This is a genomic window from Caballeronia sp. LZ033, assembly GCF_031451265.1.
Classification (GTDB): Bacteria; Pseudomonadota; Gammaproteobacteria; order Burkholderiales; family Burkholderiaceae; genus Caballeronia.
Map to the genome: position 1 here is coordinate 2,651,832 of NZ_JARUXQ010000001.1, position 54,381 is coordinate 2,706,212.

Annotated in this window: 58 protein-coding genes, 1 tRNA gene and 1 riboswitch (2 of these 60 running past the window's edge); of the genes, 32 read left to right on the forward strand and 27 right to left on the reverse strand. The window is 65.4% G+C overall.

All coding sequences use genetic code 11. The annotated features are described in order from the left end of the window. A protein-coding gene (locus QCE62_RS12380; RefSeq protein ID WP_309918244.1) for a DUF2252 family protein crosses the window boundary here: on the reverse strand, positions 1-923 show its 5' portion. The gene continues 289 nt to the left of window position 1, outside the view; the window shows 923 of its 1,212 coding nt (coding positions 1-923); its start codon is at positions 921-923; its stop codon lies off the left edge, out of view. A gap of 169 nt (positions 924-1,092) precedes the next feature. On the opposite strand from QCE62_RS12380, the gene QCE62_RS12385 reads away from it, so the two are divergent. Next, on the forward strand, positions 1,093-1,314 hold the full coding sequence (locus tag QCE62_RS12385) for a hypothetical protein (protein ID WP_309918247.1): 222 nt from the start codon (positions 1,093-1,095) through the stop codon (positions 1,312-1,314). Between the two features lie 18 nt (positions 1,315-1,332). Here the strand turns inward: QCE62_RS12385 and plsY are convergent, their stop codons facing one another. Both plsY and ybaK read right to left on the reverse strand, forming a co-directional pair. Further along, on the reverse strand, positions 1,333-1,968 hold the full coding sequence (gene plsY / locus QCE62_RS12390; RefSeq protein ID WP_309918250.1) for a glycerol-3-phosphate 1-O-acyltransferase PlsY: 636 nt from the start codon (positions 1,966-1,968) through the stop codon (positions 1,333-1,335). Between the two features lie 36 nt (positions 1,969-2,004). Then, positions 2,005-2,496, reverse strand: coding sequence for a Cys-tRNA(Pro) deacylase (gene ybaK, locus QCE62_RS12395; RefSeq protein WP_309918252.1), 492 nt, complete (start codon positions 2,494-2,496; stop codon positions 2,005-2,007). A gap of 105 nt (positions 2,497-2,601) precedes the next feature. Between ybaK and QCE62_RS12400 the strand changes: the two genes are divergently transcribed. Then, positions 2,602-3,762: an acyl-CoA dehydrogenase family protein gene (locus tag QCE62_RS12400; RefSeq protein ID WP_309918256.1), complete on the forward strand. Its 1,161-nt coding sequence runs from the start codon at positions 2,602-2,604 to the stop codon at positions 3,760-3,762. Between the two features lie 20 nt (positions 3,763-3,782). Here the strand turns inward: QCE62_RS12400 and xerD are convergent, their stop codons facing one another. The 3 genes from xerD to queG are packed head-to-tail and all read right to left on the reverse strand — an operon-like array spanning position 3,783 to position 6,396. Then, the gene (gene xerD, locus QCE62_RS12405; protein WP_309918257.1) at positions 3,783-4,766 is read right to left on the reverse strand and encodes a site-specific tyrosine recombinase XerD; all 984 of its coding nucleotides are present in this window, start codon (positions 4,764-4,766) and stop codon (positions 3,783-3,785) included. Next, entirely contained in the window at positions 4,763-5,239 is a 477-nt protein-coding gene (locus tag QCE62_RS12410) for a methylated-DNA--[protein]-cysteine S-methyltransferase (protein WP_309918260.1), read from the reverse strand. Before QCE62_RS12410 ends, xerD begins: the two co-directional genes overlap by 4 nt. Next, positions 5,236-6,396, reverse strand: a complete 1,161-nt coding sequence (queG, locus tag QCE62_RS12415) for a tRNA epoxyqueuosine(34) reductase QueG (RefSeq protein WP_409017835.1) — start codon at positions 6,394-6,396, stop codon at positions 5,236-5,238. The genes QCE62_RS12410 and queG overlap by 4 nt, the downstream gene beginning before the upstream one ends. A 111-nt stretch (positions 6,397-6,507) precedes the next feature. Here queG and tsaE point away from each other — a divergent pair, with 111 nt between their 5' ends. Beyond that, positions 6,508-7,086: a tRNA (adenosine(37)-N6)-threonylcarbamoyltransferase complex ATPase subunit type 1 TsaE gene (gene tsaE / locus QCE62_RS12420; protein WP_309918266.1), complete on the forward strand. Its 579-nt coding sequence runs from the start codon at positions 6,508-6,510 to the stop codon at positions 7,084-7,086. Further along, entirely contained in the window at positions 7,068-8,588 is a 1,521-nt protein-coding gene (locus QCE62_RS12425; RefSeq protein ID WP_309918270.1) for an N-acetylmuramoyl-L-alanine amidase, read from the forward strand. Before tsaE ends, QCE62_RS12425 begins: the two co-directional genes overlap by 19 nt. Positions 8,589-8,607: 19 nt before the next feature. Here the strand turns inward: QCE62_RS12425 and QCE62_RS12430 are convergent, their stop codons facing one another. Together QCE62_RS12430 and QCE62_RS12435 are read right to left on the reverse strand one after the other, a co-directional pair. Continuing rightward, a complete protein-coding gene (locus tag QCE62_RS12430) occupies positions 8,608-9,489 on the reverse strand; it encodes an EamA family transporter (RefSeq protein ID WP_309918273.1) in 882 nt (293 codons plus the stop codon). Positions 9,490-9,639: 150 nt separating this feature from the next. After that, entirely contained in the window at positions 9,640-9,903 is a 264-nt protein-coding gene (locus tag QCE62_RS12435; RefSeq protein WP_309918276.1) for a hypothetical protein, read from the reverse strand. Between the two features lie 186 nt (positions 9,904-10,089). Here QCE62_RS12435 and QCE62_RS12440 point away from each other — a divergent pair, with 186 nt between their 5' ends. Then, positions 10,090-10,989, forward strand: a complete 900-nt coding sequence (locus QCE62_RS12440) for a pirin family protein (protein ID WP_309918278.1) — start codon at positions 10,090-10,092, stop codon at positions 10,987-10,989. 73 nt (positions 10,990-11,062) lie between these two features. After that, on the forward strand, positions 11,063-11,911 hold the full coding sequence (gene trxA / locus QCE62_RS12445; RefSeq protein WP_309918280.1) for a thioredoxin: 849 nt from the start codon (positions 11,063-11,065) through the stop codon (positions 11,909-11,911). 76 nt (positions 11,912-11,987) lie between these two features. On the opposite strand, the gene QCE62_RS12450 is transcribed toward trxA, so the two are convergent. After that, positions 11,988-12,818, reverse strand: coding sequence for a tRNA threonylcarbamoyladenosine dehydratase (locus QCE62_RS12450; RefSeq protein WP_309918283.1), 831 nt, complete (start codon positions 12,816-12,818; stop codon positions 11,988-11,990). A 293-nt stretch (positions 12,819-13,111) separates the two neighbouring features. Here QCE62_RS12450 and pdxH point away from each other — a divergent pair, with 293 nt between their 5' ends. The 3 genes from pdxH (at position 13,112) to QCE62_RS12465 (ending at position 16,142) form a co-directional block, all read left to right on the forward strand. Further along, a complete protein-coding gene (pdxH, locus tag QCE62_RS12455) occupies positions 13,112-13,753 on the forward strand; it encodes a pyridoxamine 5'-phosphate oxidase (RefSeq protein WP_309918285.1) in 642 nt (213 codons plus the stop codon). 89 nt (positions 13,754-13,842) lie between these two features. Continuing rightward, positions 13,843-15,057, forward strand: a complete 1,215-nt coding sequence (locus tag QCE62_RS12460) for a cyclopropane-fatty-acyl-phospholipid synthase family protein (RefSeq protein ID WP_309918288.1) — start codon at positions 13,843-13,845, stop codon at positions 15,055-15,057. Beyond that, positions 15,054-16,142 carry a DUF72 domain-containing protein gene (locus tag QCE62_RS12465; protein ID WP_409017855.1) on the forward strand — a complete coding sequence of 363 codons (1,089 nt, stop codon included), beginning with the start codon at positions 15,054-15,056 and terminating at the stop codon, positions 16,140-16,142. Before QCE62_RS12460 ends, QCE62_RS12465 begins: the two co-directional genes overlap by 4 nt. 22 nt (positions 16,143-16,164) lie before the next feature. On the opposite strand, the gene msrA is transcribed toward QCE62_RS12465, so the two are convergent. Further along, positions 16,165-16,734, reverse strand: a complete 570-nt coding sequence (gene msrA, locus QCE62_RS12470; protein WP_309918290.1) for a peptide-methionine (S)-S-oxide reductase MsrA — start codon at positions 16,732-16,734, stop codon at positions 16,165-16,167. A 317-nt stretch (positions 16,735-17,051) separates the two neighbouring features. On the opposite strand from msrA, the gene QCE62_RS12475 reads away from it, so the two are divergent. Next, a complete protein-coding gene (locus tag QCE62_RS12475; RefSeq protein ID WP_309809660.1) occupies positions 17,052-17,564 on the forward strand; it encodes a flavin reductase family protein in 513 nt (170 codons plus the stop codon). 18 nt (positions 17,565-17,582) lie between these two features. On the opposite strand, the gene QCE62_RS12480 is transcribed toward QCE62_RS12475, so the two are convergent. Continuing rightward, on the reverse strand, positions 17,583-18,128 hold the full coding sequence (locus QCE62_RS12480; protein ID WP_309918292.1) for an Lrp/AsnC family transcriptional regulator: 546 nt from the start codon (positions 18,126-18,128) through the stop codon (positions 17,583-17,585). 134 nt (positions 18,129-18,262) lie between these two features. Between QCE62_RS12480 and kynB the strand changes: the two genes are divergently transcribed. The 3 genes from kynB to kynA are packed head-to-tail and all read left to right on the forward strand — an operon-like array spanning position 18,263 to position 21,117. Continuing rightward, positions 18,263-18,889: an arylformamidase gene (gene kynB / locus QCE62_RS12485; RefSeq protein ID WP_309918295.1), complete on the forward strand. Its 627-nt coding sequence runs from the start codon at positions 18,263-18,265 to the stop codon at positions 18,887-18,889. Between the two features lie 43 nt (positions 18,890-18,932). Continuing rightward, a complete protein-coding gene (gene kynU / locus QCE62_RS12490; protein WP_309918298.1) occupies positions 18,933-20,183 on the forward strand; it encodes a kynureninase in 1,251 nt (416 codons plus the stop codon). 13 nt (positions 20,184-20,196) lie between these two features. After that, positions 20,197-21,117: a tryptophan 2,3-dioxygenase gene (gene kynA, locus QCE62_RS12495; protein WP_309918301.1), complete on the forward strand. Its 921-nt coding sequence runs from the start codon at positions 20,197-20,199 to the stop codon at positions 21,115-21,117. A 12-nt stretch (positions 21,118-21,129) separates the two neighbouring features. Here the strand turns inward: kynA and QCE62_RS12500 are convergent, their stop codons facing one another. Then, positions 21,130-21,930, reverse strand: a complete 801-nt coding sequence (locus tag QCE62_RS12500; RefSeq protein WP_309918303.1) for an IclR family transcriptional regulator — start codon at positions 21,928-21,930, stop codon at positions 21,130-21,132. A gap of 133 nt (positions 21,931-22,063) precedes the next feature. On the opposite strand from QCE62_RS12500, the gene QCE62_RS12505 reads away from it, so the two are divergent. The 4 genes from QCE62_RS12505 to QCE62_RS12520 all read left to right on the forward strand — a co-directional run bounded on the left by QCE62_RS12505 (position 22,064) and on the right by QCE62_RS12520 (position 24,958). After that, positions 22,064-23,254 (forward strand): acyl-CoA dehydrogenase, encoded by a 1,191-nt coding sequence (locus tag QCE62_RS12505; RefSeq protein ID WP_309918306.1) that lies wholly within the window; start codon positions 22,064-22,066, stop codon positions 23,252-23,254. A 294-nt stretch (positions 23,255-23,548) separates the two neighbouring features. After that, a complete protein-coding gene (locus tag QCE62_RS12510; RefSeq protein WP_309809675.1) occupies positions 23,549-23,851 on the forward strand; it encodes a DUF883 family protein in 303 nt (100 codons plus the stop codon). A gap of 195 nt (positions 23,852-24,046) precedes the next feature. Then, positions 24,047-24,427, forward strand: a complete 381-nt coding sequence (locus QCE62_RS12515) for a phage holin family protein (protein WP_309919834.1) — start codon at positions 24,047-24,049, stop codon at positions 24,425-24,427. 27 nt (positions 24,428-24,454) lie between these two features. Continuing rightward, complete coding sequence (locus QCE62_RS12520; protein WP_309918309.1) at positions 24,455-24,958, forward strand: DUF3318 domain-containing protein; 504 nt, start codon at positions 24,455-24,457, stop codon at positions 24,956-24,958. Between the two features lie 15 nt (positions 24,959-24,973). On the opposite strand, the gene QCE62_RS12525 is transcribed toward QCE62_RS12520, so the two are convergent. The 7 genes from QCE62_RS12525 to glyA all read right to left on the reverse strand — a co-directional run bounded on the left by QCE62_RS12525 (position 24,974) and on the right by glyA (position 29,601). Next, positions 24,974-25,444 carry a type IV pilin protein gene (locus tag QCE62_RS12525; protein WP_309918312.1) on the reverse strand — a complete coding sequence of 157 codons (471 nt, stop codon included), beginning with the start codon at positions 25,442-25,444 and terminating at the stop codon, positions 24,974-24,976. Positions 25,445-25,453: 9 nt separating this feature from the next. After that, complete coding sequence (locus QCE62_RS12530; protein WP_309918314.1) at positions 25,454-25,897, reverse strand: pilus assembly PilX N-terminal domain-containing protein; 444 nt, start codon at positions 25,895-25,897, stop codon at positions 25,454-25,456. 63 nt (positions 25,898-25,960) lie between these two features. Beyond that, positions 25,961-26,761, reverse strand: coding sequence for a PilW family protein (locus QCE62_RS12535; protein WP_309918317.1), 801 nt, complete (start codon positions 26,759-26,761; stop codon positions 25,961-25,963). After that, a complete protein-coding gene (locus QCE62_RS12540; protein ID WP_309918319.1) occupies positions 26,758-27,141 on the reverse strand; it encodes a prepilin-type cleavage/methylation domain-containing protein in 384 nt (127 codons plus the stop codon). Before QCE62_RS12540 ends, QCE62_RS12535 begins: the two co-directional genes overlap by 4 nt. Next, entirely contained in the window at positions 27,138-27,695 is a 558-nt protein-coding gene (locus QCE62_RS12545) for a GspH/FimT family pseudopilin (protein ID WP_309918321.1), read from the reverse strand. Before QCE62_RS12545 ends, QCE62_RS12540 begins: the two co-directional genes overlap by 4 nt. Before the next feature lie 157 nt (positions 27,696-27,852). Further along, entirely contained in the window at positions 27,853-28,335 is a 483-nt protein-coding gene (nrdR, locus tag QCE62_RS12550) for a transcriptional regulator NrdR (protein WP_309809690.1), read from the reverse strand. An 18-nt stretch (positions 28,336-28,353) separates the two neighbouring features. After that, positions 28,354-29,601, reverse strand: coding sequence for a serine hydroxymethyltransferase (glyA, locus tag QCE62_RS12555; RefSeq protein WP_309918323.1), 1,248 nt, complete (start codon positions 29,599-29,601; stop codon positions 28,354-28,356). A gap of 190 nt (positions 29,602-29,791) precedes the next feature. Further along, positions 29,792-29,890: riboswitch (ZMP/ZTP riboswitch) on the reverse strand. A gap of 206 nt (positions 29,891-30,096) precedes the next feature. On the opposite strand from glyA, the gene ydfG reads away from it, so the two are divergent. The 11 genes from ydfG (at position 30,097) to QCE62_RS12610 (ending at position 39,048) form a co-directional block, all read left to right on the forward strand. Next, complete coding sequence (gene ydfG, locus QCE62_RS12560; RefSeq protein WP_309809694.1) at positions 30,097-30,843, forward strand: bifunctional NADP-dependent 3-hydroxy acid dehydrogenase/3-hydroxypropionate dehydrogenase YdfG; 747 nt, start codon at positions 30,097-30,099, stop codon at positions 30,841-30,843. Between the two features lie 127 nt (positions 30,844-30,970). Next, positions 30,971-31,420 (forward strand): tol-pal system-associated acyl-CoA thioesterase, encoded by a 450-nt coding sequence (ybgC, locus tag QCE62_RS12565; protein WP_309918326.1) that lies wholly within the window; start codon positions 30,971-30,973, stop codon positions 31,418-31,420. 175 nt (positions 31,421-31,595) lie between these two features. Continuing rightward, positions 31,596-32,273, forward strand: coding sequence for a protein TolQ (tolQ, locus tag QCE62_RS12570; RefSeq protein ID WP_016346195.1), 678 nt, complete (start codon positions 31,596-31,598; stop codon positions 32,271-32,273). A gap of 14 nt (positions 32,274-32,287) precedes the next feature. Further along, positions 32,288-32,731 carry a protein TolR gene (gene tolR, locus QCE62_RS12575; protein ID WP_309809701.1) on the forward strand — a complete coding sequence of 148 codons (444 nt, stop codon included), beginning with the start codon at positions 32,288-32,290 and terminating at the stop codon, positions 32,729-32,731. Continuing rightward, the gene (tolA, locus tag QCE62_RS12580; RefSeq protein ID WP_309918328.1) at positions 32,728-33,846 is read left to right on the forward strand and encodes a cell envelope integrity protein TolA; all 1,119 of its coding nucleotides are present in this window, start codon (positions 32,728-32,730) and stop codon (positions 33,844-33,846) included. Before tolR ends, tolA begins: the two co-directional genes overlap by 4 nt. Before the next feature lie 145 nt (positions 33,847-33,991). Continuing rightward, complete coding sequence (gene tolB / locus QCE62_RS12585) at positions 33,992-35,284, forward strand: Tol-Pal system beta propeller repeat protein TolB (protein WP_309809704.1); 1,293 nt, start codon at positions 33,992-33,994, stop codon at positions 35,282-35,284. 54 nt (positions 35,285-35,338) lie between these two features. Continuing rightward, positions 35,339-35,845: a peptidoglycan-associated lipoprotein Pal gene (gene pal, locus QCE62_RS12590; RefSeq protein WP_309809705.1), complete on the forward strand. Its 507-nt coding sequence runs from the start codon at positions 35,339-35,341 to the stop codon at positions 35,843-35,845. Positions 35,846-35,880: 35 nt separating this feature from the next. Then, entirely contained in the window at positions 35,881-36,630 is a 750-nt protein-coding gene (ybgF, locus tag QCE62_RS12595) for a tol-pal system protein YbgF (protein ID WP_309918331.1), read from the forward strand. Positions 36,631-36,769: 139 nt separating this feature from the next. Next, positions 36,770-36,845 (forward strand) — tRNA-Lys (locus QCE62_RS12600). A 275-nt stretch (positions 36,846-37,120) separates the two neighbouring features. Further along, complete coding sequence (locus tag QCE62_RS12605; protein ID WP_309918334.1) at positions 37,121-38,227, forward strand: WYL domain-containing protein; 1,107 nt, start codon at positions 37,121-37,123, stop codon at positions 38,225-38,227. Further along, positions 38,224-39,048, forward strand: coding sequence for a Sir2 family NAD-dependent protein deacetylase (locus tag QCE62_RS12610; protein WP_309918336.1), 825 nt, complete (start codon positions 38,224-38,226; stop codon positions 39,046-39,048). Before QCE62_RS12605 ends, QCE62_RS12610 begins: the two co-directional genes overlap by 4 nt. Before the next feature lie 22 nt (positions 39,049-39,070). Here QCE62_RS12610 and QCE62_RS12615 read toward each other — a convergent pair whose 3' ends face one another. Further along, the gene (locus tag QCE62_RS12615; protein ID WP_309918339.1) at positions 39,071-42,532 is read right to left on the reverse strand and encodes an AAA family ATPase; all 3,462 of its coding nucleotides are present in this window, start codon (positions 42,530-42,532) and stop codon (positions 39,071-39,073) included. Positions 42,533-42,536: 4 nt separating this feature from the next. Then, on the reverse strand, positions 42,537-43,793 hold the full coding sequence (locus QCE62_RS12620) for a DNA repair exonuclease (RefSeq protein WP_309918341.1): 1,257 nt from the start codon (positions 43,791-43,793) through the stop codon (positions 42,537-42,539). Between the two features lie 174 nt (positions 43,794-43,967). On the opposite strand from QCE62_RS12620, the gene QCE62_RS12625 reads away from it, so the two are divergent. Beyond that, the gene (locus QCE62_RS12625; RefSeq protein WP_309918344.1) at positions 43,968-44,216 is read left to right on the forward strand and encodes a hypothetical protein; all 249 of its coding nucleotides are present in this window, start codon (positions 43,968-43,970) and stop codon (positions 44,214-44,216) included. A gap of 20 nt (positions 44,217-44,236) precedes the next feature. Here the strand turns inward: QCE62_RS12625 and rsmA are convergent, their stop codons facing one another. The 4 genes from rsmA to QCE62_RS12645 all read right to left on the reverse strand — a co-directional run bounded on the left by rsmA (position 44,237) and on the right by QCE62_RS12645 (position 49,962). After that, positions 44,237-45,067: a 16S rRNA (adenine(1518)-N(6)/adenine(1519)-N(6))-dimethyltransferase RsmA gene (rsmA, locus tag QCE62_RS12630; RefSeq protein ID WP_309918347.1), complete on the reverse strand. Its 831-nt coding sequence runs from the start codon at positions 45,065-45,067 to the stop codon at positions 44,237-44,239. A gap of 31 nt (positions 45,068-45,098) precedes the next feature. Then, complete coding sequence (gene pdxA, locus QCE62_RS12635; protein WP_309918350.1) at positions 45,099-46,082, reverse strand: 4-hydroxythreonine-4-phosphate dehydrogenase PdxA; 984 nt, start codon at positions 46,080-46,082, stop codon at positions 45,099-45,101. A 4-nt stretch (positions 46,083-46,086) separates the two neighbouring features. Beyond that, positions 46,087-47,448: a peptidylprolyl isomerase gene (locus tag QCE62_RS12640; RefSeq protein WP_309809721.1), complete on the reverse strand. Its 1,362-nt coding sequence runs from the start codon at positions 47,446-47,448 to the stop codon at positions 46,087-46,089. Positions 47,449-47,571: 123 nt separating this feature from the next. Beyond that, positions 47,572-49,962 carry an LPS-assembly protein LptD gene (locus tag QCE62_RS12645; RefSeq protein ID WP_309918353.1) on the reverse strand — a complete coding sequence of 797 codons (2,391 nt, stop codon included), beginning with the start codon at positions 49,960-49,962 and terminating at the stop codon, positions 47,572-47,574. A 225-nt stretch (positions 49,963-50,187) separates the two neighbouring features. Between QCE62_RS12645 and QCE62_RS12650 the strand changes: the two genes are divergently transcribed. The 3 genes from QCE62_RS12650 (at position 50,188) to purB (ending at position 53,398) form a co-directional block, all read left to right on the forward strand. Beyond that, positions 50,188-51,213: a phosphotransferase gene (locus tag QCE62_RS12650; RefSeq protein WP_309918356.1), complete on the forward strand. Its 1,026-nt coding sequence runs from the start codon at positions 50,188-50,190 to the stop codon at positions 51,211-51,213. Between the two features lie 19 nt (positions 51,214-51,232). Further along, the gene (gene murU / locus QCE62_RS12655) at positions 51,233-51,934 is read left to right on the forward strand and encodes an N-acetylmuramate alpha-1-phosphate uridylyltransferase MurU (protein WP_309918359.1); all 702 of its coding nucleotides are present in this window, start codon (positions 51,233-51,235) and stop codon (positions 51,932-51,934) included. Positions 51,935-52,009: 75 nt separating this feature from the next. Next, positions 52,010-53,398 (forward strand): adenylosuccinate lyase, encoded by a 1,389-nt coding sequence (gene purB, locus QCE62_RS12660; protein ID WP_309918362.1) that lies wholly within the window; start codon positions 52,010-52,012, stop codon positions 53,396-53,398. An 80-nt stretch (positions 53,399-53,478) separates the two neighbouring features. Here purB and QCE62_RS12665 read toward each other — a convergent pair whose 3' ends face one another. Both QCE62_RS12665 and QCE62_RS12670 read right to left on the reverse strand, forming a co-directional pair. After that, on the reverse strand, positions 53,479-53,973 hold the full coding sequence (locus QCE62_RS12665; RefSeq protein ID WP_309918364.1) for a gluconokinase: 495 nt from the start codon (positions 53,971-53,973) through the stop codon (positions 53,479-53,481). 10 nt (positions 53,974-53,983) lie between these two features. Next, positions 53,984-54,381, reverse strand: partial view of a GntP family permease gene (locus QCE62_RS12670; protein WP_309902797.1) — the 3' portion only. It continues 967 nt past the right edge of the window; only the last 398 of its 1,365 coding nucleotides appear in the window; its start codon lies beyond the right edge, outside the window — the gene reads right to left on this strand; it ends in the stop codon at positions 53,984-53,986.

Below are 54,381 nucleotides of genomic sequence, written 5' to 3' on the forward strand. Positions count from 1 at the left end.
CGATCGAGCAGACGCGCCGCCCGCATGCGTTCGCCGAGAAACGGCGAAAGATGCCGCGCGCCTTCGATGACGCGCAACGCGTTGTCGCGCGGCATCGTGACGTCCTTGTAACGCGGAGCGGCCGCCTTCACGCCCTCCTTGATGTCGATGAGACACAGATCGTCTCCCTCGACCACGCCGCCATCCACGTCGAGCAAGACCGCATAGCGCGCGCGGCCGAGCGAACTGCAGCCCTTTACCCAATAGGCGGCGTCGAGCATCACGACGTCACCGGAGTCGTCGCGGCCCCGCAGGCCCGTCGCGAGGCTGGCGATGTCCTTCTCCTGGAAGAGCGCTTCGATCTCGCGACGCTCGCCCTTCGCGAGCGGCCAGAACCGCTTGCCCAGTGGTATCGACGGATGGAGATTCTCGATGCGTTCGCGCGCGAGATGTTGCCACGAGCGCCGGACGGCCTCTTTCATCGTCACGTGAACGGGTTCGGGACGCCGGGACTCGATGTCCAGATTCGAGAACGCTGATTCGTAGCCGGCGGCCAGCGCCTCGATCGTGCGCACGACATTCAGTCCGGACAGCGACGAGCCCCGCGCGGCCGTTGCAAGCGACAGCCCGAGCCGCACCAGGTCATGCACCGGATTGCCGATGACGGTCTGATCGAGATCGCGAATCTGGATCTCGACTTTGCCCTTCGCGTTGGCGATCGGGCCCAGGTTGCCCGTGTGGCAGTCGCCGCAAATCCAGACAGCGGGTCCGTGCGGCAGGGTATCGCCGTTTGCTTCGAGCACCCACTCGTAGAAGCGCTCCGTATTGCCCCTCACGTAGGCGTGCGGGGAACGCGCCATCTTCCATCGGCGTCGTTCCGTCAGTACGGCCTGCCGGCCCTCGGCTTCAGGCAGCCCCTTCCTTGCTCTTGTGATTTTGTTCATGTGCCTTTGCGCCCAGGTTCGAACGCTCCAGGCGCAGAATGCGTGCCGCGGTCTTGCAGTCGTCTTACAGCGGGCATGGCGGATGCGAGTGTGCCCTGCCCAACATAATCATCAGACGATACAGGCTAGGCTTGGCCCATCACTGCAAGCCACGCACCGCCACGCACGCATGGACAACTATTTCACGACACAGGAAGGCGCGATCCGACGGCTCGTTGGCATCAGGCGCGGCTCGCCGGGCACGCCCGGGCCGTCGATCATCGTCGGCAAGAGGAAGGACGGCGCCGAGGTCAACGGCATCGCCGATATCCTGTCCGCCGTCCGTGCAGGACGCATCGCGAGCTTCTTCTATTCGAGTCCGGCGGATACGTACGTGGTCTTCGTCAGCTGAGCCGGTCCGGCCGGCATCTTATTCGGCTGCTCCCGCAGCCTTCTTCTTGTCGCCGATGCGGCTTTCCTGCCCCGCCAGCAGCTTCGAAATATTCGCGCGATGCCGCCAGATGAGCAGCAGGCTCATGGCCAGCACCGCGAGCGAAATACGGCTGGGGCCGAACAGGAACACTTGGTAGAACGGCGCGAACACCGCTGCGACGAGCGCCGCCAGCGACGAATAGCGGAAGAAGAACGCAATGATGAGCCAGGTCAGCAGCGTGGCGAGTCCGAGCACCGGATGAACGGCGAGCAGCACGCCCGCCGCCGTGGCCACGCCCTTGCCGCCCTGGAAGCGGAAGAAAACCGGGTACAGATGCCCGAGGAACACGGCGATGGCCGCGAGCGCCGTGGCCGTGTTGATGAGCGCCGGATCCCAGCCGAAGCTCGCGCCGAAATGCACGACGACCCACACTGGCAGCCAGCCCTTGAACGCATCGCCGATCAGCGTGAGGATCGCGGCCTTCTTGTTGCCGGTGCGCAGGACGTTGGTGGCGCCGGGGTTGCCGGAGCCGTAGGAGCGCGGATCGGCGAGACCCATTGCGTGGCTGACGACGACGGCAAATGAAATCGAGCCGATCAGATAGGACACGACGGCGACGATCAAAGGAATCATGGTGTCTTTTCGGTGGTGACGAGAGCGGAGTGCATTCTAATCGACGCTTGCGCACTGCACGGGCGTGGCATGCAGCAGGCGCGTCAGGACCTCCGGCGCGAGACTGACGAGATAACCACGCCTTCCGCCGTTCAGATAGATGCGGTCCAGTTCGAGGATGCTGGCTTCGACATACACCGGCATGGCCTTCTTCGTGCCGAACGGCGACGTGCCGCCCACCAGGAAGCCCGAATGGCGGTTCGCGACTTCCGGCTTGCACGGCTCGATGCGCTTCGCCCCTGTCTGCCGCGCGAGGTTCTTGGTGGACACGGTGCGATCCCCGTGCATGAGCACGATGAGCGGCTTGGCGTACTCGTCTTCCATCACCAGCGTCTTGACGACTTGATGCTCGTCCACGCCGAGCTGGCGCGCGGATTCCTCGGTGCCGCCGTGCTCGACGTACTCATACGGATGCTCGCCGAACGCAACCTGATGACGGCGCAGGAACTGCGTCGCGGGCGTTTCGGATACGTGTTTGCTTTTCGACATGGACGCATTGTAGCGGCGCGTCCGGCGCGTCACCATTGGCCGAATGGCCGAGTGTGCGTGCCCCGGCACCTGTGGCACGATCGTTCTCCAGCACAAGGAGATTCCATGATCCGCGACACCGAAATCCAGACCCTTCTCGAAGACACCATTCGCCGCTTCGTGCGCGAGCAGCTCGTGCCGCGCGAGCGCGAAGTCGACGAAACCGACGAGATCCCCGCGGACCTCATCGGCGCCATGCGCGAGATCGGCATGTTCGGCCTGACCATTCCCGAAGCCTATGGCGGTCTCGGCCTCACCATGGAAGAGGAAGTGCGCATCGCTTTCGAACTGGGGCAGACCTCGCCGGCGTTCCGCTCGGTGATCGGCACGAACAACGGCATCGGCTCCATCGGTATCGTGCTCGACGGCACCGAGGCGCAAAAGTCGCACTATCTGCCGAAGCTTGCTTCCGGCGAATTGATCGGCTCGTTCTGTCTCACTGAGCCGGATGCCGGCTCGGACGCGGCCTCGCTCAAGACCAGCGCGCGCAGGGAAGGCGAGTTCTACGTGCTCAACGGCACCAAGCGCTTCATCACCAACGCGCCCGAAGCCGGCCTCTACACCGTCATGGCGCGCACCGGCGACCCTCAGGAAGCGAAGGGCGCGAGCGGCATCTCGGCGTTCATCGTCGAGCGCGGCACGCCTGGGCTCTCCATCGGCAAACCGGACCGCAAGATGGGCCAGCGCGGCGCGCATACTGCCGACGTCATCTTCGAGAACTGCCGGGTGCCGGCGAGCCAGTTGATCGGCGGCGTGGAAGGCGTGGGCTTCAAGACGGCGATGAAGACGCTCGACAAGGGCCGCATTCACATTGCGGCCATCGCGGTGGGCGCAGCCCGGCGCATGCTGCGCGACGCCGTTGCCTATGCCCAGGAGCGCCGTCAGTTCGGCCAGCCCATCGGCGAGTTCCAGCTGGTGCAAGGCATGCTCGCCGACAGCAAGGCCGAGCTTTACGCCGCTGAATGCATGGTGCTGGACGTGGCCCGCCGCCGCGACGAAGGACGCGACGTGTCCGTGGAAGCGTCATGCGCGAAGTATTTCGCCACCGAGATGTGCGGACGCGTCGCGGACCGCGCGGTGCAGGTGCATGGCGGCGCGGGGTATGTCGCCGAGTACGGCATCGAGCGCTTCTACCGCGACGTGCGGCTCTTCAGGCTGTATGAAGGCACGTCGCAGATCCAGCAGGTGATCATCGCGCGCGGACTCATGCGCGGCGCGGAAATCTGAAGCGCTTCCAACGTTCGGGCCTACCCGCGCGGATGATGCTCGCGATGCAGCTTGTGCAGCCGCTCGCGCGCCACGTGCGTGTAGATCTGGGTCGTCGAGATGTCGGAGTGGCCGAGCAGGAGTTGCACGACGCGCAGGTCCGCGCCGTGGTTGAGCAGATGGGTGGCGAACGCGTGCCGCAAGGTGTGCGGCGAGAGAGGCGCATGCACGCCGCCGTTCAGCGCATGGCGCTTGATGATGTTCCAGAACTGCTGGCGCGTCATGCCCTCGCCGCGCGAGGTGACGAACAGCGCATCGGCGGCGCGGGGGCCGAGCAATGCCGGGCGCGATTCGCGCAGATAACGCTCGATCCATTCGTGTGCCTGCTCGCCGAACGGCACCAGGCGTTCCTTCGAACCCTTGCCCATCACGCGCACCACGCCCTCGTTCAGGCCCAGTTCCACCGTCTTCAGCGTCACTAGCTCGGTCACGCGCAGGCCGCTCGCGTACATCAGTTCGAGCATGGTGCGGTCGCGCAGGCCGCGCGGGGTGTCGGTATCGGGAGCGTGGAGCAGCGCCTCGACCTGCACTTCGTTCAAGGTGGAGGGAAAGCGCGGCGGCTGCTTGGCCGAACGCAGCTTGAGCGTCGGATCCGCCGCGGTGCGATGTTCGCGCATCGCCCATGCGTAGTAGCGGCGGAACACGGACAAACGCCGGTTCGCCGAAGTCGCCTTGTCGCCGCGCCGGGCCGCCATGTAGCCGTTCATGTCGTTCTCGACGGCGGCATCGATCGACGCGCCGCGCGTCTTGCCGAGCCATTCGGCGAAGAGCTTCAGGTCGCGCCGGTAAGCTTCGAGCGAGTTCTTGGCAAGGCCGTGTTCGAGCCAGAGCGCGTCGCAGAAGAGGTCGATGGCGTCCCGGCTCGCGGCCAGCCCGGGCGTGTGGACCGGGTCGGTCGCCGCGTCCGTCGCGTCCGTTGCGTCCGCGGTGTCCGCTGGGTCCGTTGCGTTGATTGCGCTCGTCATGCGATGGATACACCTTCATGCGCCAGTAGCCAGCGCTTCACGTTGCGATAGAAACCGTCGCCGGGATGATGCGCGAATCCGCCGATTCCGCTCGCCGCGACGACCCGGTGGCACGGTATCACGATCGGCAGCGGATTGGAGCCGCACGCCTGCCCCACCGCGCGCGGCACGCTGCCTATCACCCGCGCCAGTTGCCCGTAGGTCCACACCTGTCCCTGCGCAATGCCGCTGATGCCCTGCCACACGCGCCGCTGAAACGCCGTACCGCCGATGCCGAGCGGCAGCTCGAAGCGCATCGACGGACTGTCGAAGTAAAGGCGGATCTGCCCGGCCGCTTCGCGTGCCAGCGTCCCATGCGGCTCGATGCTGTCCGCGTCATCGGGCAAATAGACGATCTCGCGCACGCACGCTTCATCGGCGCGGATGCCCACCTTGCCGAACGGCGCGTCGATCACGGCATCGAATGGCTTCATGGTTGTTCCCCCTGGCTCTCTTGCTTTAGCGCCCACGCTACGTGCTCACGGACCAGCGCAGAAGCATCGTCCGCACGGGCTTCCAATGCGGCGACGATGGCCTCCCGCTCGCGGGCATCGAGCCTGGTTGCGCGCAACGCATTGCCCATCGCCACCGCGATATTGCGCAGCCAGCGTTCGTGCCCGATGCGACGAATCGCGCTGCCCTGCATGCGCGTGTCGAAATCGTCCGCGCTCCAGGCGAACAGTTCAACCAGCGTCGCGCGATCCAGCCCGTGACGCACGTCGAAATCCGCGACCGGCGCAGCCTGCGCGAACTTGTTCCACGGACAGATCAGCTGGCAGTCGTCGCAGCCATAGACACGGTTGCCGATCAGCGGACGCATCTCTTCGGGAATGCTGCCATGCAGTTCGATCGTCAGGTACGAGATGCAGCGCCGCGCATCCACCCGATACGGCGCGACGATCGCCCCCGTCGGACAGGCGTCGATGCAGCGCGTGCACTGCCCGCAGTGCGCGCCGTCGTGCTGGGGATCCGGATCCACGGGCAGCGGCACGTCCACGAAAATCTCGCCGAGAAAGAACAGCGAACCCGCGTCGCTATCGAGCAGCAAGGTGTGCTTGCCGCGCCAGCCATTGCCCGCCTTCTGCGCCAGCGCCACCTCCAGCACCGGCGCGGAATCCGTGAACGCGCGATAGCCGAAGGCGCCGATCTCCCCTTCGATGCGCTCCGCGAGCTGCTGCAGCCGCTGCCGCATGACCTTGTGATAGTCGCGGCCGCGGGCGTAGACCGAGACCATCGCCTGCTCGGGCTGCGCAAGCCGCGACCACTCGATGGCACGCCAGTCGTTCTTCTGACCGTCGCCTGTCGCGACGCTTTCAGCGCCCGTTTGTGCGAGCGTCGCCGCGGGCAGATAGGCCATCCGCGCGGTGATGACACGTCGCGTGCCGGCCACAAGCTCGGCCGGCCGCGCGCGTTTCATCCCATGTTTGGCCATATAATCCATGTCGCCGTGATAGCCTGCTTCGAGCCACTCAGCAAGGCCTTGCTCGGCATCCGCCAGGTCGATATCGCTGATGCCGACCGCACCGAATCCCAACTCGCGCCCCCAGGTCTTGATGCGGTGCGCGAGTTCCGCCAGCGCAGCCTCCTCCATGCGAGTCGAGGCGCGCGACTCTGAGACGGACTCAGCGGCGGCGTCGCTGGACGCGGTCGTGATTTCAACGGAATGTTCCGGCAATCGGTTCATCACGATATTTTACGAGCAATGCCCGAAAGCCCCGACCGCATCACGCCCGATTCTTCTGCCGCGCTGCTCGAACGCCGCTTCGACCTGCGCGACGAAGCGGCCACGCTCGCGTTCGGCGCGCGCTTCGCGCAGGCCATCGACGCCACCCGCCAGTTCATTTCGCCTGAACGTTTCGCGGGCCTGCAAGTCCAGTTGATCGGGGATCTGGGCGCGGGCAAGACCACGCTCGTGCGCGCGACCTTGCGCGCGCTCGGGCACGAGGGCCGCGTCAAGAGTCCGACATACACGCTCGTTGAGCCGTACTCGCTCGCTACCCGCAGCGGTCCGCTCGACGTCTATCACTTCGATCTCTACCGCTTCGCCGATCCGGCCGAATGGGCCGATGCCGGCTTTCGCGAATATTTCGACCGGGGTGCCGTGTGCCTGGTCGAGTGGCCGCAGCAGGCAGGCGGACTGCTCGGCGTGCCGGATCTCGTGTTCCAGCTATCGCTGCCGGGCGAGCATGATGCGCCCGGCGATTCGAACGAAGAAGAAGGCCGCGTGCTGACCGCGCGGGCGTTTAGCGAAACAGGAAAGACATGTCTCGAAAGATGTTGATCAAGCCGTTCCACTCGATCGAATCGAGCGCCACCGCGCCGCACAACTGGCGTCGCCGCCAGGTGCTGCGCGCAGGCGCTTCGACGCTCGTGCTCGCGCTCGTCGCGCCGAAGCTCGCCCATGCCAGCTCGGTGCTCGGCGTGCGCGTGTGGCCCGCGCGCGACTACACCCGCGTGACGATCGAATCGGACCAGCCGCTGCAGAACACCAACCAGATGCTGCAGGGACCGGACCGGCTCGTCGTCGATCTCTCCGGCATCGATCTCGACCAGGCGCTGCGCGACCTCGTCTCGAAGATCGCGCCGAACGATCCGCAGATCCAGGCCGTGCGCATCGGGCAATATCAGCCGCACGTGGTGCGCATGGTGTTCGACCTGAAGGGATCGGTGAAGCCGCAGGTGTTCACGCTGGGGCCGATCGGCAGCTACAAGTACCGGCTCGTGTTCGACCTGTACCCGGCCGTCGCGCCGGATCCGCTGATGGAATTGCTCGCGGAAACCGAGCGCAAGCAGGAAGCGCTCGACCGCGCCAATCCGAATCCGTCCGCGCCGCCGCCCGCCACACTGTCCGGGCCGACGACCGCGCAGAAGCCCGGCGCGTCCGACTCGACCGACGAGTTCTTCCAGAAGTACGCGCAGAACGACGCCGCGCCGGCCGTTCCTGGGGCGCCGTCCATCCCCGTGCCGAAGCCCGCGCCGAAACCGCGCGTGCCGTCCGCGCCGCCGGTCATCGCGCAAAAGGACGACGACGATCAATACACCTTCTCCGCGCCCAAGCAGGGCGCCGGCACCACGCGCCTGCTGACGGTCGCGATCGATCCGGGACATGGCGGCGAGGATCCGGGCGCGATCGGCGGTCAGGGTACGTACGAGAAGCACATCGCGCTCGACATCGCGAAGAAGCTGCGCGCGAAGATCGACGCCCAGCCGAACATGCGCGCGATGATGACCCGCGACGCCGACTTCTTCGTGCCGCTCAACGTGCGCGTGCAGAAGGCCCAGCGCGTGTCCGCCGACCTGTTCGTGTCGATTCACGCCGACGCCTTCACCTCGCCCGATGCGCGCGGCTCGTCGGTGTTCGCGCTGTCGGACCATGGTGCGTCGAGCGCGGCGGCGCGCTGGATGGCGAACAAGGAGAATGCGTCGGACCAGGTGGGCGGCATCAACGTGAAGTCGCAGGATGCCAGCGTGAACCGCGCGCTGTTCGACATGTCGACGACCGCGCAGATCCGCGATTCCATGCGCTACGGCAGCTTCGTGCTGAACGAGATTGGCGGTATCAACAAGCTGCACAAGGGTTCGGTCGAACAAGCGGGCTTCGCCGTGCTGAAGGCACCGGACATTCCGTCGATCCTCGTGGAAACGGCCTTCATCAGCAACCCGGACGAGGAAACGCGCCTCAACGACGACGCCTATCGCGACAAGATGGCCAACGCCATTCTCAAGGGCATCAAGCGCTACTTCGCGGCCAATCCGCCGCTCGCGAAAAGCCGCATGACTTGAGACTCGCGCAGGAATTCGTTCAGCGCGCCGCCGGCATCAGCCGCTGAACGAGCCACTTGCCGAACACGTTCACTACCAGTCCCGCCATCACCAGCGCCGCGCCGGCGATCTGCGCGGCGCTCAGGTCTTCGCCGAGAAACACCGCCGCCGACACCAGTCCGATCACCGGCACGAGCAGCGAAAACGGTGCGACGCTCGCCGCCGGATAGCGCGCGAGCAGCTTGCCCCACAGGCTGTAGCCGACGATCGTCGCGACGAACGCGAGATAACCGATGGCGAGGACCGACACGAGCGGAATGGCGGCGAGACTGGATTCGATGCGCGCCGGGCCCTCGAAGATCAGCGACAGCGCGAGGAACGGCAACGGCGGGATCAGGCTGCCCCAGACGACGAGTGACAGCAGATCGACCTTGCCCATCGCTTTCGTCACGACGTTGCCGAGCGCCCACATCGCGGCGGCTGCCAGAGTGAAGAGGAAGCCGGTCAGGGTCATGGCGTGGCCGCCCTGGATGCCGATCAGCGCAAGACCGGCCGCGGCGATCACGAGTCCGACGAGATTGGCCGCATGAATGCGCTCGCCGAGGAACATTGCAGCGAAGAACAGCGTGAAGAAGGCCTGCGCCTGCAGCACGAGCGAAGCAAGCCCCGCCGGCATGCCGACCGACATGCCATAGAACAGCAGCGCAAATTGTCCGAGCGAGATGGTGAGACCGTACGCGAAGAGCCAGCGCAGCGGGATCTGGGGACGCTTGATGAAGACCGCGGGCGTGGCGGCCAACGCGAAGCGCAACGCGCCGAGCAGCATCGGCGGCACGCCGTGCAGGCCCAGCTTGATGACGACGAAGTTCACGCCCCACGCGAAAATGACCACCGTGGCGATCAGCAAGTCCCTTGGCGACATCGCCCTTCCCCTCGTGCCTGACGCAATGTTGTCGAGGCGCAAAGTGTAATGGAGCGACGCTTTGTTGCGCTTGTCAGATCGTGCACAAAACAGCACGGCGCTCGCGCCACCGAAGGGACGCGAGCGCCGGTACAGACACGCAGCAGCGTATTACTTGCTCTGGCCCGACTCGGCCGCCGCGTTGTTGCCAGTGGTCGCCTCAGGCGTCTTCTTGCCCGACGACGGACGCGCCATATGCTTGCGCGGCTTCTTGTGCTGGGTCATGCCGCTCGAATTATCCGTGGTCGCTGCGGCGGCATCGTTGCCCATTGCCCCCGACGAATTGCCCGACGACGTTTGTGCAAACGCGCCGCCCGCGGCGGTCGCGGTGAAGACGCCTGCGGCAATGGCCATCAACAGTTTGTTCTTGCTCATGTCTTTACTCCCCAGTCAGGTTGGATGACGTCGCGCGCGGCTGCGCGCATTTTCGAGAACGCGACGGCAGAAGATGGAGGACCGAATCAGAACCGGGAAGCGCATCTGCGCCGCGCGGCGTCGGCCGGTAGAATCGAAAGTTCCGCGAGCGCCAATCCGGCACTCCCATCACGTCCGCTTCCGCTCATGCCCTCGACCCCGCGCACGCTGCTCAAGCCTCACCAACACGACGTCGGCGGCCTGACAGTGCGGCGTGTCCTGCCCGCCCTGGCTGCCCGGACGGTCGGGCCGTTCATCTTCTTCGACCACATCGGTCCCGCAACGCTCGTGCCCGGCAAGGGTCTCGACGTGCGTCCGCACCCGCACATCGGGCTCGCGACCGTCACCTATCTGTTCGAAGGCGCGATCATGCATCGCGACAGCGTAGGCTCAGTGCAGAAGATCGTTCCCGGCGACGTCAACTGGATGACCGCCGGACGCGGCATCGTCCATTCGGAACGCACGCCCGACGCGGAGCGCGCCGCCGGCCAGACGATGCACGGCATCCAGACGTGGGTGGCGCTGCCGGTGGCGAGCGAACAGGTGGAGCCGTCGTTCGAGCATCACGCCGCCGCCGCGCTGCCGCAGATCAAACGCGATGGCGTCACATTGCGCGTGATTGCCGGCAGTGCGTTCGGCGCCACCGCGCCCACGCGCACTTTCTCGCCGACGCTCTACGTGGCCGCGCAGTTCGCGCCCGGCAGCGCGATCACGCTCGACACCGAGCACGAAGAGCGCGGCATCTATCTCGTCAGCGGCGACCTGAGCCTCGACGGCGAAGCGCTGCCCGAACAGCAGATGGCCGTGCTCGCGCCGGGCGCCGACGTGCGGCTCACGAGCGCCGGCGGCGCCGTCGCGATGCTGCTGGGCGGCGCGCCGCTCGACGGCACGCGCTTCATAGAATGGAATTTCGTGTCGAGTTCGCGCGACAAGATCGCGGCGGCCAAGACGGCCTGGAGCGAACAGCGCATGGGCCACGTGCCCGGCGAAAGCGAGTTCATCCCGTTGCCGCCGCAGCGCCGCGAACCGCAGGCGCCGGAAGCCTGACGCGCGGCGGAACTTGAAAAACCGCGCATCGTCCCTATTTGAACGAGATTGACTGCAGGCACTTGGAGAACGCATGGAAACGACCCTCGCCACTTTCGAGAACGATGTCATCAACGCGTCGATGCTGGCGCCCGTGCTCGTCGATTTCTGGGCGCCGTGGTGCGGCCCGTGCAAGACGCTCGGACCGATGCTCGAAAAGCTCGAAGCCGAAGCCGCCGGGAAATGGAAGCTCGTCAAGGTGAACGTCGATGAAAACCAGGAGCTCGCCGGGCACTTTCAGGTGCGCAGCATTCCGCACGTGATCGCCTTTGCGGAAGGCCGTCCGGTCGACCAGTTCATCGGCGTGCTGCCGGAAGGCCAGTTGCGCGAATTCCTGGACCGGCTCGTGCCGGCCGGGGCCGACGCCGAACGGCTCAGCGCGCAGGCCGCCTGGGCGGCGGGCAATCGCAAGCTCGCCATCGACACCATCAAGGCCGCCATCGCGCTCGATCCCGGCTATGACGACGCCCGTCTCGACCTGATCGAATGGCTGATCGCCGAGCGCCGCTACGACGAAGCGAAGGAAGAAGACAAGCTGCTGTCGCCGAAGACGACGCAAGGCATCGACGCACGCTACAACGCGCTGAAGACCGAGCTCGACGCCGCCGACGCAGCCGCCGATCTCCCGCCCGCCGACGCCCTGTACGCCGCCGTCGAAGCCCATCCGGACGATCTCGACGCCCGTTTCGCGCTGGCCAACCGGCTGATCGCGGGCCGCGAATTCGACGGCGCGCTGGAGCATCTGCTGGAAATCGTCGTGCGCGACCGCGCCTTCATGGACGATGTCGGCCGCAAGACCATGCTTTCGGTCTTCGAACTTGCCGCGAATCAGCCGGACGTCGTCTCGCGCTGGCGGCGCAGGCTCAGCGCGGCGATGAACTGAGCGGCGCTCGACGCTCCCTCAAAGACAAACGGCCAGCTCGTGCAGTTGGCCGTTTTGCATTGGCAACGCGCGACGCTCAGCCCGCGCGTTTCGCCAGATCCCTCAGCACGCGCGCGGCCGCCGCGAAGCCGAAGCTCGCCGTCACGCACACGCTCGAACCGAAGCCCGCGCAGTTGAGCCCGACCGGCCCCTGTTGTCCGCCGCCGGTTTCCAGATGCTCCGCGCCCTCGCTCAGATCGCAGACGGGCGCTTCGGGATAGATCAGCGGCTCGTCGGAATACACCGCGTTCACCTTGAAACGCGCCTTCGGGCCGCGCGGAAAGCCGTGCAGCTTGCGCAACTGGCCACGCACCTTCGACAGCAGCGGGTCCTGGATGGTCAGCGCGAGATCGTCGATGCGGATGCGCGTCGGATCGAGCTGCCCGCCCGCGCCGCCCACCGTGATCAACGCCTGCCTGTTCTTCACGCACCACGCGATCAATGCGGTCTTCGTGCGCACGCTGTCGATGGCGTCGACCACGTAGTCGAAGCCGGTGCCGAGCACCGCATCGAAGTTGCCGGGCTCGATGAAGTCCTCGATCTCGCGCACCTCGCACGCCGGATCGATCAGCCGGATGCGTTCGGCCATCGCCGTGACCTTGGCCTTGCCGTAGTTGCCGTCGAGCGCGTGGATCTGACGGTTCGTATTGCTCTCGGCGACGTTGTCCAGATCGATCAGCGTCAGGCGGCCCACCGCGCTGCGCGCCAGCGCCTCCGCCACCCACGAACCGACGCCGCCAATGCCGATCACCGCGACGTGCGCGCGTTCGAACGCGGCCAGCGCGGGCGCACCGTACAGACGCGCAATGCCGCCGAAACGGCGCTCGCGGTCGGCGTCGTCGGCAGGGAAAACGGAAGAAGCGTTCATGGCGGACGAGGTAAAAGCACACTGCACTGAAAGCAAATCTGAAGCCTGCCACAAGCCGAAAATCGCCCGAAGCTTGTGCTGCCTCAACACACGCTTTCAAATGCCTGTCGGTGTTTCGTTCAGGGGTACGGATTCATGCAAAATACGGCCGGATTGCGTATTCTGCCTTATCGAAACCCGTGACGTGATAGCCGCTCACGATCCTTCCTGTGCCTCCGGAGTCGCGCCCGGGTAATCAGGGCAAGATCGTTTCACGTTGGCTATACTGTCGCGACTGTAGCGTTTGCATAAAAATGACGACCCTCGCAGATCTTCGCCAAAACTACTCGCGCGGCGCGCTGGACGCGGCCGACGTGGACCCGAACCCAGTGCGTCAATTCGAAACCTGGTTCGCACAAGCACTCGATGCGAAGTTGCCCGAACCAAACGCCATGACGCTCGCCACCGTCGATGCAGCGGGCCGGCCTTCTGCCCGCATCGTGCTCATCAAGGGCGTCGACGAACGCGGCTTCGTCTTCTTCACCAATTACGACAGCCGCAAGGGCCGCGAGCTCGCCGCCAACTCCGCGGCAAGCCTGCTGTTCCATTGGATCGAACTCGAGCGCCAGGTGCGCATCGAGGGGCGCGTCGAAAAGACCAGCGACGCGGAAAGCGACACCTACTACGCCTCGCGTCCGCTCGGTTCGCGGATCGGCGCGTGGGCCTCGCCGCAGAGCGAGCCGCTCGACAGCCGCGCGACGCTCGAAGCGCGCGAGCGCGAGATGATCGCCCGCTACGGCGACGCGCCGCCGCGTCCGCCGCACTGGGGCGGTTATCGCGTCGTGCCCGACACCATCGAATTCTGGCAGGGACGCCCTTCGCGCCTGCACGACCGCATCGTCTACACGCGGGATCGTGCGGACGACGCATGGCGAATCACGAGACTCGCGCCCTGACGCGAGCACTGCGGCAAGCGAGACGACAACGGCAACGAGCATGAAGGCACACGCCTTCCCCTTGATTTTCTTAGCGCGGAGAAACAAGCATGTTCTGGGAGAAGAAGCTGACGCAATGGGTTGAGGAAGTGCGGGACCGGGCCAATCTGCCCGCGCGTCTCGTGCTGTGGGATGGCCAGCAGCATGACTTCGGCCAGTTCGCCGCGCCTCAGGTGACGCTGCATGTGAAGAGCGCGACCGCGCTGCAATACCTGCTCGAACCGACCCTCGACAATCTCGGTGAAGCCTATGTGAAGGGCAAGATCGACATCGAAGGGAAGCTGAGCGACATCATCAACATCGGCTATTCGCTCGCGAAGAGCACGGTGACCAACGCCAGCAAGCTGGCCCGCGTGCGGCGTTACTTCACGCACACGAAGGCGTCGGACAAGAAAGCCATCCAGTACCACTACGACGTGTCGAACGAGTTTTACCAGCTCTGGCTCGACAAGAACATGGTCTACTCCTGCGCGTACTTCGAGAACGGCGACGAAGACATCGACACCGCGCAGCTCAAGAAGATCGACCACATCCTGACCAAGATCCAGGTGCAGCCGGGGCACACGCTGCTCGACATCGGCTGCGGCTGGGGCGCGCTCGTGATTCGCGCGGCGCAGAAGTTCGGCGCGAAGTGCGTCGGCGTCACGCTCTCGGAAAACCAGTTCAAGCTGGCGACCGAACGCGTCAAGGCCGCCGGACTCGAAGACAGGATCGAGATCCGCCTGCAGGATTACCGCGACATCCCGGGGCAGTTCGACCGCATCACGAGCGTCGGCATGTTCGAGCACGTCGGGCGCAAGAATCTGCCGGCCTATTTCGCGAAGATCCGCGAGCTGCTCGTCGATGACGGCGTCGCGATGAATCACGGCATCACCTCGTCGGACGCCGACAGCGGTGAAACGTCCTTCGGCGGCGGCGAGTTCATCGACAAATACGTGTTCCCGGACGGCGAACTGCCGCATATCAGCCTCGCCTTGCAGACGATGCAGGAAGGCGGGCTGGAGGCGCTCGACGTCGAGAGCCTGCGCCGTCACTACGCGCACACGCTCGACCTGTGGGCCGACCGCTTCGAGGCCAACGCCGAGGAAGCGAAGAAGCTCGTGGACGACGAGCATTTCCGTATCTGGCGCGTGTATCTGGCAGGGTGCGCGTATGCGTTCGAAAACGACGACGTGTCGATCTACCAGGTGATCTGCCGCAAGGCGGGACGCAGCGCGAAGACGCTGCCGTGGTCGCGGCGCTATATCTACGAGAAGGCGCTCTGAACCGCGACCTCACGCAGCACGACGCAGGCGGGCCGGACGAGGACACTCTCGACCTGTTCGGCGAGCCTGCGCCGGTGGTGCGTGAGCCCGCGAAGCCCCTGCCGACGCCGAAGTCCACCAAAACGCGCGGCGTGCTGCCCGCTCCGTCGCAGCCCGAACTCGAACTGCTTGCGCAACGCCTTCCCGATTCGATCCATCTCGGCACCTCGACATGGTCGTTTCCGGGCTGGCGCGGCATCGTCTATGGCGACGACTATTCGAACACCAAGCTGTCGCGCGACGGTCTCGCCGCTTATGGCGCGCATCCGCTGCTCAGAAGCGTGTCGATCGACCGCTCGTTCTATGCGCCGTTGTCGCTCGCCGAATACGCACGATACGCGTCGCAGGTGCCCGAACATTTCCGCTTCATCGTCAAGGCGCCAGCCTCCGTCACCGATGCCTTCGTGCGCGGCGAACGCGGCGCGCCCGACGCGGACAATCCCGCTTTCCTGAACGCGCAGATTGCCATCGATGAATTCGTGACGCCGTGCATCGGCGGATTGGGTGCGAAGGCCGGCGCGCTGGTGTTCCAGTTCTCGCCGCTGCCGGATGCGCTGGTGGTCGAGCCGGCGTTGTTCATCAACCGTCTCTCTGAATTCCTGAAGGCGCTGCCGCCGCTCGAAGGCGACGCCTGCTACGCGGTGGAAATACGCGACGCGGTCATGCTCACGCCGCGTTTCATCCGCACGCTGCGGGAGGCGAAGGTGCGCTATTGCATCGGCGTGCACGCGCGCATGCCCGACGTGCGCCGCCAGGCGAAAGCGCTCGCGCTGCTGGATGAAGACGGCCTGGGACCGCTCGTCGTGCGCTGGAGCCTGCACAGCGGCTTCCGCTACGAACAGGCGAAGGCGAAGTACGAGCCGTTCGACCGGATCGTCGACGAGGATTTCGACACGCGCGAAGCGCTGGCCGAGCTGGCCGCGCAATATGCGATCGCGGGCCAGCCGGTGGTGATCGCGGCGAACAACAAGGCGGAAGGCTCCGCGCCGCTCACGTGCTTCGAGCTCGCGCGGGGCATTGCGGCGGCATGCGAACGCGCTTCGTAGGCGCGCTCACGCCTTTACGTCCTCATGCTTTGAGGCGATGCGCGAACTTCTTGCGGAACTTGGCGACCTTCGGCCCGACGACCGCCGCGCAGTAGCCCTGCTCCGGATGCTGCGCGAAGAAGTTCTGGTGATAGGCCTCGGCGGGATAGTAGTTGCCGTCGAGCGGGCTGACTTCCGTGACGATCCTGCCGCCGTAGATATCCTCGCGCTGGAGTTCCTCGATCACGTCGAGCGCAATCTTGCGCTGCTCGTCCGAATGCGTGAACACGACGGAGCGGTACTGCGTGCCGGTATCGGCGCCCTGGCGGTTGAGCTGGGTCGGATCGTGGGTCGCGAAAAAGATCTCGAGGATTTCCCGGAAGCCGATGACCGAAGGATCGAACACGACCTTCACCACTTCGGCGTGGCCGGTGTCGCCGCCGCAGACCTGTTCGTACGACGGATTCAGCACCTTGCCACCCGCGTAGCCCGATTCGACCGATGCCACGCCCTGCACGGCCAGGAACACCGCTTCGGTACACCAGAAACAACCGCCGCCGAGCGTCGCGGTTTCAAATCCGGCCTGCTCGTTCTGCTGGGTCTGCTGAGTCATAAGGCGCAACTCCTCATCAAGTGCATGCGGCGCTTGCCGCGGATCATGCATATGGATGCGCACGGCCGCTTCTTCAATGCGTGCGCGGCCGGGATGCATTCATCGAGTTTATTGGGTTTGGACAGGCGACGCTGAATGGCCTCGCAGGCAGAAAACCTGCTTGCCCGGTACGGCCTTGAACGTCCGGCCACAGCCGATTCCGCTAGAATCGCAACACATCACCTGTTTTTACATGACTTCCGAAAAGTCTCACCGACTGAAGCGCGACGCGCGGCCGGCTCGGTAGCACACGGCAGACTCGACCGCCCATCCGCACCATGACACGCGCCAAAGCCCCGAATTTCGATCCGTCAGCGTTTCGCACCGCACTCGGCCAGTTCGCGACCGGTGTCACCGTCATCACGACGCTCACGCCGTCCGGCCAGCCCATCGGCATTACGGCAAGCTCGTTCAACTCCGTGTCCCTCGACCCGCCGCTCGTGCTGTGGAGCCTCGCGACCCGGTCGGCGTCCATGGCGGTCTTCCGCTCGAACAGTCACTACGTGGTCAATGTGCTGGCGGCGTCGCAGCTCGACCTGTGCCGGCGCTTCGCGACGGTCAAGGGCGACCGTTTCGCGGGCGTGTCGCACGCGGCCGGCGACAGCGGCATGCCCGTGCTGGACGGGGCCATCGCCTGGTTCGAGTGTCACAACCGCAGCCGCTATGACGAAGGCGATCACGTGATCTTCGTCGGCGAAGTGGAACGGTGCGGCGTGCGCGAAGACGGCGACCCCGCCGCGCCGCTCGTCTTTCAGGCGGGCGGGTTCCATACCCTCGGACCGCTGGACTGATTCGGAACTTCGCTTCGCTCAGGACGCCGCTGAAGACGTCCCTGAGGCCACCGCAGAAGACGCCCTCTCGATCCGCACGGCCGGCTGGTCGATCAGCGCGACCGGCACGCCCGCGTCGTCTTTCATCGTTTGCAGCACGATGTTCGAGCGGATGTCGATCACGCCGGGCGCCTTGTACAGCTTCGAGAGAATGAAGTCGGAATAGTGCTTGAGGTTGTGCGCGAGCACGCGCAGCACGTAGTGCGTGTCGCCGGTGACGACGAACGCGCCGACCACCTCCGGCCAGTCGCGCACGGCGGCGGCGAACTTCTCGTGCCAGTTTTCTTCGTCGTTGCGCATCGAGACGTGGACGAACGCTTCGAGTTCGATACCGAGGCGTTCGCGGTCGAGGCACGCGCGATAGCTCGCAATCACCCCTTCTTCTTCGAGCAGACGCATTCGGCGCAGGCACGCCGACGGCGAGAGCGAAATGCGCTCCGCCAGGTCCAGGTTGCTGATCCGTCCATCTTCCTGCAGTACCGCCAGAATTCGGCAATCCGTTGCATCGAGCGTGAAGCCGGTCATTTTTGATTCCCCTAGGCCCGTTTCATCGAATTATGTTCTAAGCGCGACACTTTTGGGTATTTATTTCGCAAGCACCTTGCGAGACAACACGACTATGATTTGACGCATCTCCACGCTTTCTGCTAAGGCGCGTCATGACGCTGCTGGATATTTCCCCGCCCATCGAACCCGCCACGCCCGTCTGGCCGGGCGATACGCCTGTCGGCATCGAACGGGTGTGGCGCATGGAAGCGGGCTCGCCGGTCAACGTCGCGCGGCTCACGCTGTCGCCGCACACCGGCGCGCACGCCGACGCCCCGCTCCATTACGACGAACACGGCGCGCCGATCGGCGCCGTCGCGCTGGACACCTATCTCGGCGCGTGCCGGGTCGTGCATTGCGTCGGCGTCGCGCCGCTCGTGCTGCCGGAGCATGTTGCCGGGCAGCTCGACGGCATGCCGCCGCGCGTCCTGCTGCGCACCTACCGGAATGCGCCGCTCGACGCCTGGGACAGCGCCTTCACCGCGGTCGCGCCCGAGACCATCGACCTGCTGGCCCGGCACGGCGTGAGGCTCATCGGCATCGATACGCCGTCGCTCGATCCGCAGGAATCGAAAACCATGGACGCGCACCGGCGCATCCGCGCGCACGGCATGGCGATCCTCGAAGGCCTGGTGCTCGATGCCGTCGCGCCGGGCGATTACGAACTGATCGCCCTGCCGCTCAAATTGTCCACGCTCGACGCCAGCCCGGTGCGCGCCGTCCTGCGTCCGCTGGCCTGATTCATAGTCATAGCCGATCTTTATTACAGAAATGGAATTTTTGATGCGACATCGTGACGAAGCTGCGGCGCTAGACCGCGACGACCCGCTGCGCGCCCTGCGCGAGCAGTTCGCCCTCGCCGACGGCGTGATCTATCTCGACGGCAATTCGCTCGGCGTGCCGCCGAAGGCCGCTGCGACGCGCGCGGCGAACGTGATCGGCGCGGAATGGGGCGAAGGCCTGATCCGCAGCTGGAACACGGCCGGCTGGTTCGCGCTGCCGAAGCGCCTCGGCAACAAGCTCGCGCCGTTGATCGGCGCGGCCGAGGATGAAGTCGTCGTGACCGACACGATCTCCACGAATCTGTTCAAGGTCCTGTCCGCTGCACTGAAGCTGGCGCACGAGCGCGATCCGAAGCGCCGCGTGATCGTCTCCGAACGTTCAAACTTCCCGACCGACCTGTACATCGCGCAAGGCCTGATCGAGCAACTGGACCGCGGCTACGAGTTGCGCCTGGTCGACGATCCGTCCGAACTGCCCGCCGCCATCGACGAGCACACGGCGCTCGCGATGATCACGCACGTCAACTACCGCACTGGCGCCATGCACGACATGGCCGCGCTCACGCCGATGATCCAGCGCGCGGGCGCGCTCGCCGTGTGGGATCTGGCGCATTCGGCGGGCGCGGTGCCGGTCGACCTGAACGGCGTCGGCGCGGATTACGCGGTCGGTTGCACCTATAAGTACCTGAATGGCGGCCCGGGTTCGCCGGCCTTCGTCTGGGTGCCGAAGCGCCATCAGAACGCGTTTTCGCAGCCGCTGTCCGGCTGGTGGGGCCATCGGAAGCCGTTCGAAATGAACCCGGTCTATCGCCCGGACGACGGCATCGGACGCTTCCTGTGCGGCACGCAGCCAATCGTCTCGATGGCGCTGGTCGAATGCGGTCTCGATGTCTTCCTGCAAACCGACATGCAGGCGCTGCGCCGCAAGTCGCTCGCGCTGAGCGATCTGTTCATCCAGTTGGTCGAGACGCGCTGCGGCGAATTTCCGCTGTCGCTGGCCACGCCGCGCGAGCACGCGCAACGCGGTTCGCAGGCGAGCTTCGAGCATCCGCACGGTTATGAGGTGATGCAGGCGCTGATCGCGCGGGGCGTGATCGGCGATTATCGCGAGCCGCGCATCCTGCGTTTCGGCTTCACGCCGCTCTACACGCGGTTCGCGGATGTGTGGGATGCCGTCGAGATCCTGCGCGACGTGCTCGCGACCGAAAGCTGGCGGGCGCCCGAATTCGCCGAGCGGGCGTCGGTGACCTGAACGGACGACGATCATGAACCAGACCCAAGGCTGCCCGTTCGGGCATGGCGCGCCCAGTACGACCAACACGGGCGACACGGGCGACACGGGCGACACCGCCGGTGTCGATCAGAAAGAAGGCTGGCACGAAGCCAAGCTCGACTTCACCGACTCGATGAGCTACGGCGATTACCTCGGCCTCGATGCGATCCTGAGCGCGCAGCATCCGCTCTCGCCGGATCACAACGAGATGCTGTTCATCGTGCAGCATCAGACCAGCGAGCTGTGGATGAAGCTCGCGCTCTACGAACTGCGCGCGGCGCTGGCGGCGGTGCATCGCGACGAACTGCCGCCCGCGTTCAAGATGCTCGCGCGTGTGTCGCGCATTTTCGAGCAGCTGGTGCAGGCGTGGAACGTCCTCGCGACGATGACGCCCTCCGAATACACCGCGATGCGCCCGTATCTCGGGCAATCGTCGGGATTCCAGTCGCATCAGTACCGGCAGATCGAATTCATGCTCGGCAACAAGAACGAGCAGATGCTGAAGCCGCACGCGCATCGCCCGGAAATCCACGCGCAGGTGCGGGAAGCGCTCGAAGCGCCGTCCTTCTACGACGAAGTGATTCGCCTGCTGGCCCGGCGAGGTTTCGAGATCGATCCCGCGCGCCTCAACCGCGACTGGTCGCAGCCGACCACCCACGATGCGTCGGTCGAAGCGGCCTGGCTCGCGGTGTATCGCGATCCGTCGCGGCACTGGGACCTCTATGAAATGGCGGAAGAACTGGTCGACCTGGAAGACGCGTTCCGGCAATGGCGCTTCCGGCATGTGACGACGGTGGAACGCATCATCGGTTTCAAGGGCGGCACGGGCGGTACGGCCGGCGCGTCCTATCTGCGCAAGATGCTCGATGTCGTGCTGTTTCCGGAGCTGTGGCACGTCCGGACGGTGCTGTAAGCGCTCGAGCGTTCAGGCCAGCCGCGCGGCCAGCGCCTTGATACGAGGGCCGATGGTCTCGCGGAAGTACGCCTCGCCCATCGACGACGCTGGCCCGCTGCTCGACAGCACCAGCCAGCGCCCGTTGCGCAAATCGCGGAACGGCGCGGCGACGGCGTTGACGTCGTCGTGCCATTCGCGGAACGAGTAGCAGCAGCCGTCGCGCGCGAATTCGTCGAGCGCGGCGCGCGCCGCATCGACCTTGTCCGCACCCTCGTTGCGGCCGAGTTCATCCAGCAGCGCCTCGCGCGCCGCCGGTTCCTGTACGGCGAGCCAGGCGCGGCCCATCGAACTCGTCAGCATCGACAGACGCGAGCCGGGCGCGAGGCCGAGCGTCAGCGCGGTCTCGCTGCGGATGGTGTCGAGATAGATCATGTCGAGCCCGTCGCGGCAGCCCAGCGACACCGCCGCGCCGATCTCCCTGGCCAGTGCGCGCATGTGCGGACGCGCCAGTTCGAGCGTGTCCGACTCCGCCAGCAACGTGAAACCCAGCGACAGCACGCCGGTGTCGAGCGCATATTTGCCGGCGGATTCGTTGAAGCGCAGATAGCCGAGTATCGTCAGCGTGTAGGCGAGGCGGTTGACTGTCGCCTTCGGCAAGCCGGTGCGTTCGACGAAATCACGATTGCCGAGCAGCGTCTCGCCCGGACGGAACGCACGCAGCAGATCGAGCCCGCGCGCCAGCGCGACCACAAACTTGCGCTCGTCGAGATCTTCCGGCGCGACATGGCGCAATGAAGCGGGTGTGGAATTTCGATTGGAGTCGGCTGACATCGGATGCTAGACTCATAGCTGATTTGCAAAACATTGTTTCGCCTAGCGGAACGCATGTCAAGCGCGCGTGCCGGGTTCCTGATACGACATCCCGCCCGGGGCAGCGCTTTTCACTGAATTCAGGAGATCGCACATGGCCGAAGCCGCCCGTTTCAACTGGGAAGATCCGCTGCTGCTGGATCAGCAACTGAGCGAAGACGAGCGCATGGTGCGCGACGCGGCCCGCGCCTACGCGCAAGACAAGCTTCAGCCGCGCGTCATGCAGGCGTTCCGCGAGGAAAAGACGGATCCGTCGATCTTCCGCGAGATGGGCGAACTCGGCTTGCTCGGACCGACCATTCCGGAACAGTACGGCGGCCCGGGCCTCAACTACGTGTGCTACGGCCTGATCGCGCGTGAAGTGGAGCGCGTGGATTCGGGCTATCGCTCGATGATGTCGGTGCAGTCGTCGCTCGTCATGGTGCCAATCAACACCTTCGGCAGCGACGCGCAAAAGGAAAAGTACCTGCCGAAGCTCGCACGCGGCGAATGGATCGGCTGCTTCGGGCTGACCGAGCCGAACGCCGGGTCGGATCCCGCCGGCATGACGACCCGCGCGAAGAAGGTGCAGGACGGCTATTCCCTCTCCGGCACGAAGATGTGGATCTCGAATTCGCCCATCGCGGACGTGTTCGTGGTCTGGGCCAAGCTGGAGGAAGACGGCCGTGACGACATCCGCGGCTTCATCCTCGAAAAAGGCTGGAAGGGACTGTCCGCCCCGGCAATCCACGGCAAGGTGGGACTGCGCGCGTCGATCACAGGCGAGATCGTGATGGACGAAGTGTTCGTGCCGGAAGACAACCTGCTGCCGGACGTGCGCGGCCTGAAGGGTCCGTTCACGTGCCTGAACTCGGCGCGCTACGGCATTTCATGGGGCGCGCTCGGCGCCGCCGAAGCGTGCTGGCATACGGCCCGGCAATACACGCTGGACCGCAAGCAATTCGGCCGGCCGCTTGCGGCGAACCAGTTGATCCAGAAAAAGCTCGCCGACATGCAGACGGAAATCACGCTGGGTCTGCAAGGCGTGCTGCGTCTGGGACGCATGAAGGACGAAGGCACGGCCGCGGTGGAGATCACCTCCATCATGAAGCGCAATTCGTGCGGCAAGGCGCTGGATATCGCCCGCCTTGCGCGCGACATGCTCGGCGGCAACGGCATCTCCGATGAATTCGGCGTGGCGCGGCATCTGGTGAATCTGGAGGTGGTGAACACCTATGAAGGCACGCACGACATTCACGCGCTGATCCTGGGACGCGCGCAGACGGGCATCCAGGCGTTTTTCTGACGGCCCGGCTTTATTTCGATAGTGTGAGAGAGTCGGCACTTGCCGGCTCTTTGCGTTTCAGAACCGCCAGCTTTTGTAACTTTCGATGCGCCTCTGAAACTTTTACGGGACAGATCGTATCCATTCCCAGATGATGTCGAAGCTTTGACCAGTCACAGCGCCGCGGTCCGCGTCAGGGTGTCATTTGCCGAACTGGAATGAAATCTGCGTCATCTGGCCCGCGAGAGTCAGCCTCCTCGTCAGCGACCCCATCTTTGGTTACGATTCGCGTAGCCTCATCGATTGGAGCCTTTAATGTCAGAAATCAACAAGGAGCGATTCATGTCGGATATCAAAACCGTACTCGCTGACGCCGAAGACCTTTTGAAGCAAGCGGCGACCGCCACCGGTGAACGCGCCTCCGAGCTTCGCGAGACCGCGCTTGCCCGCCTCAAGCAGGCGAAGGAAAAGGCCGCCGATGCGCAAGTCGTCGTCATCGAACGAGGCAAGAAAGCGGCGCGCGCCACCGATGACTATGTGCATGAACATCCGTGGGCGTCCATTGGCATTGCGGCCGGCCTCGGCATGGTGATCGGCCTGCTCATCAATCGAAAGTAGAGAACGCACGGGCCTGCCTCGCTGTCGAGGGCAATGGCCCGTTGTTTGCTGAATCCGTATCCGTCGGGGTCGCAAGTGGACTGAACCGTAAGCGCCTTGCCCGGGCGCCCGGCTCGACATTCGTACCGGCAGGCCGCTCCGCGCGCCGGCCGGAAGCACACCAAGCGGCACCACTGCGCTTCTCGCATTCAAGCCATGACGACAGAACGGCCACCGCAGCAATCGTCCCCCGGACCATTGCGACGCATCTTGACCTCCGCCTTCGCCATCTTCGAGACGCGCCTTGAACTGATCGGCATCGAGCTCCAGGAAGAGAAGGAACGTCTGATCGGCGTCCTGTTCCTTGGACTTACCGCCATGATGCTCGCGATGATGGCGCTCATCTCGCTGACCGTCCTGATCGCGATTTTCTTCTGGGACACGTACCGCTGGCAGGCGTTGGGCGGCATCACGCTGCTGTACGCGCTGATTGCAATCGCATGCGGCCTGCGGGCGCGCAGCAACCTGCGCGACGCGCCGCACCTGTTCGACGACACACTCTCCGAGTTCCGCAAGGACCGCGACATGTTTCGTTGATCCCCGATCCGCGCACCTGAATCCGCCATGAGCCAACAAGACGACACCTTCAAGACGCCGAAGCGCGACAAGATGCAGAAGCTGCGCACACCCCACATGCGTGCGCTGCGCAAGGAATTGCTGATTGCGCGCGCGGACGTTGAACGCATGGAAATGCGCCAGGCCACGCACGACCTGCGCTCGTCCATCACGCATTTCAGCTTCCTGCGCTTTCTGATTCCGGGCGGCGGCACCAGCCGTTGGAGCAAACGCGGCCGTGGCGCGTCGGGGGGCGGCGTCGGCGGGATGCTGGGATCGCTGCTCGGCTCGAAGAACATCGGCGTGCTGTTCAAGCAGTATCCGATCATCGGCTCCGTCGCCTCGCTTGTGCTCACCAAGACGGTGCGGACCAAACTCCTGAGCGGCGCCAAGCCGCTGCTCAAGTGGGGCGGCCTCGGATTTGCCGGCTGGGAAGCCTGGCGCATCTATCAGCAGATGAAGTCGAACACGCCCGAGACTTCGAATGACGCCGTCGATCCGACGGTGTTCTGATTCCCTTCCGCGCCACTACATTCTCCCCGCCCAGCAGGCAACCGACTGTGCCGTGTCCAACGGCGCGGTCGCACCGGGCGCGCGATTCCAGCGCAGTCCGGTGGCATCGACGACAAACACACCGCACGCGTCATCCTGCATCTCGCCGGGGGTGACCGGCGCGGCTTCGATTCCATATCCGCCGTTGGTCGCGTTCTCAGGCAGCACGGTGAGGCGATAGACGGCCCTGCCGCTTGATGGCGCCTGATCGAAACCCGCGCTCAGGACGATGGCATCGGCGCTGGCCGCGACCTGCCCGAGCCGCGCCGTTTCGACGAACTGGACCGCCTTGAGCACTGCGGTGGCGGCATCGACGCGATGCGCCTTCGTCACATGAGTCCGATAAGCCGGTACGGCGAAAGCCGCCATGACCGCGGCCACGGCGAGCGCGATCATCAATTCGAGCAGACTGAACGCTGCTTCCCTCGTTGCTTCGACGCGTTCCATGCGCACCTCTCAGAACGGCCTGGCGACGACGCGCCGCCAATGCTGCGCGCTGACGTCGTCGGCGACGTCGATGCGCAACTGCAGCCACGTTTCCGAGTCCGGCGTGGCGCCGAAACCGCGCGCGGTGATCAGGTAGGAAACCTCGGCCGTGCCCGGTGGATGCGCCCACGCTTCGATCAGGCATTGCGGCGCGCGGTAGGCATATGGCCAGGTGTCGAATGGCCTAACGGCCAGCGGTGCCGCGCCTTCGAACGAAGCCTTCGAGCGCCAGCGCGATGGCTCGCTGTTCATGGCCGGCAGCGCGGCCGCGAGCATTCCGCTGCAGCGAAGCAGCGCGCCGTCCGCTGCGTGAAATGCCTGGACCCGTTCGCGCGTGGCAACCGTCGAGCGCGCCGCGACGAGCGAGGTTTGCAGCCAGGCGCTCGCGGTGACCAGCATCATCGCGGCGAGCATCAGGACGATGGGCAACGTGGCGCCGCGCGAGTGTGAGCGTGAAGGTGAGCGTGCTTTCATGGCTCAACCGGCCTCGCGCGCCGACAGAAGCGGCGCATTGCGCAGCGCGACGCGCCGCCAGAAGGCTTGTCGGGCGCGGCCGTCGTCGCTGTAGGCGGGGGCGCCGTCGCAATCGACATGATTCACGCGGCGTTTCGCCTGCGCCGTGAAGCCGCGCACCAGCACGCAGAGATCCACCGCATGCACCTCCTTCCAGCGTCCGCGAGCGATACCCGAAGCGGCCAGCGCGACAGGCGCGCCCGGCAGCCAGTACAGGGCGCGAATACGCTCGACGCCCTCGACGATCGGCTGCGCCTGCTTGCCGTTGCCTTCGCAATAAAGTTCGGGCTCGCCGGTGGAGGTGCTGGCCTTCGCATGGAAGCGATTGGTGGCGTAGGTGTCGGGGACTGCCTGGCCGAGGCAGTCGGTGGGCGCGCCGCCAGAAGTCGGCCATGTAGCGATGACGTCGGCCGCGTAGCGGACCTGCACGCCGTCCGAGCGGCTCGCGAGCGTTTCGCAGGAAGCGACCCCCTCCTCGCCGATCACGCGCCCCTGCACACAACCGAAGATAGGCGCGTCCAGCCCGGTGTGCAGGTCGAGGTCGGCGCTGAATCCTGCCATCTGCAACTGCTGGCCGAGCATGTCCAGCGCGACCGACGCGGCTTCATGCATGCGCACTGCGTCGGCGGCGCGTTCGAAAGCCGCGCGCTGGGCGCGGTAGAGCGAGAGACATGCGCTCACGATCGACAGCCCCAGCGCAAGTGCGATGCTCAGTTCGAGCAGCGTGTGCCCGCGCGAGCGTGAAGAGTGGAAGCGCGGATTCATCGCGCGAACGCCACGGCAACGCACGACGAGCGCGGCGGCGCCTGCGGCTCCGGACAGGCCTGCCCGCCCTCCTCCGCGTGCCAGCTCACGGTCGCGACATGCACGCCGGCTGCGCGATCGAACACGGCGACGTCGCCTGCGGGAAGCATGGACGCCGCTCTCGTGCGCCATTGCGACAGGATTGCCGCGCTATCCGCGTCGCCGCGCATCCCTTCGGCCACGGAATCCGCAATGAGCGCGGCGCGCTCGCGCAGCAGCGCCATGCGCTCGCCCCGCGCCAGCGCGCTCTGCAGGCCGGTCAGCCCTAATGCGGTCACCGCCGTGAGCGAAAGCGCAATCATCACCTCGACCAGCGAGTCACCGCGTTGAACACGCTTCATGCCGATGCTCCACAGGCGCCCTGCGTCATGCGCGCGCGCCCGCCCGCCGCAAGGCGGACGCAGCGCCGCGGCGCCGCGCTCGCGGAGGATTCGCCGCGGCGCGAAGCGAACTCGAAACTGCGAAATCCGCCGATCACCTGCCCCGAGGGCGGCGTGAAGGACATGTCACTCGACGTTCCCGCGATGGATACCGACGACATCGCCGCATGCAACCGCAACAACACCGGCACGCCTTCTCGCTCGACGAACAGTCCCCAGCCGCACGACCAATCGATGGCGCCGCCCTCGCAACTACGCCCGGTCGCGAGGCAACGACGCGCGGCATCGATCCGGCAAAGCGTGACGCGCACGCCGCGCCGAATGGTTTCGGCGCGAGCGAGTGAAAGCGTGGAAAAGAGCGCATGCGCGCGGGCATCGACCTGATCGCGCATTTGCCAGGACACGAATGAGGGCGCGGCGAACATCGCGACGATCGCCGTTACGGCGAGCACGACGCACAGCTCGACGAGTGTGACACCTGGAGGTATCCGGTGAAGCTTCTGGACCATCTGCATGCCTTATCGAGTGGATTGAGCCGGAGAGCCCAATCTAACGACAAAGCATGCCGCCCGCCATTAGCCGGATGGACGAGTGTTCATGCCGCCCGAAGCCCGGCACACTGCGCGGACGAACGGCTGGAAACCTGTCTGGGAGAAAGAGATGCGTGAAAGATCAGCGCTTGCGCGTGGTGGTTTTCTTCGGCGCGGCGCGCCGGAATTCCTCGAGCACGTCCTCGAATTCGGAGACATCCTCGAAACGCTTGTAGACGGAAGCAAAACGAACGTAGGCAATGGTGTCGAGCTGGCGCAACTCGTTCATGACGAGTTCGCCGAGCCGCTCGCTCTGCACTTCGCGCTCGCCACTGCCGAGCAGCTGATACTCGATGCGCGCGACGGAGGCATCCACTGCATCCGCCGCAACGGGCCGCTTCCGGAGCGCGAGCTGCATGCTGGAAACGATCTTGCGCCGGTCGAACTCCACGCGGCTGCCATCCTTCTTGACGACCGAGGGCAGCGCCAGCTCCACCCGTTCATACGTGGTGAAGCGCTTGTCGCACGCGGGACAGCGGCGCCGGCGCCGGATCGCCGCGCCGTCCTCCGACACGCGAGAATCCACGACCTGGGTGTCTTCGTGTCGGCAGAACGGGCAGCGCATGAGCGTCGGACTCGCAGATTAACGGTAGACCGGGAAACGCTTGGTCAGGTCGGACACCTGAGCGCGCACGCGCTCGAGGTTCGCCTGGTCTTCCGGGTTGTCGAGCACGTCGGCGATCAGGTTGCCCACCAGCTCCGCTTCCTTCGTGCCGAAGCCGCGCGTGGTCATGGCCGGCGAGCCGAGACGCACGCCGCTCGTGACGAACGGCTTTTCCGGATCGTTCGGAATGGCGTTCTTGTTGACCGTGATGTGCGCGGCGCCGAGCGCGGCTTCAGCAGCCTTACCCGTGATCTTCTTCGCGCGCAGGTCGACCAGCATCACGTGGCTTTCCGTCCGGCCCGAGACGATGCGCAGGCCACGCTTCACCAGCGTTTCCGCCAGCACGCGCGCGTTCTCGACCACGGCCTGCTGATAGGTTTTGAACTCCGGCGAGAGCGCTTCCTTGAACGCAACGGCCTTGGCGGCAATCACGTGCATCAGCGGACCGCCCTGGATGCCCGGGAAAATCGCCGAGTTGATCTGCTTTTCGAACTCGGCCTTCATCAGGATTACGCCGCCGCGCGGGCCGCGCAGGCTCTTGTGCGTGGTCGTGGTGACGAAGTCGGCGTGCGGCACCGGGTTCGGATACACGCCGGCGGCAACCAGGCCGGCATAGTGCGCCATATCCACCATGAAGTAGGCGCCGACGCTCTTGGCGATCTTCGAAAGACGCTCGAAGTCGATCTTCAGCGCAAACGCCGAAGCGCCCGCGACGATCAGCTTCGGCTTGTGTTCCTTGGCGAGCGCTTCGGTCTTGTCGTAGTCGATGTCTTCAGCTTCGTTCAGGCCGTAGCTCACGACGTTGAACCACTTGCCCGACATGTTCACGGGCGAGCCGTGCGTCAGGTGGCCGCCTTCGGCGAGGCTCATGCCCATGATCGTGTCGCCCGGCTTGAGCACCGCGAAGAACACGCCCTGGTTGGCCTGCGAACCGGAGTTCGGCTGCACGTTCGCCGCTTCCGCGCCGAACAGCTGCTTCACGCGGTCGATGGCGAGCTGCTCCACCACATCCACGTACTCACAACCGCCGTAATAGCGCTTGCCCGGATAGCCTTCGGCGTATTTGTTGGTGAGTTGCGAACCTTGCGCGGCCATGACCGCCGGCGAGGTGTAGTTTTCCGACGCGATCAGCTCGATATGATCTTCCTGGCGGCGGTTTTCCTGCTCGATCGCCTTGAGCAGTTCGGGATCGACTTTGGCGAGGGTACTTTCGGCTCTGTCAAACATACGTTTTCCGTGAGTTCAATACAGGTTGACCGGATCGCGCGCGCGCCATGTTCGAAGTTGACTTCAAAGCAGACTTCAAAGCAGACGCAGGGGACGCTGGACACCGAGGATGTCCAGGCGCGACGGATGAGGGAAGAATCCGATTTCGCAAGGCGGACAGCCACCGGCAACGCAGCAACGGCGTGCGGATCTCAGCTGCCCAGGCGAACGGCAAAACGACGCTCCGCGCTTCCTGGTGGGTCGCTCCACCTTGAATCCGAAGATTCTATCGCCAGTCACGCGGGGTTTGAGCGTTGTAGTGTAATGGGCGGCCCCGCTTTAGGCAACCGGCTCCCCAGGCCCGCCGGATGGCGCGGGACGGCGCTTAAAGCACGACCGTTCGCACCCGTGATTGCTTGCCGCGATGCATCAATGGAAGTACCCTTTGCGCCGTTGCCGGACGCGCGTCCCTATTTGCTCCGGCTCTGCACATTCAACCTCATCCGGAGTCCGCCCATGATCGTCTTCGTCACTGGTGCATCCGCCGGCTTCGGCGCTGCCATTGCCCGCACCTTCGTCAAGGGCGGCCATCGCGTGATCGCCGCGGCGCGCCGCAAGGACAGGCTCGTCGCGCTGTCGAAGGAACTCGGCGATGCCCTCCTGCCGCTCGAACTCGATGTCCGCGACGAAGCCGCCGTCCGGAACGCCATCGCCTCGCTGCCCGAAGCCTTCGCCCAGATCGACGTGCTGGTCAACAACGCCGGCCTCGCGCTCGGCCTGGAGCCCGCGCAGCGCGCCAGTCTCGACGACTGGAAGAACATGATCGACACCAACTGCACGGGCCTTGTGACGATCACGCACGCGATCCTGCCCGGCATGGTCCAGCGCAATCGCGGTCACGTGTTCAACATGGGCTCGGTCGCGGGCACCTATCCGTATGCGGGCGGCAACGTCTACGGCGCCACCAAGGCGTTCGTGCGGCAATTCAGCCTGAACCTGCGCGCCGATGTCGCAGGCACCGCGCTGCGCGTGACCGACATCGAGCCAGGACTCGTGGGCGGCACCGAGTTCTCGAACGTGCGCTTCAAGGGCGATGACGCGAAGGCGGACACTGTATACAAGAACACGCAGGCACTCACGCCCGAGGACATTGCCGACTCCATTTACTGGATCGCCACGCGCCCCGCGCATGTGAACGTCAACGCAATCGAGATCATGCCGATCGCGCAAAGCTTCGCACCGTTGCAAATTCACCGCGCCTGAATCGCGGATCCGCCTAAGGATTTGGCGGTGTCGCGTCCGCTTCCGGTAAAATGCCGCCGATGAATATTTGTCAAAAAGCGAGCCGGGGCGGTCTGACCTGCCACGGCGCGTGCAAGGCAGCACACAGGTGAGTGATCCGTTGACCTTCGAGTGGCCGATTCGGGTGTATTACGAGGACACCGACGCCGGCGGCATCGTCTTCTACGCGAACTACCTGAAGTTCTTCGAGCGGGCGCGCACCGAATGGCTGCGCGCTTGCGGCATCGACCAGCAGGTTCTCGCCGAGTCCGAAGGCATCGTGTTCGTCGTGAGGCGCACGTCCGTCGAGTACTCGTCGCCGGCGCGTCTGGACGATGTCATCCGGATCGAGAGCCGCATCGAACGACTCGGACGCGCATCGGTGGATTTTCATCAGGAAGCGTGGCGCGACGGCGTGCTGCTAGCGACCGGCGACATTCGCGTCGCGTCGGTGGCGCGCGCATCGATCCGTCCGGTCGCGATTCCCGACGCAGTGACCGACGGACTGCGGCGCGGCCCGCACGCCGCCAGGCGCAGCGCCGGTCCTGACCCAACCTGACCGAACCTGACCGATGAACTTGTCGCACCTCCAGACGGTCGATGCACCGTGCAACAGAGGAAGCACTACTGAACACGAGCCGGCCACGGCGCGGCTTTCGTTTTATTCACATTCGTTTCACGAAAGCATGACGCTTTGACCGGACGCCCGGTTCGGGACGTTACAGCGGACCTTTATGAACAATACTCAAGACCTGTCAATCGTTTCCCTCGTCATTCACGCGAGCCTGCTCGCGCAGGCGGTGATGGCGCTGCTCCTGCTGCTGTCGCTCCTGTCCTGGACTTTCATCTTCCGCAAATGGTTTGCCATTCGCCGCGCACGTGCGCAGACCGAGCGTTTCGAGCGCGATTTCTGGTCGGGCGGCGACCTGCAGGCGCTTTATCAGAGCGCAGCCAACAATCGCCACACCATCGGCGCGCTGGAGCGTATCTTTGAATCCGGCATGCGCGAATTCCTGAAGGGCAAGGAGCGCCGCATCACCGATCCGGGCGCGATCCTCGACGGTTCCCGCCGCGCCATGCGCGCCGCCTTCCAGCGCGAAATGGACGTGCTCGAAGCGAATCTCGCGTTCCTCGCGTCGGTCGGTTCGGTGAGTCCGTACATCGGTCTGTTCGGCACGGTCTGGGGGATCATGAATTCGTTCCGCGGCCTCGCCAACGTGCAGCAGGCCACGCTCGCGAACGTCGCGCCGGGCATCGCCGAAGCGCTCGTCGCAACCGCCATCGGCCTGTTCGCCGCGATTCCGGCCGTGGTCGCCTACAACCGCTACGCGCATGACATCGATCGCCTGGCGATCCGCTTCGAGACCTTCATCGAAGAGTTCTCGAACATCCTGCAGCGTCAGGCGCACTGAGAAAGGAGTCCTCGATGGCAGGCCCGATTCGTTCCAGCATGCGCGGCAGTTCGCGCCGCGCCATGGCCGACATCAATGTCGTGCCGTACATCGACGTGATGCTCGTGCTGCTCGTCATCTTCATGGTGACGGCGCCGCTCGTTTCGCCTTCGATCATCAATCTGCCGACCGTCGGCAATGCGCAACCGCAGGAACAGCAACCGCCGGTCGTCATCAACATCAAGGCCGACGGCAGCATGAACGTCCGCTACAAGAACGACGACGGCGCCACGCAAGAGCAGAAGATGACCAAGGACGATCTCAACACGTTCGTGCTGAACCGCCAGGAGTCGCATCCTGACCAGCCCGTCGTGATCGCCGCCGACAAGACGGTGAAGTACGAGGTCGTCATGAACGTGATGTCCGATATGAAGTCGCGCGGCGTGAAGCGCGTCGGCTTGCTCGTCAAATCGCAATGACCGTTTCGCAGAACAAGCATCAGCCAGCGCGCGGCGCGTCCGCACGCCCTCTCCGCCCGCCGCGCGAGCGCGGCACGGGCCGCGCGTTCGCGCTGGCCGCGCTGATGCATCTGCTGCTCATCTGGCTGCTGTATCACGGCATCAACTGGCAGAACAACACGCCCGCCGGCGCCGAAGCAGAGATCTGGACCGAACTCCCCGACACGCCCGCGCCGACGCCCCGCCCCACCCCCACGCCGCCCGTCCCGCAAGTGAAGGCGCCGCCGGCGCCGCCGCCCGCGAAGGACGAAGACGCGGACATCGCGCTGCAGGAAAAGAAACGCAAGCAACAGGAAGCCGCCGCGCGCGAGGCGCAGCTGGCCGAACAGCGTCGCCAGCAGGAACAGGCCCAGCAGGAAGCGGAAGCGAAGCGCCAGCAGCAGGCCGCGCAAGCCGCCGCAGCCGCGGCCGCGCAGCAGAAAGCGATGCAGGACAAGCAGAAGCAGATCGAGCAGCAACGTCAGGCCGAATTGCAGAAGCAGCAACAACAGAAAGCACAGCAGGACAAGCAGCGCCAGCAGCAAGCCGAGGCGCAAAAGCAGGAACAGAAGCAGGAGCAGTTGAAGGAACAGCAGGAAGCCAAGGCAAAGGCTGAAGCCGACGCCAAGGCCAAGGCTGCCGCCGATGCGAAAGCCAAGGCCGCTGCCGATGCGAAAGCCAAGGCGGCCGCCGAAGCCAAGGCCAAGGTCGATGCAGAGCGCAAGGCACGCCTCGCGCAGTTGCAGGGTCAGTTGGGCGGCGGCACGGCGTCGAGCGGCGAAGGGCTTGCCAAGAGCGGCACCGGCAAGGGCGCGGGCGGCAATGCGACCTCGCCGGGCTATGCGGAGAAGGTGCAGCGCCGCGTGCGGCCGAACATCGTGTGGGCGGGTGAGACCGCCGGGTTGGAGACGGTCGTGTCGGTGCGCTGCTCGCCGTCGGGCACGTTGCTGTCGGCGAACATCACGCGCTCGAGCGGCAACGAGCAATGGGATCAGGCGGCATTGCGCGCGGTGCAACGATCGGATCCGATGCCCGTCGACACCGACGGCAAGGCGCCCGATCACTTCACGATCACGCTGCGCCCGGCCGGAAGCTGATGACGCAGAACGCGCGATGCCTTGGCGACAGCAGCCAAGGCGCGTTGAAAGCCTGCATTAAGCAGCGGGAACGAATCGTGCGTCCGCGGGTCTGTTCTGCAATCCGCGGACACTTGAAAACGCTTTTTTCTGGAACCTATACAGCATGAGTTTGATGACGAAGCTTGGCCTGAGAACGCTGGTCGCGTCCTGCCTGATCGCAGCCGGCACTGCCGCACACGCCCAGTTGAACGTACTCGTGACCGGCGTCGGCTCCACGCAATTCCCGATCGCCACGGCCAACTTCGCCAATGAAGCGAGTTCGCCGCAGCAGGTCAGCGCGATCATCCGCCAGGATCTGCAGCGCAGCGGCAAGTTCACGAACATCGACGCGGGCAGCACGCCCGTCTCCGAAGGCGACACGGTCGATCTCGGCGCCTGGAAGGCCAAGGGCGCGGACGCGTTCGTATCGGGCAGCGTGAACAAGCTGCCGAACGGTCAATACGAAGTGCGCTTCCGTCTCTACGACACGGTCAAGCAGCAGAACCTCGGCGGCCTGTCGCTCGTCAGCGCCGAAAGCGGCCTGCGCATGAGCGCGCACAAGATCGCCGACTACATCTACGCCAAGCTGCTCGGCGGCCGCGGCGTGTTCGCCACGCGTCTGTCCTATGTCATCCAGACGGGCGGCCGCTACCAGTTGCAGATTTCCGATTCGGATGGTCAGGACGCGAAGATCGCCCTCTCCAGCCCCGAGCCGATCATCTCTCCGGCATGGTCGCCGGACGGCACGAAGGTCGCATACGTGTCGTTCGAGCGCAAGAAGCCGGTGGTGTACATCCACGACCTGCCGACGGGACGTCGCGTGGTCGTGTCGAACCAGAAGGGCAACAACAGCGCCCCGGCGTGGTCGCCTGACGGCCGCAAGCTCGCGGTCGCGCTCTCGCGCACCGGCAACACGCAGATTTTCGAAGTCAATGCAGACGGCTCCGGCCTGCGCCGTCTGACCCAGGGCAGCTCGATCGACACCGAGCCGTTCTACTCTCCTGATGGCAACTCGATTTATTTCACGAGCGATCGCGGCGGCCAGCCGCAGATCTACAAGATGCCGGCGGCAGGTGAAAGCGCCGGCGCGGCCCAGCGGGTCACGTTCACCGGCGCGTACAACACGAGCCCGCGCGTGAGCCCGGACGGCAAGCAACTCGCGTACATTTCGCGCACTGGCGGCGGCTTCAAGCTGTACTTGCTGGACCTCGCGTCCGGCACGGCAACGGGGCTGACCGACACGACGCATGACGAATCGCCGAGCTTCGCGGCGAATGGTCAGTACATCCTCTACGCCACCCAAGTGAACGGACGTGGCGTGTTGGCAGCCGTATCGACCGATGGTCGCACGCGGCAAGTCTTGTCAGTACAGGGCGGTGCGGTGCGCGAGCCGTCCTGGGGTCCGTTCATGCAATAAGTCCAGCAATAACGTTCACATACAACGTTCAGCTACAACACAAGGAGAGGTACCATGATGTCGAAACTTCGTATCGGCCTGGCAGTTGCGATGGTCGGCGCATTGGCGGCTTGTCACTCGGGCGTGAAGCTCGACGAAGGCCAGAACAAGGGTGCAGTCGGCACGCAGCCGAACCCGACGGACGTGAAGCAGGTCAACATCGACCCGTTGAACGACCCGAACAGCCCGCTCGCCAAGCGCAGCATTTTCTTCGACTTCGACAGCTACGCCGTGAAGGACGACTATCAGCCGCTGCTGCAACAACACTCGTCGTATCTGAAGAGCCATCCGGAGCGTCACGTCCTGATCCAGGGCAACACCGACGAACGCGGCACGAGCGAGTACAACCTGGCGCTCGGCCAGAAGCGCGCGGAAGCCGTGCGTCGCGCGATGTCGCTGATGGGCGTGGCCGATTCGCAAATGGAAGCCGTGAGCCTCGGCAAGGAAAAGCCGATGGCGACGGGTCACGACGAAGCGTCGTACGCGCAGAACCGCCGTGCGGATCTCGCATACCAGCAGTAATCACGTAACGTAACCTGTCACGGGTGAGTCGCTCTATGTTGTATCGCTTTCCCTTGCTGCGCGCCGCCGCAGCCGCTTGCGTGGTGGGTTCGACAATGTTCGGCGTGCCCGCGCACGCCGGCGTCTTCGACGACAACGAAGCGCGCAAGGCCGTGCTCGACCTGCGCACGAAAACCGACAGTCTGTCGAATCAGTTGCAGGCCGCGCAACGCACGATCCTCGATCAGCAGAACCGCATCGACCAGTTGAATCAACAGGTCGCGACGGTTCGCGGGCAGAACGAGGATCTGACCAACCAGGTCGTGACGCTGCAAAAGCAGCAGAAGGACTATTACGCCGATCTCGACTCGCGCCTGAAGAAATTCGAGCCGCAACAGGAGACGATCGACGGCATGACCGGTTCGGTGCAGCCCGGCGAGACGGAAGCGTTCAACGCGGCGTCGACTCAATTCCGTAGCGGCGATTACAAGAACGCCGCGGCGTCGTTCAAGACGTTCGTGGCGAAGTATCCGCAGAGCCCGTATCAGCCGACGGCGCAGTACTGGCTCGGCAACGCACTCTATGCCCAGCGCGACTACAAGGGATCGACTGCGGTCTGGCAGAACCTGGTGAAGAGTTATCCGACGCATCCGCGAGCACCCGAAGCGCTGCTTGCGATCGCAAACAACCAGATCGAGCAAGGCCAGAAAGCGGCTGCCAAGCAGACGCTCCAGCAGATCATCTCGCAGTACTCCGGTACGGAAGTCGCGACGACGGCGCAGAGCAAGATGTCGCAGGTGAAGTGATCGAGGCCTGCTGCAAGCAATGAGAGAGAACGCCTGCGGGAAGTCATGCCGCAGGCGTTTTTTCTGAGGGCATTGGCCGGTTTGCGATGCGGTTTGGTTGACAAAAAGCCAATTCGCAGATTATAATTTCGCCTCTTTTGGGTCGTTAGCTCAGCTGGTAGAGCAGCGGACTTTTAATCCGTTGGTCACAGGTTCGAATCCCGTACGGCCTACCAAAAGATTCAAAGGGCTCAGCGCATGCTGAGCCCTTTTCTTTTGCGTGAGCGCTTTGCACACTTCTACTTGATCGCGCTTGCTCATGATGTCGTCCCTCGATAGCAAACCGGTTCCCCACCCATGCACTGACCGGGAGCGGATTCTTTCCGCTTCCATCGAGCGGCGTCACCAGAACAATCTGAAATCGAAGCACGGCGAGCGCCGCCGGAGCACCAGGACACAATCTGTCCCGGTGCTTCTTATAATCAAACGCGGTTCCCAACTCGCCCAAGCCATGACCAACAGCCTCGACGAAGCCATCCTCCGCGTGCTGCCGACCGAACGGGACGCCACCGCCTGGCTTCCCACGCCGGAAATCCGTCGCCGTCTGGAGGAGCGCGGGCATCGCGTCGGCTATACGAAGAAGGTGCAGCGTCACTTGACGGCGCTCGAAGCGGACGGCCGCGTCGTCTCGATGCTCAACGGCCGCGAACTGCTGTGGCAACGCAAGCCCTGGCTGCACGGTCTGCAGGAAGGTGTCGGACTGATGAGCGCATCCGAGGCCGTGGCGTTCCATATCCTCCAGCGCTTCGCCGGCAACAAGCTGCCGAACGCCGTGACCCGCGACATCGATCCGCTCTTCAAGGCCGCCGAGGCGCGGCTGTCGCAGGAAAAAGAGGACAGCCGCATCTATCGCGCGTGGGCGGACAAGATCGATTCCGTCGATGGCGCCTTCACGCTGATTCGTCCGAAGCTGCGTCCGGAGATCTTCCAGGCTGTCGCGACCGCGACCTTCTTCGAGCGCGAACTGCTCGTGCAATACCGTCCCGCGTACAAGAGCGAAAAGAACGAGACGAACGAGAAGAACGAAAGCGGCAGCCAGACCGATGAACCGAAGACCCGCACGCTCTGGCCGCTCGCGCTGGTGGAATCGGCGGGCGTGATGTACATGGTCGCACAGGATCCGAAGCGCGCGCCGCGTCCCGAGAAAGGCGAAACCGAATGGATGCGCACGCTGTATCGGCTCGACCGGATTCGCTCGGTGACGGAATCCGGCGAGGCCTTCACCTATCCCGAGGACTTCAAGCTGCGCAAGTACATCGAGACGCAGCAGGTGTTCGATTTCCTGCCCGAGCCCGCTGTGCGTCTCGAACTCGCCTTCGAAGGCCACGCCGGCAATCAGCTGCGCGAATCGCCGATGTCGAAGGATCAGCAGATCGATACCCTGCCCGACGGCCGCACGAAAATCTCCGGCACCGTCACGCCGAGCCTGAAACTGCGCTGGTGGCTGCGCGCCCTCGGCGCGAACGTCGAGATCCTCGCGCCGCAGACCCTGCGCGATGAATTCGCGCAAGACTATCGCAAGCTCGCCAACCGTTATGTCGAAGGCACGTCGCCATGAACGACACCGCGCTGCTCGACCAGGCCGCCGCCTGGATCCGCGCCGCCGATGGCCTGCTCGTCACCGCCGGCGCCGGCATGGGCGTCGACTCGGGCTTGCCGGACTTTCGCGGACCGGAAGGGTTCTGGCGCGCGTATCCGGCACTGCGGCATCACAGCTTCTCGTTCGAGGACATGGCCAATCCCGCGGGCTTCGTGCGCCATCCGCAACTGACGTGGGGCTTCTACGGGCATCGGCTGGCGCTGTACCGGGCAACGCAGCCGCATGAGGGCTTCCACCTGCTGAAGCGCTGGGCGGCGCGCATGCCGCACGGCGCGTTCGTATTCACGAGCAATGTCGATGGCCAGTTCCAGCGCGCGGGTTTTGCACCGGAGCGCATCGCCGAATGTCACGGCGCGATCGACACGCTGCAATGCCTGGACGCCTGCACGCATGATCTCTGGTCCGCGGACGGCTTCGATCCCGTCGTCGATGAAGCGCGCTGTGAACTGCTCAACGCGCCGCCGCGCTGCCCGCATTGTCATGCGCTGGCGCGACCGAACATCCTGATGTTCGGCGACTGGAACTGGATCGAGCGGCGCTCGGCGCAACAGGAACGCCGGCTGGTTGCGTGGCTGCACGGCGTCGAACGGCTGGTGGTCGTCGAACTCGGCGCGGGGCGTGCGCTGCCCACGGTCAGGCGCTTCAGCGAACGCAACGGATCGCGCCTGATCCGCATCAATCCGCGTGAGCACGCCATTGCGCCGGACCGGGGTGTCGGCATCGCGGATGGCGCGCGCAATGCGCTTCTGCGCCTCGACGCCCTGCTGCACGACGCCTGACGCACGATAAGCGCAAGACGCGTCAGCCCATGTAACGCACGTTGACCTGCGGCCCGAACACCTCGCGCACGATCTCGACCAGATGATCGTGATGGCTCAGGAAGATCACCTGGGTACGCTTCGCGAGTTGCGCGAGCACACGCAGACCGGCGCGCGCACGGCCGTCGTCGAAGTTGATGAAGAGGTCGTCGGCGACGAATGGCAGCGACGCTGCGCGCTCGCCATGTTCCTCCAGTGCCGCGAGGCGCAACGCGAGATACAGCTGGTCGCGCGTGCCCTCGCTCATTCCGCCGATCTCGACATGCTCGCCGCTCACTCGCACCGCGGAGAGCGCCATCGGCTGGCGATCGTAGTCCACGACCAGCCGCGAGAAATTGCCGAGCGTCAGTTCGGAGAAGATCGCACTGGCGCGCGACAGCATCGGGCCCTGACGGCGTTCGCGATAACGGTCGATCGCCCATTTCAGCAGCGTCGAAGCGGTTTCGACCTTGACGAAACGTTCGGCGGCATCGGCCATGGCGGCCAGCGCTTCCTGCCGCTTCGCCTCGGCGCGCGCGGCGTTGGCGTCGCCAGAAATGGCCGCCAGTTCGCGCCGCGCACTTTCGAGCGCCGCCGCGATGTCGTGCGCCGCATTCACCGACTCCGACAGCGCCGCGCCGATCCGCGACAGTTCCGCCGCCACGTTCGGCATGTCCGCGCCCTCCACTTCCGCGACGAGCTCGTCGAGCGCGAGGCCATCGCCGCCCTGGATGAGCGCGGCGCGCGCGTCGTCGGCGGCGGCCTTGAGCTGCCCCTTTTGATGCGATTGCGCGATCAGCGGCGCGAGCGCATCGGGCGTGTCCACGGCCGCCAGTTCGTAGAGCGGCCGCAACGTGGCCTTCGCTTCCTCCACTTCGAGTCTCGCGTGGCTCACCTGCGTCTCCGCCGCCGCATGTTCCTTCTTCAGCCGATCGCTGTCGGCCTGTGCGGCCACGGCGCGATCGAGCCGCGCCGACAGCTCCGTCGCGATCCGCGACGCGCCCGCTGCGGTCAGCGACGCGTCGAGTTCCTGCGCCAGTTGCTCGGCCTCGGCATCGAGCGTGGCAAGCGCGTGGCGCCTGGCTTCGATCTGACCGCTGCGAATGCCGTCCACGTGCGTCAACTGCTCGCCGATCTGCTTCACGATGTCGAGCGCCGTTTCGGCCGCCGCCTGCGAATCCACGGCGCGTGCGAGGCCTGCCTTGTCGAGCGCCGCCGTCCAGTCCCGCTGCCAGCGCTCGAACGCTTCACGCGCCGCCTTGGCCGCGCCTTCGCGTGCGCCGCGTTCGGCCTGCGCTTCGTCGAGCTGTGCCTGGAGATTGCGCCGCGTCACGCCCGCTTCGTCGATGGCGGCAATGCGTGCCTCGGCGCTGTCGCACAGCGCATCGATACCGGCGTGCAGATCCTCCGGTGCGCCGGATGCACTCAACTGACGCGCGAGTTCATCGCGGCGCGCGGCGGCATCGGCGGCTTCGCGCGTCAGTTCCGCGCTGCGTGCGTGCAGCGCCTGCGCCGCCGTCAGCACCGCATCGCGCGATGCCATCCACGCCGGCGCATCGTCCAGCGGCATCTCCGCGAGGCCCGCCTGCACGGCGAGCGCGCGCCAGTCGTCGTTGAACTGCGTCAATGCGGTCGCGGCTTCGCGCACAGCTTCCTCACGCCGCGCGAGTGTTTCTTCCGCGCTGACGATGCGCCGCTTCAGCGCCGTCAGTTGCGTCGCCTGCCCGACCGAGCCCAACTGGCGGTCCGCCAGCCCGTCCGATGCATGCAGCTGCTGCTCGAAGCCCGGCGCGCCCGCGGCAAGCGCAACTTCGCCCGAACGGATCGCGTGCCACGCGGCATCGCGCGTCGCACGGGCATCGCGCACTTCGGCGGCGGTCACGACGTCGTGTGTTTCGACCAGTTCGTCCAGCGCATGCTGCGCCGCGCGCAGATCGTCGCGCGCCTCGTCCAGCCGATCCTCGGCGAGCGTCACGCGCGATGCCCGCTCCTGCCGCTCGCGCCGCAGCGTCGCGATGCGCTCCTGCGCAGGCAACGTCATCGACTGCAACGCGTCGACCGGCCGCGTCCAGCGTCCGAGCGCGGCGAGACCCGCGTCGAGCGCCTGCTCGGCTTCGCGCTTCGCGTCTTCGAGACGCCGTTGCTCGGTGCCCGAATCGCGATACTTCTGCGCCGCGCGCAAGGCGGCACGCAACGCCGGCGACACCTCGCCGCCGTCGATTCCAGCCAGCCGGGTCTTCAGCATATCGATCTGCTTCGCGGCTTCATCGGCGGCCTGCCCTGCGTTGCGCGCCGTTTGCTGCAATCCGCCGCGCTCCAGCATCAGGCTCGACAGGGTCTGGAGCACGAGCGCGCCGGGCAGCGCGTGACGCGCGCCCGCTTCGTCCTGCGGCCAGCCGAGTTGCGCGCTGTGCTGCGCGACCTGCCGCAGCCGCATGTCCACTTCGTTTTCCAGCCGCGCGATCTCGCCGGCGTGATTCGCCGTGCGTTCGCGCGCGGCATCGAGCGCACGAATGCGCACCTGCGCGGCGAGCATTGTCCGGTCGGGCTGGATGGCGTTCGCCTGGGTCTGCAAGCGCGCCGCTTCGGCCACATGGAGTTCGACGGCCCGTTCGGCGGACGCCAGCCGCGTCAGCGCATTCTGCAGCGTCGCCCCGGCGTCGGCCGGCAACTCCCGCACCTCGCCCAGCTCGCGCAACTCGGCGCTCTTCTCGCGCCACACGTTCAGATGCGGCGCCACGCGCCTCACCCGTTCGAGCCGGCCGCGCTGCGCTTCGAGCGCCGCGCGCTGGAGGTCCTGTTCGCGGCGCTTCTCCTCAGCCTCCTCGACCGCGCCCTGCGCGCGCCGCCATTGCGCCGTGCGCACGCTGGCCGTCTTCAGCTCGGCGCTGGCTTCGTCGAATTGCTTGAGACCGGCGTAATACGCCCGATCGCCCGACTTGCGCCGGGCCCACAGCCGGTCCGCTTCGTCCGCGAGGCGCTGACGCACGTCGCCGAGACTCGCGATGCCCGCCGCCGACTGGAACAGCACCTGCCCGACATCGCTCGAGGCATCGAGAATGGCGTCGCCGCCGCGCCGCAGCGCGTCGTGATTCAGGCAGTACATCTGCTCGAAAAAGTGCTTGTCGGCGGCGCCGAGGAACGGCGTGAGCGCGTCGGCGGCGAGCGGGTCGCCGTTCGGCGCCGTGAGCGACGACTTGCGGCTCTTCGTGCGATGAAACGCGAACGACGAGCCGTCCAGTTCGAGCGACGCGCCGAGCCGCAGATCGCTCTGCGGATGCACGAACGCGAGCGGCGAGCTGTGCGGCATGCCGAACAGCAGCTCGGCAATGGCGTTCTTGATGGTCGACTTGCCGGCCTCGTTCGGACCGACGACAAAATGAAAGTCATGCTCCGCCACCGGGAAATCCACGTCGTGGCCGGTGAATTTGCCGTAGCGGATGAGTTCGAGTCTGCCGATGCGCATGGGCTTACTCCGCGTCCGCCAGCTGCGCGATGAGCCCGGAGCGCACCTCGCTCACGAGCGCCGCCAGTTCGCCGTTGCGCACCTGCTCGAGTTCGGGCACGGACTTCTGCAACTCGCTCGGCGCCTGCGTCGCCAGCACGATCAGTCTTTCCTTCAGCATCTCCAAAAACTCCGGGTCGGATTCCGCTTCGATCAGAAGGCCGTGCAGGTCGGCGAGCGCGTCGCTGCGTCCGGCCGTGGGCACTTCCTGCGACAGCGGCCGGGTCGCGACTTTCACCTTCTCCAGCCACAGCCGGTCATGGCTGATCGCCGCGATCTGCGCCAGCACTTCGGCGCGCAATTGCGTCGCGAGTCCGAACAGCTCGCCGTGCGCCTGGGTCGCACCGGTGATCGTCACGCGCACGGCATGCGGCACCGGCGACGCCGCATCGTCCACCAGCGCTTCGAGCGCACGGCCGACCGCGCGCGCGACTTCATCGAGCGTCGCGGCCTGCGAGGCATCGACGCTCACCGCTTCCCAGCGCAGCACGTCGATGAACAGCCGCTCGACGCTCACCTCTTCCGCCTCCGACACCGTCACCAGCACGGCGCCGCGCCGCCCGGTCTCGCGGATGTTGCGTCCTTGCAGATTGCCCGGAAACACGATGGTCGACGCATCCTGCCAGATCGCATATTCATGCACGTGCCCGAGCGCCCAGTAGTGATACTGCTTCGCGTGCAGTTCCGCGACCGAGCACGGCGCGTAGCTCGCGTGCTGCGCGGCGCCTTCGAGCGCGGTATGCAGCACGCCGATGTTGAAGTAGCCCGCGACCGGCGCCGGATACGCGGTGACGAGGTTCGTCGTGACGGCCTTTTCCTTGAAGCTGTGGCCGTGCAGCGCGACCTTGAGCGCGTCGATGCGGAAGGTCTGCGGCTTTCTCGCCGAGAACGTATGGACGTTGTCCGGCAGCTGCAACTGGCTCGTCATTTCGCTTTCGGCGTCGTGGTTGCCGAACAGCACATACACCGGAATGCCCGCGCGGCGCAGACGGCCCATCTCGCGGCAAAAGAAGATGCCGGTGTTGTGGTCGCGCCAGGTGCCGTCGTAAAGATCGCCGGCAATGATCATGAAGTCGACCTGCTCGTCCACCGCGACCGTAACGAGCCTCGAGAAGGCCTCGCGCGTGGCGTTGCGCAGCATGTCGGCGGGTGCGTCGGCGTAGGCGGACAAGCCGTGCAGAGGGCTGTCCAGATGGATGTCCGCCGCGTGTATGAAGCGCATGCGCTGTCTCCGTGATGAAAGGTTGCCGCCGGCCCGCGAGGACCGGGCGGTCGATTCTGACAGCCGCTCCGGACAAATCGTGTCCCGGTGTGCCCTGACCGTTCGGGACGCCGGATGTCCCGCGCGGCCCACAGAATCAGCCGTCCGGAATCAACGCGACACGAGGCCAGAACGATGAACGAAACACTCGAACGACACCAGCGACACGCCGCGATCACGAGCCCGTACACGCCGGGCAACGTCGATGCCGCGATCCGCCATCTGGAACGCGTGCTCTCGGCGGAAGGCGCGAATTCGCTGTTTGGCCAGACTTACTGGCGCAGCCGCGTGTGCCAGGTGAGCGCGACGCGTGGACTTCAGCGTGACCAGCGTGCAAGGCTCGAACGCCTGATGGACCGGCTCGCCGATGCCGGCGCACAGTAGTGCCCGATTCAGTCCTGATGTCAGGATGGCGCCCGGCGCGAGCGTTGCAGCGCCTGCGCCAGCGCGACGAACTCCGCGACCGGCACTTCCTCGGCGCGGCGGGTGAGATCGAAACCGATGGCATCGAAATCGATCGACTCGCGGTAAGCCGACAGGTTGTTGCGCAAGACCTTGCGACGCTGTGCGAAGGCCGCCTTCACGACGTCCGACAGCGCGTTCTCATCCACGTCGGGCAACTCGTGCGGCGCGAACGGAATCATGCGCACGATCGCGGAATTTACCTTCGGCGGCGGATTGAACGATTCGGGCGGCACGTCGAGCAGCTTGTCCATCACGTAGCGGTATTGCAGCATCACGGACAGGCGCCCGTAGTCCTTGCTGGCGGGTTCAGCGATCATCCGGTCCACCACTTCGTCCTGCAACATGAAGTGCTGGTCGATCACCCGGTGCGCGAAACGCGTGAGATGAAACAGCAGCGGGCTCGAAATGTTGTACGGCAGATTGCCGACGATGCGCAGCGTAGGCTTGCCGCTCTCATCAGCTTGAGCAAGCGCGCCGAAATCGAATTCGAGGGCATCGGCGGAATGCACGACCAGACGCTCGCCGAAACGCTTCTCCAGCCGCCCGATCAGGTCGCGGTCCAGCTCCACCGCATGCAGCGGCGATTCCGGCGTCGCCACTCTTTCGATCAGCGGTTCGGTCAGCGCGGCCAGGCCCGGCCCGATCTCGACCATGCGCTCGCCGCGGCGGGGCGCGATGGTGTCGACGATCGAATCGATGATGCCCTGATCGACGAGGAAGTTCTGCCCGAAGCGCTTGCGCGCGAAATGGCCTTGATGTTTGGTCGGCATGTTCGTTTGAATGAAGCTCGCGCGGCGGCTTTCAGGCCGCGCGTTTGTGGCGCGCCATCGTGACGGCGGCGTCGATTGCGGCGATCATGCTGCCCGCGTCCGCGCGGCCCGTGCCGGCGAGATCGAGCGCGGTGCCGTGATCCACCGAGGTGCGGATGATCGGCAGGCCCAGCGTCACGTTGATGCCTTCGCCAAACGTGGCGTATTTCAGCACCGGCAGGCCCTGGTCATGGAACATCGCCAGCACGCAGTCCGCGTCCTGCAGATAGCGCGGCTGGAACAGGGTGTCGGCGGGATACGGTCCCGGTGCGTCGATGCCGAGCGCGCGCGCCTGTTCGAGCGCAGGCGCGATCACGTCGATTTCCTCGCGGCCCAGATAGCCGTTCTCGCCCGCGTGCGGGTTGAGGCCAGTGACGAGGATGCGCGGCGCGGCCAGGCCGAAATGCGCGCGCAGGTCGTGATGGATGATGCGCAAGGTCTCGACGAGTCCCGCCACGCTCAGTGCGGCCGACACGTCCTTCAGCGGCAGATGCGTGGTGGCCAGCGCGACCCGCAGCGGACGCTCGCCCGAACCCGCCAGCATCATGACCACGCGCGGCGTATGCGTGCGTTCGGCGAGATATTCGGTGTGGCCGGTGAAGGGCACGCCGGCGTCGTTGATGGTGCTCTTTTGCAGCGGCGCGGTGACGATGGCGTCGAAACGGCCGGACACGGCGCCGTCGATGGCGGCATCGAGCAGGCCGAGCACATAGCGCCCGTTGGCCGCGTTCAGCTTGCCTGCCTCGGCGGGCACGGCAAGCGCGTGATGTTCCAGTTCGACAGGCTCACCCGCCGCCGGCCAGCTTGCGCCGGCACGTTCGGCGAGCAGCGCGCGGTCGCCGAGCACCGTGAAGCGCGCCTGCGGCCAGCGCGTGCGGGCCTGCGCGAGCGCCGCCGCCGTCAGTTCCGGGCCGACGCCGCCCGGCTCGCCCGTCGTGATGGCGATGGCGAGCGGGCGGGGGTCGGCGGTGCTCATCTGCTTACTGCTGCGCCTGGGCAGCGACGCCCTTGTACTGGACGTAGGCGGTGTCGCGCAGTTCGCGCAGCCAGTCGGAATAGGCCTGTTCCGCCTTGCGCTGACCGATCGCCTGACGTGCGATGTCGAGCTGCTGCGTCGCCGAGCCTTCCGCCTCGCGACGGCCGAGCACCTGGATCAGGTGGTAGCCGTACTCGCTGCGCACCGGATCGCTGACCGCGCCGTCCTGCAGGTTGTTCATCGCGCGCTCGAATTCAGGCACGGTTTCGCCCGGACTGATCCAGCCGAGGTCGCCGCCCTGCGAGGCCGAGCCGTCCTGCGAATAGGTCCGCGCGAAGTTCGCGAAGTCGCCGCCCGCCAATACTTGCTGCTTGATGTCGAGCAGCCGCTGGCGCGCCGCCTGTTCCGACATGCCGTCCGTCACGCGCAGCAGGATGTGGCGCACGTGGGTCTGCGTGAGCTTGGGGGCGTCGGCGGCCGTGCCCTGGCTCGCGCGCCGGTCCACCAGCTTGATGACTTCGAAGCCGCCGCTCGTACGCAGCAGCGTCGGCGCGACCTGACCCGGACGCAGCGTCGCGACCGCCGTCACGATGCCCGCCGGCAGCGAAGCCGGCGCACGGAAGCCGAGATCCCCGCCCTTGGAGGCGTCGGTGTCCTGGGAGTTGTTCTTGGCGAGCTTGGTGAAATCGTCGCCGTTGAGCGCCTGCTTCAGCACGGCGTCCGCCTTGCCCTGCGCCGCCGCGACGTCCGCCTCGGGCGCGTCCTGCGGCACCTTGAACATGATGTGCTGCAAGTGCAGGTCGCTCGTGTTGCGGGCGCCCGGACCGCGCTGGCTGGCGATGTAGTTCGCCACTTCGCCGTCCGACACGGTGATCTTGCTGTCGACTTCCTTCTCGCGCAGCTTCGACAGCGTGAGTTCGGTGCGCGCGTCGCGCACGAAGGTGGCCCAGGGCACGCCCTGTGCCTCGATGCGCGAGCGGTAGACATCGAGCGTCATCTGGTTCTGCTGGGCCAGGCGGGCGAGCGTGCGGTTCACGGTGGCGTCGTCGACGTTGATGCCGTCGTCCTTCGCCTTCTGAAGCTGGATGCGCTCGAGCACCATCTGGTCGAGCACCTGGCGCTGCATCTGGTCCGCGGGCGGCAGCGGCGCGTTCTGCTGCTGGAGACGCTTGGCGATCAGCGCGGTGCGCTCTTCCAGTTCGCGCTGCGTGATGACGCCGTCGTTCACGACCGCGACCACGGAATCCGCCACCTGCGCATTGCGGTTCGACAACGCCTGCGCGCCGGCCGGCGTACTCAGGATCAACGCTGCGGCGAGCGCGCCCGCCACGATGGCCGTCGATCTAAACAATTTCACGTTTGACACAGAGACTCCATCAAATTCCAGCTTCACCCGTTCGTGTGCTGCGTGTGTGGTGCGCGGCGCCGTTGCCTGGCGCCGCTTGCGTGTTGCCTGTCCGTTGCCTGTCTGTTGCTCGCCGCGGCAATGTCACTCGTAATCGCTGTAGCGGGCGAGCGGCGGCGCGGCCGGCGGCGGCGACTGATACCCCTGGACACTCGAGCGGAATGCGCTGACGAGACCGTTGTCGACGTTCGACAAGCCCTTGAACGTCAGCTGCGCCAGCACCCGCGTGCCCGACGAAAGCTGGCCCGTGGTGTTGACACCGTTGGCGTAGCGCTGCACGCCGAAGCCGAGCGCCCAGCAGTCGGCATCGTACTGGAAGCCCAGCAGCCCGTCGACGAGACGATGGCTCGCCATGTCGTAGTTGACGCGCCCGACCGCGTAGAGGCGGTTCGTGAGCGGCCATTCGCCGGACACCAGGATCTGGTTGATCGGCTCGTTCGACAAGGTGGTCTGGTTCGAACGCGTATAGCGATAGCCGACGTTGATCACCTTGCGCGCGCCGGGACTGAACGCGAAACCGATACTCGAACGCACGAGCTGGTTGTTGTCGACATTATATTGGAACGCGGTTTCCGAAGCGAAACCTGCCCCGAGCTTGATCGCCGCGCCCGCGATCAGGTCCGAGTGCTTGGCCTGGTCGGGCAGCTGGTCCGGCGTGATCGTGACGCGCTGGCTCTCGAAGTAGTACTGCTGCGCGATCACGAAACGCGCGCGTTCGTCGCCGGTCGCCGGATTGATGAAGCGCGTGGTCAGGCCGGCCGTGATGCGGTTGGCGTCGGCGATGCGGTCGTTGCCGACGAAGGTGTTCGGCGTGTAGATCTCGGCCAGTCCGAAGTCGGCTTCGGAGGTGTCGCAGCTCGGCGCGAAATCCTGGTTGTGGTACGGCGTGTAGACGTAGTAGAGCCTCGGCTCCAGCGTCTGGATATAGTCCTGGCCGAACAGCCGCACCGAGCGCTCGAACACGAGCCCGGTGTCGAAGCTCAGCGTCGGGATCGACTCGGTGAAGTTCTTCGGCTGGCCCGCGACCGGCGGCGACGAGCCCGACACCTGCGACGTGGCGATGTGGCTCAGGTCATACGACGCGAAGTGCCACTGCACCTTCGGCGTGATGAAGTAGCCCGGCGCGTTGATGCCGTAGCTGAGGTACGGATTGAAGTACAGCCGGTTGCCGTCGGTCGCGCCTTCCTGCGAGATCGTGAAGCGCGTGGCGTCCAGTTCCGCGCCGTAGTCGAAGCCGCCGACGTTGTACTTGTTGTACTGGACGTTGACCTGCGGCTCGCGCGCATAAGGCGGAATGGACGGCTGCAGCGTCTGCCAGCGCTGTTCGCGGGCAAGCACCGACCACGGGCCGTTGTTGTACGTGAGACCCGCTTCCTGCTGATACAGCAGCTGCGTGCCGTTCAGGAACTGGTTCGACGCGTTGCCCAGGTCCTCGGGATACTGCGAGTCCGAAACCTTGTTGTAATTGACATAGCCGCCGAAGCCGTTGCCGAAGTTCTGCTGGTGCTGCCAGAAGATCGCGTAACGGTTGGTATGCGTGTCGCGGTCGTTCGGCAGATAGTTGACGTCCAGCGAACCCGAATAGTTGGGCGACAGATAGCGGTAATTCGCCTCGCCCAGCACGCCGCGGCGCGTCATGATGCGCGGCGTGATGGTGAGGTCGCGGTTCGGCGCGATGTTGAAGTAGTACGGGATCGTCGCTTCGAAACCGGTCGTCGAGCTGAGCGAGAACGTGGGCGGCAACAGGCCGCTGCGGCGGTCGCCGGTCAGCGGGAACGACATCCACGGGCTGCCGAACACCGGCACGCCCTGGAAGAACAGCACGCCGTTGTGCGCAATGCCTTCTTCCGCGCCGGTATCGAAGTCGAACGACGTGCCCTTGATGTACCACGCCGGATCGGTCGCGCACGCGCAGGCGGTATAGGTGCCGTGATCGACGCGCGCACGCTCGTTGTCGATCATGTCGATGCGCTCGGCGCTGCCCGAACCGCCCGTCAGGTTGAAGTGGTACTTCGGGTTCGTCATGAACCCTTCGTTGGCCTCCACCTTCAGATGCGCTTCCGGACCGAGGAACGACACGCCGTTGTTGATCAACCTGACATTGCCGAAAGCATCGGCCATGTCGGTGTCCTGGTCGTAGTGCAGCGCGTCGGCCTTGATGACCGTCACCGTGCGCCGCACTTCGGCCGAACCCTTCGCGGCCATGTCCTCGTCGGACGTGCCGGTGGTCTTGTCGCCCAGGAGGAAGGTGGTCGGCTGCTGGCCGGCCTGCAACGGGCGCTCTTCGAGCTGCGGCGCGAGGCGCAGGCTGTCGGCGCCGTCGAGCGGGACCGGATTAGCCGCGGGCCCGACGAGCTGCGCATGCGCGAGCGCGGGCATCAGCCCCGGCACGGACAGCAGCGCGACGACGAGCCGCCGCCTGCGTGGCTGAGCGTCAGCGTTGATTTTCAAAACGGGAAACTGTCGTGGCGGCATGGATGGGTGCGGTTCGATTCCGTTTGCGTCCCATGCGCCCGATGCCGCCGGGCAGGCGGCCGTGCCCTCACCGCAATCACGAACTTGACGGTCCGTTGCTAGCAGGGACGACACTCGATTGAACGATGACGCTCACAGTCGTCGGGGGCCTGGCGCCAGGCGTGAAACGGATCGCTTAAAAAGTCGTGGGGTATTATATGGCAAGATGTTTGGCCCCTCGAATTTATGACGAACATTCCTTCCGACGCGCGCCTTGAACAACTCGGCGCATGGCTTCAACGTCTTGCCGGACGCTACCGGCTGAACCTCACCAGTCTCGCTCCCGCTTCCGCCGACGCCAGCTTTCGCCGCTACTTCCGCCTGGAAAGTGACGCGGAGTTCGGCGCGACGCTGATCGCGGTGGACGCCCCGCCGCCCGAAAAGTGCCGTGAATTCGTGCAGGTCGCGAGCCTGCTGGAAGCGGCGCAGGCCCATGTGCCGAAGATTCTCGAAGCCGATTTCGACGCCGGCTTCATGCTCGTCACCGATCTCGGCACCACCACGTACATCTCCGTCCTCGACGAGACGAATGCGCGGCCCCTGATGCGCTCGGCCATCGACACGCTGATCCGCTTCCAGCAGACGGCGCGCGAAGGCGTGCTGCCGGCCTTCGACCAGGCGTTCCTGCGCCGCGAGATGGAGCTGTTGCCCGAGTGGTTCATCGGGCGTCACCTGGGCCGCGAGGTCACGGCGGACGAACGCAAGGTGCTCGACGCCACCTTCACGCTGCTCGAACAGAGCGCGCTCGCGCAGCCGCGGACCTTCATGCTGCGCGATTTCATGCCGCGCAACCTGATGGTCTGCGAGCCGAATCCCGGCGTGCTGGATTTCCAGGATGCGGTCTACGGTCCGATCACCTACGACATGGCCTCGCTGATGCGCGACGCCTTCATCAGTTGGGAAGAGGCGTTCGAGCTCGACTGCATCGCGTATTACTGGGAACGCGCGAAGAAGGCCGGCCTGCCCGTGGATGCCGATTTCGGCGAGTTCTACCGGCAGCTCGAATGGATGGGCCTGCAACGGCACATCAAGGTGCTCGGGCTGTTCGCGCGCATCCACTATCGCGACGGCAAGCCGCGCTATCTCTCGGACCTGCCGCGTTTCATCGGCTATGCGCGCAAGGTGGCCGAACGCTATGCGCCGCTGTGGCCCTTCGCGCGCCTGCTCGATTCGCTCGAAGGCCGCGCGCAGGAAGTCGGCTACACCTTCTGAATCTGGACTCCGGACCACGATGACGCACGCTTTGACAACGGCGATGATCTTCGCCGCCGGCCGCGGCGAACGCATGCGCCCGCTCACCGACACCTGCCCGAAACCGCTGCTCGAAGCGGGCGGCAAGCCGCTGATCGTCTGGCAGATCGAGCGGCTGGCGCAGGCGGGCATTCGCACCATCGTCATCAATCACGCCTGGCTGGGCGCGCAGATAGAAGCCGTGCTCGGCGACGGCGCGCGCTGGGACGTCGAGCTGCGCTACTCGCCGGAAACCGAGGCGCTGGAAACGGCGGGCGGCATCGCGCAGGCGCTGCCTCTGCTCGGCGAGCAGGTGTTCGTCGCAGTGAGCGGCGACGTGTTCTGCGACTTCGATTACGCGTCCCTGCGCGCCAACGCCGAGAAATTGCAGGCGCGCAGCGAGCCCGGCATGCATCTGGTGATGGTGCCGAACCCGCCGTTCCATCCCGCGGGCGATTTCGCGCTGCGCGACGGCCTGCTTGCGCTCGACGGCGAACCGCGCGTCACCTTCGGCAACATCGGTCTGTATGACCCGCGCATGTTCCGTGATCTCGTGCCCGGCACGCGCCGCGCGCTCACGCCGTACTATCGCGAAGCCATCGGCGCCGGACGCGCGAGCGGCGAGTTGTACCCGGGCCGCTGGGAGAACGTCGGCACGCCCGTGCAGCTGCAGGCGCTGGACGAGGCGCTGCGTTCGCGGTGAGCGCCCGGATTGCGCCGCATCCGATGGTAAAATGCGCGGTTCTTCCGTCTTTTCCTTCCGTTGCGACAAGCAATCATGTCCGATACCCGTCCCGATACTCTCTTTGCGCTCACCGCGCTCTCGCCGCTCGACGGCCGTTATGCCGGCAAGACCGAGGCCCTGCGTGAATGGCTGTCCGAAGCCGCGTTCATGCGCCATCGCGTGACGGTGGAGATTCACTGGCTGATCGCGCTGTCGCGTGCGGGCTTCGCCGAAGTGCCGCGCTTCTCCGAGGCGTCCGAGCAATTCCTGCTGGGCCTCGCCGAGCGTTTCACCGCCCATGACGCGGCGCGCATCAAGGACATCGAACGCGTCACGAATCACGACGTGAAAGCGGTCGAATACTGGCTCAAGGAATCGGTGAAGGGCCAGGCCGAACTGGAACGCGCGAGCGAGTTCATCCACTTCGCCTGCACCTCCGAAGACATCAACAACACGTCGCACGGCCTGATGCTCGCCGGCGCCCGCGAGCACGTGATCCTGCCCGCGCTGCGCTCGGTGCATGAACGCCTCGTCAAGCTGGCGCACGCGCAGGCCGAACAGCCGATGCTCTCGCGCACGCACGGCCAGCCCGCCAGCCCGACGACGCTCGGCAAGGAAATCGCCAATGTCGCAGCGCGTCTGGCGCGCGCGATCCAGCGCATCGAAAAGGTGGAACTGCTCGGCAAGATGAACGGCGCGGTCGGCAACTTCAACGCGCATCTGTCAGCGTATCCGGAGTTCGACTGGGAGACGTTCTCGAAGGACGTCGTCGAGAACCGCCTGAAGCTCACCTTCAATCCGTACACCACGCAGATCGAGCCGCACGACTACATGGCCGAACTGTATGACGCCATTGCGCGCGCGAACACCATCCTGCTCGACCTCGACCGCGACGTGTGGGGCTACATCTCGCTCGGCTATTTCAAGCAAAAGACCAAGGCCGGCGAAATCGGTTCGTCGACGATGCCGCACAAGGTCAACCCGATCGACTTCGAGAATTCGGAAGGCAACCTCGGCCTGGCCAACGCCACGCTGCGCCATCTCGCCGACAAGCTGCCCGTCTCGCGCTGGCAGCGCGACCTGACGGACTCCACGGTGCTGCGCAATATCGGCGTGGCGTTCGGCTACTCGCTGCTCGCCTACGACTCGCTGATCCGCGGCCTCGACAAGCTCGAAGTCAACGCGGCGCGTCTCAACGAAGATCTCGACAATACCTGGGAAGTCCTCGCCGAGCCGGTGCAGACGGTGATGCGCCGCTACGGCATCGAGAACCCGTACGAGCAGCTGAAGGAACTGACGCGCGGCAAGGGCATCACGCGCGAGGCGCTGCAGACGTTCATCACGGGTCTCGCCATCCCCGAGGATGCGAAGAAGCTGTTGCTGGACATGACGCCGGGTTCGTATATCGGCCGTGCGGTGGAGCTGGCGAAGCGCATCGGCTAAAAAATCGTCCGCACGAAAGACAACGCCCCACGCTGCCTGCGCAGCGTGGGGCGTTTTGCTTTTCGAAAGCCGCGTTCAGCTCAGCGCGTCTTCAACTGCTCCATGACGATATCGACGATCTGTTCCGGCGTGTGCTCGATGTTCACGACGATCGCCTCGTCCTCGCCCGGCGGTTCGAGCGTGTCGAGCTGGCTTTGCAGCAGCGTCGGGTCGAAGAAGTGCCCCGTGCGCGTGCCGATGCGCTCCTTCAACACGTCGAACGAACCTTCCAGATAGACGAAGCAGACATCCTTGTCGCCGTCGCGCAGCACATCGCGATACGAGCGCTTCAGCGACGAGCACGTGAACACCGCCGTCTCGCCCGCGCGCTGCTTCTCCTCGATCGCGGCGCGAATGGTCTTGAGCCACGGCCAGCGGTCGTCGTCGGTGAGCGGAATGCCCTTGTGCATCTTTTCCTTGTTGGCTTCGCTGTGAAACGCGTCGCCGTCGGTGAAGGCACACTGCAGCCGTTCGGCCAGCAACTCGCCGATGCGGGTCTTGCCGGCGCCCGACACACCCATCGCGATCAGAATCATCGAAATCTCCTTACACGACCGCCGCAAGCGCGAAGGTCAAACCGAGTCCCAACAGTGAAATGATGGTTTCGAGCAGCGACCAGGTCTTGAACGTCTGACCGACCGTCATGCCGAAATACTCCTTGATCAGCCAGAAGCCGCCGTCGTTCACGTGCGAGAAGATCAGCGAGCCGGAGCCGGTGGCCAGCACCAGCAATTCCGGGCTCGTGTGACCGCCCGCCGCCGCCGCGATCGGCGCGACGATGCCGCAGGCCGTGGTCATCGCGACCGTCGCCGAGCCGGTGGCCAGACGGATCAATGCCGCGACGAACCAGCCGAGCAGCAGCGGCGACAGATTCGCGGACGACGCCGTCGCAACGATCTGCTGGGAAATGCCGCTGTCGCGCAGCACCTGGCCGAAACCGCCGC

Bases quoted from the DNA above. Each gene is read 5' to 3' on its own strand.
- QCE62_RS12385 (WP_309918247.1), top strand. From the start codon at position 1,093: ATGGACAACTATTTCACGACACAGGAAGGCGCGATCCGACGGCTCGTT.
- plsY (WP_309918250.1), bottom strand. From the start codon at position 1,968: ATGATTCCTTTGATCGTCGCCGTCGTGTCCTATCTGATCGGCTCGATT.
- ybaK (WP_309918252.1), bottom strand. From the start codon at position 2,496: ATGTCGAAAAGCAAACACGTATCCGAAACGCCCGCGACGCAGTTCCTG.
- QCE62_RS12400 (WP_309918256.1), top strand. From the start codon at position 2,602: ATGATCCGCGACACCGAAATCCAGACCCTTCTCGAAGACACCATTCGC.
- xerD (WP_309918257.1), bottom strand. From the start codon at position 4,766: ATGACGAGCGCAATCAACGCAACGGACCCAGCGGACACCGCGGACGCA.
- QCE62_RS12410 (WP_309918260.1), bottom strand. From the start codon at position 5,239: ATGAAGCCATTCGATGCCGTGATCGACGCGCCGTTCGGCAAGGTGGGC.
- queG (WP_409017835.1), bottom strand. From the start codon at position 6,396: ATGGAGGAGGCTGCGCTGGCGGAACTCGCGCACCGCATCAAGACCTGG.
- tsaE (WP_309918266.1), top strand. From the start codon at position 6,508: ATGCCCGAAAGCCCCGACCGCATCACGCCCGATTCTTCTGCCGCGCTG.
- QCE62_RS12425 (WP_309918270.1), top strand. From the start codon at position 7,068: ATGTCTCGAAAGATGTTGATCAAGCCGTTCCACTCGATCGAATCGAGC.
- QCE62_RS12430 (WP_309918273.1), bottom strand. From the start codon at position 9,489: ATGTCGCCAAGGGACTTGCTGATCGCCACGGTGGTCATTTTCGCGTGG.
- QCE62_RS12435 (WP_309918276.1), bottom strand. From the start codon at position 9,903: ATGAGCAAGAACAAACTGTTGATGGCCATTGCCGCAGGCGTCTTCACC.
- QCE62_RS12440 (WP_309918278.1), top strand. From the start codon at position 10,090: ATGCCCTCGACCCCGCGCACGCTGCTCAAGCCTCACCAACACGACGTC.
- trxA (WP_309918280.1), top strand. From the start codon at position 11,063: ATGGAAACGACCCTCGCCACTTTCGAGAACGATGTCATCAACGCGTCG.
- QCE62_RS12450 (WP_309918283.1), bottom strand. From the start codon at position 12,818: ATGAACGCTTCTTCCGTTTTCCCTGCCGACGACGCCGACCGCGAGCGC.
- pdxH (WP_309918285.1), top strand. From the start codon at position 13,112: ATGACGACCCTCGCAGATCTTCGCCAAAACTACTCGCGCGGCGCGCTG.
- QCE62_RS12460 (WP_309918288.1), top strand. From the start codon at position 13,843: ATGTTCTGGGAGAAGAAGCTGACGCAATGGGTTGAGGAAGTGCGGGAC.
- msrA (WP_309918290.1), bottom strand. From the start codon at position 16,734: ATGACTCAGCAGACCCAGCAGAACGAGCAGGCCGGATTTGAAACCGCG.
- QCE62_RS12475 (WP_309809660.1), top strand. From the start codon at position 17,052: ATGACACGCGCCAAAGCCCCGAATTTCGATCCGTCAGCGTTTCGCACC.
- QCE62_RS12480 (WP_309918292.1), bottom strand. From the start codon at position 18,128: ATGACCGGCTTCACGCTCGATGCAACGGATTGCCGAATTCTGGCGGTA.
- kynB (WP_309918295.1), top strand. From the start codon at position 18,263: ATGACGCTGCTGGATATTTCCCCGCCCATCGAACCCGCCACGCCCGTC.
- kynU (WP_309918298.1), top strand. From the start codon at position 18,933: ATGCGACATCGTGACGAAGCTGCGGCGCTAGACCGCGACGACCCGCTG.
- kynA (WP_309918301.1), top strand. From the start codon at position 20,197: ATGAACCAGACCCAAGGCTGCCCGTTCGGGCATGGCGCGCCCAGTACG.
- QCE62_RS12500 (WP_309918303.1), bottom strand. From the start codon at position 21,930: ATGTCAGCCGACTCCAATCGAAATTCCACACCCGCTTCATTGCGCCAT.
- QCE62_RS12505 (WP_309918306.1), top strand. From the start codon at position 22,064: ATGGCCGAAGCCGCCCGTTTCAACTGGGAAGATCCGCTGCTGCTGGAT.
- QCE62_RS12510 (WP_309809675.1), top strand. From the start codon at position 23,549: ATGTCAGAAATCAACAAGGAGCGATTCATGTCGGATATCAAAACCGTA.
- QCE62_RS12515 (WP_309919834.1), top strand. From the start codon at position 24,047: ATGACGACAGAACGGCCACCGCAGCAATCGTCCCCCGGACCATTGCGA.
- QCE62_RS12520 (WP_309918309.1), top strand. From the start codon at position 24,455: ATGAGCCAACAAGACGACACCTTCAAGACGCCGAAGCGCGACAAGATG.
- QCE62_RS12525 (WP_309918312.1), bottom strand. From the start codon at position 25,444: ATGGAACGCGTCGAAGCAACGAGGGAAGCAGCGTTCAGTCTGCTCGAA.
- QCE62_RS12530 (WP_309918314.1), bottom strand. From the start codon at position 25,897: ATGCTCGCCGCGATGATGCTGGTCACCGCGAGCGCCTGGCTGCAAACC.
- QCE62_RS12535 (WP_309918317.1), bottom strand. From the start codon at position 26,761: ATGAATCCGCGCTTCCACTCTTCACGCTCGCGCGGGCACACGCTGCTC.
- QCE62_RS12540 (WP_309918319.1), bottom strand. From the start codon at position 27,141: ATGAAGCGTGTTCAACGCGGTGACTCGCTGGTCGAGGTGATGATTGCG.
- QCE62_RS12545 (WP_309918321.1), bottom strand. From the start codon at position 27,695: ATGCAGATGGTCCAGAAGCTTCACCGGATACCTCCAGGTGTCACACTC.
- nrdR (WP_309809690.1), bottom strand. From the start codon at position 28,335: ATGCGCTGCCCGTTCTGCCGACACGAAGACACCCAGGTCGTGGATTCT.
- glyA (WP_309918323.1), bottom strand. From the start codon at position 29,601: ATGTTTGACAGAGCCGAAAGTACCCTCGCCAAAGTCGATCCCGAACTG.
- ydfG (WP_309809694.1), top strand. From the start codon at position 30,097: ATGATCGTCTTCGTCACTGGTGCATCCGCCGGCTTCGGCGCTGCCATT.
- tolQ (WP_016346195.1), top strand. From the start codon at position 31,596: ATGAACAATACTCAAGACCTGTCAATCGTTTCCCTCGTCATTCACGCG.
- tolR (WP_309809701.1), top strand. From the start codon at position 32,288: ATGGCAGGCCCGATTCGTTCCAGCATGCGCGGCAGTTCGCGCCGCGCC.
- tolA (WP_309918328.1), top strand. From the start codon at position 32,728: ATGACCGTTTCGCAGAACAAGCATCAGCCAGCGCGCGGCGCGTCCGCA.
- tolB (WP_309809704.1), top strand. From the start codon at position 33,992: ATGAGTTTGATGACGAAGCTTGGCCTGAGAACGCTGGTCGCGTCCTGC.
- pal (WP_309809705.1), top strand. From the start codon at position 35,339: ATGATGTCGAAACTTCGTATCGGCCTGGCAGTTGCGATGGTCGGCGCA.
- ybgF (WP_309918331.1), top strand. From the start codon at position 35,881: ATGTTGTATCGCTTTCCCTTGCTGCGCGCCGCCGCAGCCGCTTGCGTG.
- QCE62_RS12605 (WP_309918334.1), top strand. From the start codon at position 37,121: ATGACCAACAGCCTCGACGAAGCCATCCTCCGCGTGCTGCCGACCGAA.
- QCE62_RS12610 (WP_309918336.1), top strand. From the start codon at position 38,224: ATGAACGACACCGCGCTGCTCGACCAGGCCGCCGCCTGGATCCGCGCC.
- QCE62_RS12615 (WP_309918339.1), bottom strand. From the start codon at position 42,532: ATGCGCATCGGCAGACTCGAACTCATCCGCTACGGCAAATTCACCGGC.
- QCE62_RS12620 (WP_309918341.1), bottom strand. From the start codon at position 43,793: ATGCGCTTCATACACGCGGCGGACATCCATCTGGACAGCCCTCTGCAC.
- QCE62_RS12625 (WP_309918344.1), top strand. From the start codon at position 43,968: ATGAACGAAACACTCGAACGACACCAGCGACACGCCGCGATCACGAGC.
- rsmA (WP_309918347.1), bottom strand. From the start codon at position 45,067: ATGCCGACCAAACATCAAGGCCATTTCGCGCGCAAGCGCTTCGGGCAG.
- pdxA (WP_309918350.1), bottom strand. From the start codon at position 46,082: ATGAGCACCGCCGACCCCCGCCCGCTCGCCATCGCCATCACGACGGGC.
- QCE62_RS12645 (WP_309918353.1), bottom strand. From the start codon at position 49,962: ATGCCGCCACGACAGTTTCCCGTTTTGAAAATCAACGCTGACGCTCAG.
- QCE62_RS12650 (WP_309918356.1), top strand. From the start codon at position 50,188: ATGACGAACATTCCTTCCGACGCGCGCCTTGAACAACTCGGCGCATGG.
- murU (WP_309918359.1), top strand. From the start codon at position 51,233: ATGACGCACGCTTTGACAACGGCGATGATCTTCGCCGCCGGCCGCGGC.
- purB (WP_309918362.1), top strand. From the start codon at position 52,010: ATGTCCGATACCCGTCCCGATACTCTCTTTGCGCTCACCGCGCTCTCG.
- QCE62_RS12665 (WP_309918364.1), bottom strand. From the start codon at position 53,973: ATGATTCTGATCGCGATGGGTGTGTCGGGCGCCGGCAAGACCCGCATC.